The organism is Clostridium sp. D33t1_170424_F3 (genome assembly GCF_015667585.1).
Lineage (GTDB): Bacteria > Bacillota > Clostridia > Oscillospirales > Acutalibacteraceae > Anaeromassilibacillus.
Window position 1 is genome coordinate 1 of the sequence record NZ_JADPEG010000008.1, and the last position, 57,671, is coordinate 57,671.

Sequence of the window (57,671 nt, forward strand, 5' to 3'; positions counted from 1 at the left end):
AGCCAGTATTTCAGCTCGTCCTTGGTGCCTTCCTCGAAGGAGAGGTAATGCATCGCGTCGAGCAGTTCCTTCCAGGCTTCGTTCACTTCGGCCTGAGTGGCCTTATCGCTTTCAAAGACCTTCTGCGCGTTGTCGCGCGCCGCGATGAACTTCGTGCGGACGGATTCAACCAGCTTGTCAAGCTGCTCGTCGGTCACTTCGTTCGCCTTCTCCAGCAGGGTTTCCAGAACATCCTTGTTCACGCTGGTAAAGATAAACGCCAAGGTCGTATTCCTCTCCGGCATTGTGAGGGTATAGGTGCAGCCATCGGCTTCAAACGGGATGTCCTCGCCGTTCAGCTTTACGCTTGCAAACGGGCCGTCCGCCGGGGTGAAGCGCAGCGTAACCTCTTTGCCGGGCAGAACTCTCGCGGCGTAGATGCCGTTCGCGTCAAAGACCGTGGTCAGCTCGCCTTCCGCGGACAGATTTGCATTTTGCGTAAACTGCACGGTCAGCAGCTTCCCGTCTCCTGTCTCCTGCCGTTTGACAACGACGGACACGGAAGCGGTGATCTGCCCCGGGTTCTCCACGCTCTCCGGCAGCATCAGCGTACCGGTCAGGACGCTGGTCCCCTCCCGGTCTGCGTCGTAGCCTTCCGCGCTCCATTCCACCGGGATCGCCGTTTTGCCGCCGTCGCTCAGTACGGCCTGCACCGCGGACGGCAGAGCCAGATGCTCAAAAGCCGTGCCAAGCTGCGCCTGGACTGCGGCAGGTTCTTCTACGGAGAGCACCCGGCGGGTATCCGCACCCCATTTGTCCAGAATCGCATGGAGTTCCTTTTCCGTTACAGTGACCACGCCGCCATGGCGCACGTCCTGGGTCGGCATATCCGGATTGCGGCCCATGTCGGTCCATTCGCCGCTGTCGAGATTGTCCGTGACGGAATAGCCGAATTTTTGCTCGTAGAAATAATCGTAATAATGATACCATTTGTCCTCGCGAATATCCTTGAAAACAAACGGGCCTTCCACCATCCGGTCGGTGATGAAATCGTCGGTGTAGACCGCAAAGGAGCCGGGCGTCAGGGAATGGGACTTCGCGGCCTTGATCGCCTTGCCGGAATCCCGCTCATCCTTATAAACCAGATAATAGGAGCCGTTGTCCTTTGTGATGTTGGCGTCGATGATGGAATAACCGGCATCAAAGAACTTGAACGGCTCGGAGAACTCGTGCAGGTCCTTCGTGGTGTTGCAGTAAATGGGTCCGTTGCCGCCGTTCGCGCTCGGATCGGACCAATACACCAGGTATTCGTCGTTGATCGGATCGTAGGAAGCCTCCGGAGCCCAGGCGCGCGCGCCGGTCAGGCCGTCCACACCGGGTTTTGCCACGGTTGCAAGGCGCTCATCGTCAAAGGAGGTCAGGCCGTCGGAGCTCCACAGGTAAATTTGCGGCGTATCCCAGCCCTGCGTGGCAATGGCGGTGAAGGAACCGTCCTTATTGCGCAGGATAAACGGGTCGCGGATTCTGCCGTTGCCCAGCTTGTTTTGAATCACAGGCCTGCCGCCGTTCAGGGAGGTCCAATGCACGCCGTCGTAGCTGTACGCGAGACAGAGGTTTTCCACGCCCTGCGTGCCGCCGAAGTGGGACAGGATATAACCGGTAAACTTGTCAAGCAGGATGATATTCTCAAACAGCACTTCCTGCTTTGCCTCGCCCAGCGTCAGCGTCGCCTTGAGCTGGATTGGCTGGCGTTCCAGAGACGTCTTCGTCTTACAGACCTTTCCATCGAGGATTTCCGCGTCGCCGGAGACGATTTCCCAGGAAATTTTGCTGGTGAGCGCGTCCCGCGTCGCCAGCTCATAGCCGTCGTTGATCTTGTAATCGACATAGCGGCGGACATAATCCGCATCCCGCTCCACAACGCGCTCGTCCGTCAGGGCCAGCAGCGTCACGGTGAACACGCGCTCCAGAACCTGTCCCGCCGGTCCGGTGGCCGTTACCGTCAGCGCGACCCGCTGGTCGCCCTGTTCTGTGGTCGGCAGGGTAATTTTCCCCTCATCCGTTACAAACGCCGGCTTGTCGGACCGCCACGCGAAGGTGGTCCCGTTCGCATGCTGTTTCGGCAGGGAAAGATTTTCCGTCACGTTGGAGAGGTCGCCCAGGTCGATGCCGTCCAGCGCCTCTTTTACAGCCGCGTTTGCAATATCGTCCTTGTGCGCCGCGACCTCCGCCTGAATTTCCTCCGGTGTGAGCGCGCGGTCATACACGCGGAATTCCTCAAACTGCCCCTTTGCGCTCGGGTCGGGGAAGATATGGTTCGCGCCGATGCGCGTGGTGGTTCCCTGCGCAAGCTGGCTGAGTTTCTGTTCCAGCGTACCGGAGGCAACCAGCCGGTCGTTCAGGTAAAGCTTTGCGTCGCTGCCCGATTGTGTGAACGTAACCAGCGTCCATTCGCCCTCCGGGACGATAACGCCCGCGTCGGCTTTGATTCGCTCCTCGTTTTTACCGTCCGTTTTGATCGCCACGGTTACGCCGCAGGGATTTCCAAACGGATTGCCGCGCGCCGCCATAACCATATAATTGTTCTGTGAAGAGCCCGTTACCAGCAGGGAGGTCCAGATATCCGTGCGGTCCAGCTTCACCCAGGTGGAAATGGAACTGTCGTCTGTCTTGCCCAGCACCTCGCTCGGCATGGAAATGTAATCGCCGCTGCCGCCGCCTAACGCAACCGCACCGTCCAGGAATCCGCTTGTGCGGGCCGCCGCGCCGTTCAGCGTACCATTAAACCCGTTGACAGAGTCAACCGCCGTATTCCCCTCGGCTTCATCAAACTTATATTGCAGGACCAGGCCTTCCGCGGGAACCGGTTCCTGCGGCGCCAGCTTGTTGTACAGTTCTTCCATGATGACGCGGCCGTACCGGTCGTTGACGTGCCATGGGTCAGACATCTTGTTGGAATCGTATTCGCCGAACCACTGGCCCATATCCCAATACCGCACGCCCGTGGCCTCCGCCGCATCGGGGAAAGAGGTCTTCCAGTATTCCCGCAGCATGTCGCGGGAAGCGGGATTCTTTGCCGGATCGTTCGTGTCAAAGGTGGAGAGCAGCCAGATTTCGGATTCCGGCAATGCCCTGCGCACACGGCTGAGCACCGTGACGAGGTCCGCTTCCACATCCGCCGCCGGGCGGGGTCTGTCCAGCGCTCCATGGTCGTTCGTACCCAGCAGCACAACCACCTTGTCCGGGTCGAGCAGCTGCAGGGCGGAATGGAAGATGCTGTCGGTCAGGATGGCATAGTCATTGGAGGTAGCCTCCGCGTTGCCCCATGTGTGGATGACCGTGCGGTCCTCGTCGCGGCCGATATGCACGTCCGCGCCGTAGAAATTGATATCGCGGTTGTCCGTTGGACGGATCACCAGCTCGTGACGGCCATATTTGCCCGCATCATACGTCGCCTTGTGGGTGTTGTAATCGTTGGGCTGGCTCTGCACCACCACGCCCTGCTCCACACCGTCCAGCGTGGCGGTGAAATTGCCCGCGCCGCCCCAGGAGAGATAGAACAGGTCGATCTTTGAGCCGGTGAACTGAATGTTTAAGCTGCTGTCCGTCCCATGTCCATGCACGTACAGGCCGTTCGGGGAATCGACAATTCTGCCGTGCGTGCCCCAACGTGCGGTATCTTCCTCCCACCATGCGCCGCTGTAGGAAAAGCTTATCCCTGCGGGCGCTTTCTGGAAATAGGAGGAGCCGTTCAGCGTGACAAAGCCGGTGCCGCAATCGCCGTACTGCTCGTCCAGAATACGTTTCATGTTCATCGTCAGATAGCCGAACTCCGTATTCGAGTCGCCAATCTGTAAAATCCGGACCGGCTCTTTTCTGACCGCGTTCGGGTCCGCTTTGAGCGTTACATCGAAGGCGCGCTTCTCCACAGCTTCGCCGGAAACAAGCGTGGCGGTCAGCGTAACCGATACGTCGCGGTTTTTTTCACGGGTGACCAGGCCGTTCTCCGTGATGTGCGCTGGATCGTTCGTTTCCCAGTAAATGCGGCTTCCGTAGTCGCCGTCCAGCGGCAGGGAAACACGGTTTCCTGTGAAAGGATCGACCGTTCCCAGCGAGAGGGTCTTTGCGTCCAGTTCCACAATCGACTGATCGTCCAGCTTTTCAACGACCAGTTCGTCCGCGCGTAGCGCGCGGTTGTACACCTGCACATTGTCGATGCGCCCGATCGCGGTCGGGTCCGCGGAAAACGGGCTTTTCGCCACATAGCAGGTTTCGCCGGGCGTATAGGTCTGCCCAATGGTATTGGTCATATCGTCTTTCTGGGCGACCAGCGCGCCGTCCATATACAGCTTCGCCTGGCTGCCCTGCTGGGTATACGCCAATGTGACCCACCTGCCCACCGGAACCGTCTGCGCGGCGGGCGCGGCAATGCGCTGCTCGTTTCCGTTGACGCGGATTCCCAGCGTGTATCCAACGGACGCACCGCCGGGCTGGCCCTTGGCCGCCATAACCATGCAATCTCCGCTGCTGTTTCCCACGGAGAACAGGGCCGTCCAGGTCTGCACCTCATTCAGGAATACATCCATTTTGATGGTGACGTCAGAAACATCCCGCATCACATCGATGGGTACGCGGATATAATCGTTGCCGGAGGCCAAAGAAACCGCTTTCCCGCCTCTGGCGTCCACCTGGCTTGCGTTCCCCGTCAAGGTTCCGTTAAATCCGTTACCGCTCGTATCCGGAACCGCAGCGCCGTCCAGCTTTTCAAAGTCGTACTGCAGAAGCAGGCCGTCCGCCTGCACCCCTGCCGCCTGTGTTCTGACCGCCAGAGCCGTTGTGACGCTGCCAAGCAGCATTGCAACACAAAGCACCCATGCGGTAATCCTTTTTTGCCATTTCATTTTTTGCATTCTCCCCCTTGTTTCGTAAATTCCTTTTGTAACAACCCCTATGTACTTCCCCAGCCTCCTCTCGTTTTCCCATTACACAGAACCTGTAAGATTTGAACACTCTTTTTAAGAATACCATTGTAACTGTTTTACTGTATTTATAATAAACGGACAACAACGCCCGTTTTTTTAGCAGGTTTCTTCTGGCGCCTCAGGAGCAGCACCGCATCAAGGGTTGGCGAGCCAGAGATCAAAAATCCGAATAAAAAAGACCTGCTCTACCCGGTCGTAAAGCAGGTCTTCTTCGCTTGTATCTTCGGATGTATCCTGTTCCATCTTTCAGAAGAACGCGGGAATGATTGACAGGAGCACTGCACAGGATCGTTGATCTGGACCACACCCCACCGCCGTTTCAAACCACGATGCCCCTGCGGGCATTGACCAAGGATGGCCGACAAACCGCACGACTGCACTGTATTTCAACCCCCAGTGCCTCTGCGGGCACTGACTATCCCATTGTGGCGTTCTGCAAGCAGCTTGAAAACATTTCAATACCCAGTGCCCCTGAGGGCACTGACGCGTCACCCCAATTTTGATTTGTCCGGCAATTGCATTTCAATCCCCAGACTTTTATGTGTGCTTCCGGTTCGCACTTTTGCTGCTTGCATTTGCATATAGAAGATGCGGAGGAGGCCGCTCATCACAAGCGGCCTCCTCTTTCAATCATAGCAATTTTGTAAGTACAGGGAAAACCGTAATTACGGTTTTCTTCGCGAACCTCTTTGTGGGCTCTTAACCGATGGTTACCACACAATGCTGCTGCGCCGCCTCATTCGGGACCCCCAGTCGGGATGCGCTTACAGCGAAGACCCTTTTATGCAATGGTGATAACACAATGCTTTTGCGGCTCCTCATTGGACATGGTCGTATACACGCCGGTGCTCTGGCCCGGTGCGCCGACCGCCCAGACTCTGTAATAGCAGTCGTTGCCGATCTTCGCCACAAACTGGGTCTTCAATACACTGCCGTCGCCCACGGTGAAGCTCGGGGCCGCATTACTTCCGTTGACAACCGTCATCTTGAAGCAGTAGGCATTGCCTCTCTTCAAGGTGAAGTCTGCTGTGGTATCGGAGCGAACGGACTTCTGGCCCATCACGTTCTGTGCCGCGCTGATTACTGGGCTGGTCACGGCGACTGCCGTTCCCGTGCCGGCAACGTTGCCAGACGGCTTCTTGCTGCCGGAACCGCCGCTGTTGGACGGCTTGTTGCTGGGTTTGTTGTCGGGTTTCGCAGGCTCTTCCGGCTTGTCTGCCGGAACCAGACCCGCACGGGCCTTCTCCACCGTTGCGCAAACCGCTGTGATTTCCTCCTGCGTGGCGTTCTCGTCTTCATAGACGTCCAGCGCGTTGTTCAGCGCCGCGCGCAGGATTGCATAGCTCGCTTCGGTGTAATCATCCGGGTCAAGCACTTCGGACTCATCGATCAGGGCTTTCAGCACTTCCTTGTCCGGAATCATACGCAGATTCATCATCGCCTCGTACAGGGCGTCCGCCATCTCGTCCACCTGCTTCTGGGTCGCGTTCGCGTCTTCCAGAAGGGCTTCCGCCTGCGGGAGGATTTCATTGAACTTGTCTTTCTCCGGGCCGTCCAGATACTTGTCAATTTCAATCTCCTGTGCCTGCTTCACGAAGGCTTCCAGCGTTTCCGTGTTTGCCTTGAACTCCAGGCGCAGAATCGCTTCGTGCAGGTTCTTTGCCGCCTTCTCGACTTCCGCTTTCAGTGTCTCGCCCTCGTCGTCATAGACTTCCTGCGCATAGGCCAGCGCTTCCGCGTAGCCTTCCTGGCTCTTCGGGGTGAAGTTGTCCAGGTCGAGCTCCGCCGCGTAGTCGAGCCAGTATTTCAGCTCGTCCTTGGTGCCTTCCTCGAAGGAGAGGTAATGCATCGCGTCGAGCAGTTCCTTCCAGGCCTCGTTCACTTCGGCCTGAGTGGCCTTATCGCTTTCAAAGACCTTCTGGGCGTTGTCGCGTGCCGCGATGAACTTTGCACGGACGGACGCGACCAGTTTGTCAAGCTGCTCGTCGGTCACTTCGTTTGCCTTCTCCAGCAGGGTTTCCAGAACGTCCTTGTTCACGCTGGTGAAGGTGAAGCGCAGAACGGTTTTGTCGTTCGGCATGGTATAGGTGTAGGTAAAGCCGTCGGCCTCAAACGGGATGTCCTCGCCGTTCAGCTTTGCGCTTGCAAACGGGCCGTTCGCCGGGATGAAGGTCAGGGTCAGCTTCGTACCCGGAACCACCTTCGCGCCATAGATGCCGTTGCCGTCGATCAGCACGTCCGCTTCGCCGGCGATTTCCACATCCGCCTGGCTCGGGTTCCACTGCACGTTCAGCAGCTGCGGCTCAGACGGAACCGTCTTGCCGCCCAAACGCTCAACGATCATCTGATCGATCGCCACGTTGTTGCGGTTGATGTTCATGTTCTGATCGTACTTGTTGCCGTTGTTAAAGGTAAAGCCGACGGTGTGCTCGCCCGCCGTCAGATGCAGTCTCATGCGCGGCGAACGGTAGAACACATCGTTGAAGGTGACGGAGAACGACATGGTTCCCACGTCCACACCGTCCACCAGCACGGAACGGATCGCGCCGTAGTTGCCGCTGGTGGTGTCGCCGCTGTTGTTGTACAGCGTGCTGACCAGATATTCGCCGTCTTCGGGCACATTGATGGTGAAGGTCAGTTCCGCGCCGGTACCCGGGCGGTTGTCAACGACATAGCCGCTGCCGGAATATCCCTTGATGGAAGATGCCTTGCAGCCGTCGTTGCAGGATGCGTCCTCCGCCTCATAGGTCTGGATGGTGTCTTTCGGGTTCCAGACAATCGGTTTGGACAGCTCGGACGCAACGCCCATCTTGTCGACCGCGACCAGGGAATAGCTGCCGTACTGATCCTTCGGAATTTCGTAGCTGTCCACGCCGGTCACATCGACATACGCGGAGCCGGTCCACAGCTGATAGGTGTATGCGCTGTTCGGCGTCCAGGTCAACGTTCCGTCCACCAGCTTCATCTCCGGCAGATCCGGGCAGATAGCCAGGTTTTCGGGCTTGAGGTTGACCGCGCTGCGGCTGCCGCTGTCTTCCACGACCATTTCAATCGTGTATTTGCCGGAAGCGTCCGCCGGGAACACATAATCGGCGCCCACTTCTTCGCCGTTGACGGTCATGGACTTGATGGTATCTCCCTTGCCGGAGAGGGTAAAGTCGATGGTCGCATCGCGGTATTTGTAGTTGGTCAGCGTGAACGGGCCTTCCATCCAATCCGGTACATACGGGGTGAAATGGATGCCGTCCAGCTCATACATCATGCCGAACAGCACGCGGTAATAGTTCGCGAGCTGGCCCGCCACAGACCAGAGCTGGCGGTGCGCGTTGTTGCCCACGCCGGTCTCATAGTGGATCACTTCGTCATTGGAAAGGTTGCGCGCCGCGCCGTACATGATGGATTTCATGATCTCTTCCGCGAGCTGGCGGTTGCCGCCCTTCATGGCCGCTTCCATCAGCGCCGCTTCCCAGCCGGGCCATACGCCGCGGTTGTGGTAGATGGCGCCGAACTGCTTGCCGCGCTTCTGCGGATAAACGGTATTCGCGCCGTATTTGACCAGCGGATAGTTCTCCATCATCTTCTCCGCCATCTCCGGCGTTGCGATATCAAAGTAAATGGCGTAGCCGGCCGCCAGAACGTCCGTCTTGTCCGCCAGGGCGTTGCCCATGTACTCCGGATACTGCCAGGAGGCGTAATAGTTGCGGTCTTCCATCCAGAAGTTGTCGTTGATCGCCTGTTTGAGGTTCTCAAAGTGCTTGGCCCACTTGGCCGTTTCCGCCGGATCCTTGCCCAGAATTTCGGAGGCCTGCTCCAAAACCTTGAACATCACGGCGTATTCAATGTTGGTGTTGCAGGACTTGGATTCCATGATATCGGAGAAATACCCCTCGTCCATCCAGTCCGGATACGTCTTGGAGCGGTGGTCGAGGCCGGAGGTCTCGCCCTTGAAGAGGCCTGTATTCGCATCGTAGACGTTGTGCAGGTCCTTCTCCGCCGTATATGCGGTGACGTCGTAAATGGTGCGCAGGAATTCCGTATCGCCTGTGGCAAGGTAATCCTCCCAGGACGCCATCGCCATGATGATGCGGTCCGTGGAAGACGGATAGGAACCGCCGGTTCCGGTGTCCTCCACCCATTCCTTCGGGTCGCCCTGAATCTTCTGCAGCAGGCTGTTGCGGGACTGTTCCGGGAATACCCAGCCCAGCGAATACTGGACGGACATCGCGGTGTCGCGCGTCCAGACCTTGTTCCAGTTTGCACCGGTGTTAAACACTTCCACCGTTTCTCCGGTGTGGACGCTCTTCTCTGTGAAGATGTCCTCCAGAGATTCCTGCAGCGCCATGTTGTAGAGCGCCTCAGAAATCGGCATGTTTTCCGCCTTGAACTGCGGCAGCTTGGAGACGTCCTTATTCAGCTTCCAGGTGCTGTTCTCATAGGAGGAATAAATCTCCTTGCCGTTCTTCGCGGTCATCGTATAGACGCCGTCGACGATCTTGTCGGGATAGATGTCGTAGTCGAACCGGGTGCTGTTCAGCGTAAAGTGCGCGCTGTACCAGCTGTCCGGCGCGGCAGACAGCTCGGCGCGGTTTTCCTCGTCCTGGGTTTCCAGAGCCACGGAAACCGTGTCATCCAGCAGGCTGGTGATCTTCGTGTAGCCGCCCACCGTGCGGAGAATCCACTTGCCGGCGTCGCCTTCTCCCGCTTCCGCCGCACAGGCGATAAAGCTGGAACCGTCGTTGACCAGATAGTTGCCAGTCGCCTTGTTCTGAATGGTGTAATTGCCCTCGTCGTCCGGCGCAAACGTCCATGTGTAGGCGTCTCTGGCGTCGTTGTCGATGTCAGACGCATACCGGAGCAGCCCGCTGCCGTCGTCCAGCAGATACTGGTTCTTCCAGCGGTTGACCATGGAAACATCTTCATAGGTCGGCGCTTCGACCGGAACGGAAACCGTGAAGTAGTTGATGTTCCAGCCCTCATGCGTCACGTTGAAGCGGATGGTCTGGCGGCCCTCTTTGAGCGGTACCAGAACCTTCACATCCGTGTAGGTCTGCCAGCTGCCGGTAAACGGAATCGTCGCCGTCACGCCGTCCGGCGCGGCTGTTGTCACGATGCTGACGCCGTTCGGGGAACCCTGCACGCCGCCCTGCGTATTATTGCTCGCCACGCGCAGCGTGAACTGGTAGGTGCCCGCATCCTTGACCACGATGTTGTCATAGTAGAAGTAATCGCCCGCGTCCGTATTGCCGACGTTCAGCGTGCCGCCCGCGTCGCCGCAGGATTCGGTTTTGATACCGAGCTGTCCGTCAAAATCCTCGGCTTCGATCTTTGCCGTGCTGTCCGCCGTGATGACGGCCTTCGCCTCCATCTGTACGTCGAAGTAGTTGAAATTCCAGCCCTCGTGCGTCACGTTGAAGCGGATGGTCTGCATGCCCGCGTCCAGCGGCACATTCAGGTAAATATCGGTGTAGTCCTGCCATGCGCCGGTAAACGGGATGGTTCCTACCACGCCCTCGGGAGCAGCGGTGGTCACGATGGTCACGCCGTCCGGGGAACCCTGCACGCCGCCCTGCGTGTTGTTGCTCGCCACGCGCAGGCGGAACTGGTAGGTGCCCGCATCCCTGACATAGATGTTCTTATAGATCATGTAGTCGCCCGCGTCGGTGCTGCCGACATTCTGTCCGCCGCCGGCATCGCCGCAGCTCTCGACCTTGACGCCCGCTTTGCTGCCCATCGCCGGGTCGCCGCCCTGCTCGTCAAACTCTTCCGCCTCAATGCGGGTGACGGTGTCGCGGCTGACGACTGCTTTCGCGACGTCCGCGATGTCGACCAGCGTAACGGAAAGGAGTACCGCACCGGCAGGCATCACAAAGCTGTAGATCTTGTCGCGTTCAACTTCCAGTACATCCAGGGATACATTGCCCTCGTCCACTGCGGAGACCTTTTTGACCATTTTGCCCTCCGGAAGATCGGACACAAAAACCTTGACCGTATCGCCCATTGCGGCAGAGGCCTGCGCGCGCAGAGTGGCAGGTTGATTCTGCGCAATCTTCACCTCGTAGGTATCCTTCGGTTTCTCTGTATCCACCTTCCAGATTTCCACATTGTCGATCTGCATGGAGGTGCTCTTGGCGCCCTTGCAGTAGAACGCAATGTTTACTTTCCCGTCCCTGACCTCAATTTCCGAGGAAAACTTCTGATAGAGGCTGTTGAACGGGATGGTCACCAGGGACTCCGCCGCGCCGTTGTAGCCGGTGAGCTCCATCCGGCTGACCTGCGCCGCCGCATTGGACATCTTCACCATCGCATTGACGCGATAGGTTCCATCCGGCAGGTTGCCGACGGTCTGGCTGATGCGCGCCTCATAAGCCGCATTCTGATAGAAATAGAATTTGTATTTGCCGCCGAACGCGTCGGCATCGTCCACACCGTTGCGGACCTCCGTCATCGTATCGACGGTCCAGCCCTCTGTTGTGCCGCTTTCAAAGCCGCCGTTCGGGACCGGCACCTGCGTCATCACCATCGGCTTCTCGCTGACGGCAATCTTGTCCAGGTTGATGTTCGCGGTGTCGTTTTCTCCTGTAACGAACGTAACCGTGTTTTTGCCCGCATTTAGATGGACGGTAACCGGGAGTTCATCCCAAAGTTCCCAGCTCTTGAGCGGCGGGAACACCACCTGTTTCGCCTCATCTTCCGCGCCGTTCGCATACACGCTCAGCGTGCGCGCTGTGCCGTCGCCGCTGCCGTACTTGACAAATACGGTGTAGTCGCCTTCCTCGGCAGCGTTGATGTTGGTAAACTGCACGCCGTCGCCGGGATTGTGAATCCATGCGGTGTATCCGGTTCCGGAATATCCGCCGTAAACGGCCTCATTCTTCGCCTCACCCAGGAGCGTGGCGTCTTCCGCCTCAAACTCAAAGGTCGGGGCCGGGGAACCGCTGACGGTAACCGTGCTCGCCATTGCGGTATCCGGAATCTTGACATAGCAGATTTCGCCCGCCGCGTCCGCATAATAGCCGGACTCCGCCGCGTTCAACGCATCCAGAGACGGGAACTTGGTCATCGCCACGCCGTCGCGCTGGACGGAAAGGCCTTCATAAGCCGCCTTGTGGAACTGCATCAGGTAGCTGCGCGGCGCGATGTCCGCATAGCTGCCGGTGCGCGCGCCGACGTTGAGGGTAATGGTGTTGCTGTCTTCCGTCATTTTTACGTCGCAGTCGTATTTGGTCGTGGTATAGACCCCGTCTTTGTAAGCGTCGGTTTCGCCGTCGTCCTCATAGAGCACGAAGTCGAAGCTGCCGTCTTTCAGCGTCGGGAATACATCCAGGGTCAGTACGTCCACCGGCTTTTCGCCGACGTACTGCATCTCCGGCTGCATGGGGATAATGGAACCGGCTTTGACAAAGACCGGAAGCAGTGTGACCGGCGCGGAATAGCTGATCGTGCCGCCGCCCGCATACACCGTCTTGCCGTTGTCATAGTCGTACCAGTCGCCCGCCGGCAGGTAGACCTGCTTGACAGTGGAATCTTCAATTACCGGAGCCACCAGGAAGCTCGGTCCGCTCATGAACTGCGTATCCATCGCGTAGGTGTTCGGATCGTCCTGGAATTCCATCGCCATCGGGCGCACAACCGGCACGCCGGTGCCGCCTTCGCCCAGGCCCTTTTCAATGCCGATGCCCAGAATGTTGTCCGCTGTGAGGGAATAGGAGTACGGGATCAGACGGTAGCGCAAATTGATATACTCGCGCGCCACTTCTTCTCCGCCGAGCTCCCAGGGCTCTTTCGCCGCCAGACCGCTGGAATAATGGAAGCGGTGCACCGGCGTAAAGGTTGCCAGCTGAATCCAGCGCTTAAACTGGTTGCTGCTCGGCATACCGTTGAACCCGCCGATGTCAAAGCCCCAGTAGTTAAATCCGGACAGGGACAGGCTGGTACCCAGACGGATCTGCTCGTGCATGTCGTTCCAGCCGCACCCGATATCGCCCGTCCACGGGGAGACGTAGCGGCTGCTGCCGGTGAAGCCGGAGCGGGTCAGCATAAACGGACGGTCGCCGTTTTCCGTGACCTTGTCGTACATCGCTTCGTTGTGCTGGATGGCATATACGTTATGCAGCTCGTTCATATCGCCCCATGCTTTGCCGTCTTCGTTCCAGCCCACCCAGTCGGGACGGTAGCGGGCCGGCTCGTTCATATCCAGCCAGAAGCCTTCCACGCCCTGGTTGAGGATCATATTGTGCTGCTCGCCCCACCAGTCCTGCGCCTCCGGATTAAAGAAATCCGTCAGGCCGGAGGTGCTTCCCCACGGCCAGATGATATCCTTCTGGTCGCCGGTGCGCGCCTTCATGAAATATCCATGTTCTGTGCCGTACGGATAGTCGTCCGGCTGCGCCTTGGTGACGTTCGGGTCGTCGATGACGCCCATGCGCAGGTTCAGGGCCCTGAGCTTGTCAATCATACTCTCAGGATCCGGGAAATTGTTTTTATTCCACTGCGTCGGGCTGCACAGATATTGATACCACTCAATATCCGCCATCATCATGTCCAGCGGAATTTCCTTGTCGCGGTAGGTCTGCGCCACGCGCTCAATGTCGTTCTGGTTATAGCCGTAATGGCACTGGATGTTGCCGTAGGCATATTCCGGTGCAAAGAAGGTTTTGCCGATCATGTCCGTGAAGGTCTTGCTGATCTGCTTCATGGACGGGCCGTACATAAAATAGTACAGCAGTTCGCCGCCGGGCGCCGGGTTCAGCGCGCCGAAGGAATAGGAATCCTCCTTTGTCTTGCCCAGGTCGAATACAGTGCGGCTGGTATTGTCAAAGAAAATGGAATAGCCCTTGGAGCTGAGAAAATGCGGATTGGACATATACCAGCGGCCTTCGCCGTATTCCGGCACCAGGGGGTTGCCCTCGCCGCCGAGATAGTCGGTGCTCCACATGGCCAGCTTCTGGCCGGTTTTCTCAAAGCTCTCCGTCTTCTCGCCAAGGCCCCAGAAATGCTCGTCCGCCTGCTTTTTGTTCTGGACCAGCACTTCGTTGTCGGTGGTCCAGCCCATGCTCTGCTCGTCGCCCTCGCAGAGAAGCGCGCCGTTTTTATCCAGATAGGTCAGACGGAACGGGGATTTATTGACCTGCACGTCCATTGTGCCGGTGGAAACCAGATAAAAATCGCCCTTGTCTTCCGCCTTCAGTGTTTCCGGATCGACGGCCTCGTCCTGAATGGCAAAGGACTCGTACTTGCGGTCGAAGCGGCCGGTCGGCTCACACCAGACCTTGAGCGCATTCGGGGAAACGGACTTCAAACTGACCTTCGCATTGTCACAGCTGAAGATCAGCTCGTTGTCGCCCGCGTTTTCCACGGAATCCACATCGCCGATATACGTCCATTGCGTCTTTTTCAGGGTGATATAGTCGATGTTCAGGCCGCCGCTGTCATCGCTGTTCTTGACCAGATCGATGGTATTGGTTCCCGCTTTCAGTTCGACTGTTACAGAGCGGTCGTCCCACTCTTCCCAGCTGCCCAGGTCGCCAAAGCGGACTTTTTGCGTTGTCCCGTTGACAGAACAAGTCAGCTTTTGAGAATCGCCGTTATTTTTTCCATTCGCATAACGGACGACCATCGCATAGGTGCCGGCTTCCGGCGTGTCCACCGTGAAGCGGACGCCCGCGCCGTTTTTCTCAAACCCGGCGGCAAAACCTGTCCCCGAGTACCCCTCATGGTCCTTCGCGGTCTTGTTGCCATTGAGGGCTTCCGCATCCTCCGCTTCGTAGAGGTTTGCCAGGCTGATGCAGTCCAGCTTTACCTGCACACCGGTATCGCCCTCGTCCAGCTGATAGGAAATGGTGTTTTTGCCCGCCTTAAGCGGAACGCTTTCCGTTTTGGCGCCCCATGTGTCCCAGTTGACCATCTTGGGGAGGTTGACGGTGCGCACTTTTTCGCCGTTCGCATACAGGCTTGCCGTCCTGGTTTCGCCCGATCCGTTGGAATAACGCAGCCGCACCGCGTAATCCCCGTCCTCCGGCACATCGACGGCAAACTGGACGGATGCACCCGCTTCCATACCGTCCACAAAGCCCGTACCGGAGTAATCGTCCAGGTTGGAAGCGGCCAGCGCGCCGGAAAGTGCCGCGTCTTCCGCCTCGTACACCTCCTGATCGATCGGCGCTGCGCTCAACGTTTGCGAAGCTGCCTGGTTTTGTGCTGCTGTGGGCATCGCCCCCGCCACCAAATAGGTGGGCGATACTGCCATGGAAATGGCAAGCAGCCAGGAAATCACTCTCTTTCTCATCTTTCTCCTCCTTGTCGCAATCCTTATCCATCGCGGCTGTTCCTTATCGCCTCCCTTTAGGGCGCCGCTTGTCCCTTTCCGTCTAATTTGTTTATTGGTTTTATCCTTAGTTAAATTAAACCAAAGTTCTCCACACAAGTCAATGGAATAAATTGCGAACGACTAAACAATATTGCCTTTTTCCCATTGGATAAAGCAATATATACCAGCCGTAAATATCCCGTAAAACGCAGCAACGGCAGGAGCGTTTGCTCCTGCCGTTCACCGCAAAATATTTTATTAAGAAGGAATGTATGAACTTGATCTTTTTCCGGTTAGCCTACGCCCGGCTCCGGGAGGTAAAACACGGAGCCGGCTTCAGCTATTTGGGAAGGAATATGAAGAAAAGATCTTATAATCAATAATAAGTACAACAATGGATTTACCCCGGGCTTATTTTCATCTGCGCCATAAAATCCAGTTGAATCAATTTCTTAATCCGTTGTAGCTTGTAATTATTAAAACAAATCTCTTTTATCTTGTCAATATTTTTAAGCAGATTGACGCAATTGTGCAAACTTTTTCCATATTTATACACCTAATCAATGTTTTGCCAAACGCATGCTTCTACGATCCATTATGACGCCGTCTGATCCATCCCTTTTGGCAGAGGGCCGCCTCGTTCGTCTTTTCCCCGGCCATCGAATCCCATCTGTACGGCGTCCGGTTTTACATGGTTCGCCGTTTTTTGTTTTCTCTTTCTTTTGTTCACGATTGCTTTCCTGTGCTCTTAGTGTTACAATTAATTGGTAAAATTTTTGTATGGCTCTCCATTTCATTGGGCGGATTTTATACCTGCAAACTGGATGAGCTTTACATCATGAGGTAAAACGATGTTGGACATGAAAAACGAGCGCTGGCTCATGGAAAAATACAACGCGCTCAGCGACGCGGAACGCGGTGAATACGCGCTGATCAGCCTGAAGATCAAGCGTTTCCGCGTCTTCAACCGCCTGTACAACCGGGAGCTGGGCAACGCCTTGATCGAGAAGACCTACGAAGCCCTTCAGGAATGGCTGCAGCCGGGAGAATACGCCGCACAGATTCACCTGAACTATTTCAACCTGCTTGTGCGAATTTCCAAAAATTATGAGGAAATTTTCCAGTACGTGATTCGGCTGAACCAGCAGATTCGCGACATGCCGGACGAACGGTTTCACGGAAAGGTGTTTTGCGGCTTCGGCATTTACCACCTGACGGACGAGCCGGTTAATTTTTACATTGCGCAATACAACGCGGACGTCTGCCGCTCCGAATGCGCGGAGCGGGATTTCAAAAATTCCCATTTTGACGTCTACGGGCAGAGCTACCACGACCCAGTCCTGCGCGACTACGACCTGGAGCAGATCATCCAGCCGGCTTTGCAGCGCGGCGACCTCCAGCTTTACCTGCAGCCCAAGGTGGACCTGCGCACCGGCGAGGTAACCCGCGCGGAGGCGCTGATCCGCTGGATTGATCCGGAGCGCGGCATGATTCCGGTTCCGGACTTTCTCCCCATGCTGGAAAGCACCGGTCTGATCGACAGTGTGGACCTGCACACGTTTGAGGTGGTCTGCCGCACCATCAACCGGTGGCTGCGCATGTACAACAAAAAGATTCAGATCAGCATCAACTTATCCCACTGCATGTTCAACTACCGCTATTACTTTGACGACTACCGCAAAATTCACGAGAAATACCGGACGCCCAAGGAATGCATTGAATTTGAGTTGCTGGAAAGCATTGTTTTGAATCAGGTGGAACGCCTGCGGCAGGTGGTGGATGAACTGCACAACTACGGCTTTACCTGTTCTCTGGACGATTTCGGCAGCGGGTTTTCTTCCTACAGCGTGCTATCCAACGCCGACCTGTCCATGCTGAAAATCGACAGTTCCCTGTTCCAGAACGAATCGAATCCGCGTGAAAAAATATTGATCCGGCACATTGTTCAATCGGCGCATGAACTGGGCATTCTGGTCGTCGCGGAAGGCGTGGAAACGCAAAAATACGTCGACTACCTGCGGCAGCTCGGCTGCGATTACCTGCAGGGCTTCGTATTTTACCGACCCATGCCGGTGGAAGAATTCGAAGAACGCTTTGTGCGCGGCAACGAAAAAGTGCAGTTTTCTTAAAGACGCCGAACCCATTACAAAACAGAACCCCGGACGGAAATTCCGTCCGGGGTTCCTTTATGTCTGCTGTAAATTTACTGAGCCGCTTTTTTGATCAAAAGCAGGTCGCGCACATCTATGGCAGAATCGCCGTTCATATCCGCGGAAAGCTTCTCGATCGGCTCAAATGTGCGGTTGCCCGCAATCGCCTGACGCATCAACTCTACATCGGAACCGTTCACCACGCCGTCCGGGTTGATGTCGCCCAGAATCGACATACTCATGCGGTCCTTCTCCGTGCCGTTCACGCGCAGGATCACAATATAGCCGGATACAATGGTGTTGCCTTCATCGATGGAGCCGCCGGTGGCCTCCATGAACTCCAGCGTGCCGCCCTGTACGGGCTTGAGCATCGCGGCAATATCGCTGGTCGTCGCGCCGGCCGGGATATTGTAGAGGATCTTGAGGTCTGTATCGTCGCTGATAACCGCATTGGAATCCTCCGTGACCTCAAACTTCGGCTCCGCCGGCGCTGTACCGCCCGAAACCTTCAGCTTTGCGTCCGCCCAGACGGAATTGCAGTGGCCGTTGCTGCTGCCGGTCAATTCCGCAATCAGCTTCAGTTCGGTCACGCCCGTCACGTCGACGTCAATATATTCCGCATTGGTGTTTTTACCGGACATTGTCTTTGTAAACAATTCCCTGCCGTCCGCCAGTACACGGAATTTGACGCCGGCCACCGCTGTACCGCGATCCTTATCCTCAATACCAGCCCACGCCTGGAAACGTTTTGCGTTCAGGTCCGTCAGGTCGTAGACCACTTCGGAAGCTGCATGTGCGGCAAGGCCCTTATCAAAGGCCGTCTTGGTGCCGTTGGGATAGACGGTGATTTTGCCACCCTGTGCATTGGCATCTTTAATAAAGGTATAATATCCAACCGTTGCCGACTTTTCTTTGACATCGGACAAATAGAGGTCTTCGTCTTCCGCCTGGAGCTTGATTTTCGCATCCGCCCAGACCGTCTGACAGTTGCCGTTATTGCCGGTGGTCAGATCCGCAATCAGCGTCAGCTTTGTAACGCCGGTTACATCGAGATCCACATACTCAGCATTGGACCCACTGCCGGACATTGTTTTGGAGACGAATACTTCTTCGCCGTCCGCCAGCACGCGGAACTTGACGCCGCGCACATTGTTGTTGCGGTTGACGCCGTCGATGCCGACCCACGCCTGGAAGCGCTCTGCATTGAGATCCGTCAGGTCGTAGACCACTTTGGAAGCTGCATGCGCGGTAATTCCCTTGTCATAAACCACCTTGCTGCCGTCCTGATACACGCTGATCTTATCACCGCTCAGGTTGGCATCCTTGGTAAACTCCTTATAACCGACTTCTGCGGATTCTTCCTTCAGGTCGGAGAGATAGATATACGCGTCGCCCTTGGTGAATTCGACGGTATACACTCTCTGGAAGCCGTTCGCGCTCGTCGCGGTGACCACCGCCGTACCCGGCAGCGCCGTCACCTGCTGGATGCTGATCGTCACACTGTCGTTCGCCGCGGTCGCGGTGACTTCCGGCAGCGTGGCGGACCGCTTTTCAGAGGTATAGGAAAGGATGTCGCTGTTGAAGCCGTCGATGGACTTGCCGTCGATCTGGATATCCGTCACCAGCGTCGTTTCATCCGGCAGCGCGGTCTTGCTTTCCTGCATGAGCTGCGCCGTGGAAGCATTGCTGATCGGCTTCATGCGGAACAGGTAGGTATACGCCCGGTCTGTCGGCAGGGTGTACTGCTTCAGGGTTTCCGGTCCGCAGCTTCCGGTTCCCAGGCCCATCTGGTACTGGTCGATGGTGACCACGGTGTTCTTGGTGCCCTTGAGCTGGTACGGATGCTTCGCCTGCTGCAGGTCCTCCTGCGTGTTGTGCAGGGCGCTGACTTCCACTGCCTCCTGCGCGTCAAAGAGCAGGCCGTTTCCAGCCTCGTTGGTAACTGCCAGCCAGCGGGTATCGGTCTTGTTGCCGGTCTCCTGCGGGGTGACAAAGTTGGTGAACTGCTCGCTCACGGTGCTGTTGTACACGCCGACGTCATAGCCCCATTTGCGGTCCCAATAGCTGTCGGACTCGCCGCGGCCGTACCACTGCATGTTTTCAAAGCCGGCGGGCATCTGCAAACGCATACCGACGCGCAGCAGGTTGTTCATGGAGCTGTCCGGGGCCAGGGTGCTGCGCACCACGACATTGCCGTCGGAATAGACGGTGAATGTGGAGGCATACCTGGAGTCCGCCGCGGACGGCAGATTCATGTTGACCGTGACAACAACTTTTTTCTCCTCCGCAAAGGTGCTGAAGCCGGTGACTTCCGCTTTCTTCACGGCGTCTTCCCACTTCGCGTCGTGGGAGGTCTTGGCATCGTTGTCGGTGATCGCGCGCCAGAAGTTCGGCTCCAGCGGCTCCGCCAGCAGCTCTTCGCCGTTTGCGGTATAGGAGGTCAGCTTGCCGCTCGCTTTGTCAAAGGTGACGCTGAACGCGTCGGTTGCAATTTTCAGGGCCGCGTCGGTCTCCTGAATCTGTCCGTCTGTGAACGCCGGCATGCCGGTTTCATCCAGCTCGGGCAGATTGTCTTCCACCACGTCGAACGCAAACTGTTCGGCTGCGACCTCATGGCCTGCTTCCGCCCACCAGCAATCCGTCTTCGTGACAAAGTTCACATTAAGGAAGCATTCCTCGCCGGGCTGCAGGTCCGCGGGAGCGGTGTAGCCCTCCAGCGTCACGTCCGCAACCGCCTGCGGCGCAACGTTCGCAGTCTGGGTTCCGTTCGCCACGACAACGCCGTCGCGGACCAGTTCCCAATTCATGGTGTATTCGTTTGCATTGGTATCGATATACTCGTTGGAAATGGTGATCACACCGGCGTTTAAATCCTTCGCCGTCATCTGGAAGGACTGGTATACCTTCTTGACCTCGTACATCTCCGGCTGGATGGTGCGGTCCGGAGAGACTACGCCGTTGACACAGAAATTGTATTTGTCGGTCCTGACGTTCCAGTCGCCGTCATAGCCCCAGAAGGTCTCGCCCGGTTCCGCGCCGGGGATCTGGGTATCGATGGCCTGGTCCGCCCAGTCCCAAATCCAGCCGCCCTGAAGGTTCGGGTAGCGGCGGATAATATCCCAGTAGTCCTTGAGTGCGCCGGTGCTGTTGCCCATGGAATGGACGTATTCGCACATGACATACGGCTTTGTGCTTCTCTGTCCGTTCTGCTCCACACTCTGGCTGCCGGTATACGCCGGGTACATATTGGAGGTCATATCCACCAGCTTGTTGTCATTCCAGCCCTGATAATGGATCAGGCGCGTGGAATCCGTATCGAAGTATTCCAGCATCCCCTGAATGGAAGCACCCGTGCCGACCTCGTTGCCGGGGGACCACATCACAACGCTGGGATAGTTCTTATCGCGTTCTACCATATTGACCGCGCGGTCCTTACAGACGATCACATAGCCGGGAATGTCGCCCGGTACGCCGGGGCTCAGCTTGCGGCCGTTGTGGGATTCGTTGTTCGCCTCGTCCATCACATAGATGCCGTACTTGTCGCAAAGCTCATAGAAATACGGGTCGTCCGGATAGTGGGAGGTACGCACGGAATTCAGGTTGTACTGTTTCATCAGCTTGACGTCCGTTTCCATCTCCTCACGGGAGAGGTGGCGGCCGGTCTTGGGCGATATTTCGCCGCGGTTTGCGCCCTTGAAATAAACAGGTTCGCCGTTCAGAACCATCTGGGCGCTGGTGGTGCCCTGGTTGATGATGGAAATTTCACGGAAGCCGACGTTGACCGCTGTGCTCTCCACGGTCTGGCCGCCCTGCTTGAGGGAAATGACCATGCGGTACAGGTTCGGATGCTCCGCGTTCCATTTGAGCGGGTTCTCAAAATGGCCGGTCAGACTGACGACCGCTTTGCCGTCCGCAAACGCGGGCGCCGCGCCGGTCATCGGCGCGCCGACGGCGTTGCCGTCCGCATCGTAGAGCTGGGCTTCCACGGTGAGGTTTTCGGTGCTTGCGTTCGCAAAGCTGCGCAGCTCAACCTCCGTGTTCAGGTCCGCGTCCACATAGTCGTCGTCCAGATCGGTCACGACGGTAAAGTCGCGGATCTCCACGTTATCCTTGGAGACCAGGAACGCGTCGCGGTAGATGCCCGCCAGACGGAGGCCGTCCTGGTTCTCCGTCCACGCGCCGTCCGCCCAGCGGAAGACCTCCACGGTGACGACGTTTGTCGCGCCGGGGGTAAAGTCCAGCGCGCTGGTGATGTTGAACTCCTGACGGGCCGTCATGTCCTCGCCGTAGCCGATTTTCTGGCCGTTGACATACAGGTACATGGCGTCTTCCACGCCGTCAAACGCGATGAACACCTGGCGGCCGTCCCATTCGGAGACGTCCGGCAGGACCTTGCGGTAGGTGCCGACGGGGTTGTACGCCGTCGGGGCCTTGCCGATCGCGATGTTCTTATCGGTGGAATTGTATTTCCAGGGGTAATCCTGGTTGGCATACATGGGCTGGTCGTATTTGAACGAGCCGTCCGCATTTTTGATGACCTGCCAACTCATCGGGACCGTGATGTCGTCCCAGGAGCTGTCGTCGTAGTCCGCGTCCGCAAATTTTGCATCCTTCTGGCTGATGCGGTCCGCCGGTTTGGACACGCAGTTGAATTTCCAGTCGTCCCCATTGAGCAGCTTATAGTAAGCGGACTGGCTGGGGTCGTTCTCCTTCGCCTTCTCCACGGTGTCGTAGGGATACGCCGTGGCGCGCGCCGGCTCGCGGTTGACCTGGACAATCTCCGGGTGGCCGTTCCACTCGCTGTTGTCGTTGGTCCACTCAGCAAACGCTGAGATGCCCGCCGCGGAGAGGAAGAGCGCGCCGGCTACTACGCTGGCAAGCAGTTTCTTCATCTTCATATATTGTTTTCTCCTTCTATGGCCTGTGTCCGGGCCGCCCCTCCCATCCGGGACAGACGGGAGGGTACGCCGGACTGGATCTTATTGCAATTCCATTCCTGAAACAGGGATTGCCGTTCTGTGTGGAAATTCAGGTATTTTAATTACCCAATCGTCACCGTACAATGCTTGACCGGCTTCTGCCCGTTCAGCGTGGTATATACGCCCGTGCTCTCGCCCGCCTTGCCGGTTGCCCAGACTCTGTAGTAATAATCGTTGCCGATCTTTGCCACAAACTGGGTCTTCAGCACGCTGCCGTTGCCGACCGTGAAGCTCGGGGCAAGGTTGTCGCCATTCACAACAGTCATCTTGAAGCAGTACGCGCTGCCTCTTCTCAGGGTAAAGCCGACCGTCGTATCGGAACGGACGGAGGCATTCTGCACAACGCTCTGCGCCGCGTTGACAACCGGGCTGGTTGTTGCGGACACCGTGCCGGCGCTGCCGTACGCATTGGAGGAACCGGAGCCGGAAGAGCTGCCGGAGCCCTTATGGCTGGTGGTTGTTTTGATCTTGAGGCCTTCGTCCGCCGCGTTGACAAGATCCATTGCCTGCGCGATCTTTTCACCGGTGGCATCCGGATCTTCCAGAACACCCTTCGCCAGGTTCATCGCCGCCTTGAAGGCCGCGACGCTGGAATCGGTGTACTTGCTCAGATCCTTATTGGCGAGTGCGTTAAGCAGGTCTTCCAGCGCCTTCTTGTCCGGCGTCCTGCGCAGGCCCGCAATGGCTGCCGCCAGATCCTCGGCCGCCTTGTCGACGACCTTCTGACTCGCGTCTTCCGCAACGTTCTTCGCCGCCTCAAACGCCTTGCTGAAGGCGTCCTTGCCGTCCTCGAGGTACTCGTCCAGATTGATCTGTTCGGCTTCTGCGATCAGCATATCAAGCGCGGTGCGGTCCACTGTGTAAGTAAGCGCCATCAGGGCCTTATACAGACTCTCGCACGCCGTATCGATGTCGTTCTGCAGCGCCTCGTCGTCCGCTTCTACCTCTCTGGCCGCTTCCAGCGCCTCGGTCATCGCGCTCCAGCTTTCCGCTGTGTAGTTTTCTTCGATGAGGGTTTCCGCCGTTGCAATCTTTGCGCGCAGGTCGGTCTTGTCGCCCGGCTTGAATGCAAGATAGTGGAGCATCTTCATCAGGTCTTTCCAGGCCGTATCGATCTGCTCCTGCGTCGCTGTCGGGTCGTCCTGCACATCGGTTGCCGCTTCGAACGCCTGCATGAACCTCGTCTTGACAGGCGAGACCAGCGCGTCCACATCGCCCTCGTCGATGCGCTCCTGCGCATAGGCGATCACGGTGTTGAGCGTGTTCCGGCTGACCAGCTCAAAGGCAAAGCGGAGGTTCGGGTTCAGGGTATCCATGTTGAAGGAATACTCATACTGAACGCCGCTGATCATCAACGGCGTTTCGTCGTTGATTGTGACGGAACGGAAGGTCTGGCCTTCCACTCTCGGAACAAAGGTCAAATTGAACGGCGCGCCGTTCGCCACATCGGTCTCTTTATACTGGCCGATCAGGTCCGCGAGTCTCTGCGGCTCGCCGTTGACGGTCAGTTCCACATTCTTGCTGTAGGTTACGACCAGGTCGGCGGTCTCCGGTGCGATCTGGCCAGCCACATGGACCGTGCCGTCCGTCAGGTCCGCGCCGATTTCGTCGCCGCTGGCCGGCAGAATGATCACGCCGCTGAGCTCGATGGCGTAGTCGCCCTCTTCCAATCCTTCCGCCGCGGTGAAGTTCGCGGTAAACAGGCTGTCCACATCCGCCGGCAGGCCGTCCAGCGTATCGGCGTCATAGACGACGGTCGCGCTGCGGGTCTCAGGATGGATGCCGAAGGTCAGGGGGCCATTCAGTCCGTCCGCCGGAACGATTCCGGTGCAGTTCAGGCCCTCCGGCCAGGTGAAGGTCATCTGCATGACATAGACCGGCTCGCTGAGCTGTGCCAGGCCGCCCATGGTCTGCTGCACGGCAAAGCTGCTGCCGGGCACAACGGTCTCCGGCGCCTTCATGCCGATGGTTACGGTTTCCTTCGGCTTCTCCGTCACTTTGACGGTCACGGAAGCCTTGAGGTTCGTCGGGTTTTTGACGCCCGGCATCATGTTCAGCGTGCCGCTGAGGGTATAGGAGCCGATCTCCAGCTGATAGCCGGTGCTGTCCCAGGTGACGGACAGCGTCGTTTTGGTTTCATCCGCCAGGACGACGGCTGCTTCCTTCGGCAGTTTCAGATCCGCGAACGCGGTGCCGGCCGATGCGCCGACCGCCTCCATTTCCGCCACAGACGCAACCGCCTGCGCGGTGTTTTCGCGGGCGTTGGAATTGATCCAGAAGCCCTCGGTGCTGCCCGCCGGCAGGGAAATGCGCACATAGCGCGCCACGCCGGAAACCTCGTCGTTGGTCACCGTGCCGGCCTCGCTGCCGCTGAGCCGGTCGACCGCCGTGGTCCAGGTCTCTCCGTCGGTGGAGAGCTCGATGGCATACTGATGGGAACCGTCGTTGTTCCAGGAAAGCTGTACATTGCTCATCTTGTACAGGCCGCCCGCGTCAAAGAACCACCACGGGGAAGCGTCGTCCGCCGCGGGAGTCCAGTACTTCGCCGGGTCGCCGTCGTTGCCGTAGGACGGGTCGCTGCCCTCTGCGGAGGAACTCGCATAGGCGGGCACACCATAGTCAATGCGCTCGTCGTCCGCCGCCGGTACGCCATAAGCGCAGAACTCGGCGATTTCCACCCAGTCTCTGCCTGTGGTTCCCGCGGTCAGGTTGTTAACGCGCAGATGGCGGACCGTCTCATCGATATTGAGCGTTGCGATCTTATCGGTACCGCTGTATTCCGTGATGTTCTTCCAGGTGGTTCCATCCGTGGAGCCCTGGAGGGTAAAGGCATGCAGCAGGTCGTCCGCCCACAGGAATTCAACCGTTACCTTATCAATCTGATAGGTTCCGCCCAGGTCTACCTGCCAGGAAGCGGATCCTGTCGCACCGTTAGTCCAGTGGGTGGAAGAATCGCCGTCCACCGCATCGGAGGCATGCGTGCCGGAGCCTTCCTTGCTGGCGGTCGCTTCTTTCCCCAACGCCACGTTGGTGGAGCCGCCGAAGCCACGGACCTCCAGCAGGCACGGCCAGATATTGGAGGCCGGGCAGTTGACATAGACGCGGACATAGCGGCAGTTCGCCTGGATGTCCTCCGTCACCTCTTTAATGTCTTCCGTATTGGTGCTGCGGTCCACAACCACGTCCGCCTGGGTGATGTCCGGGCTGTCGGAAATCGCAATCTGGTATTTATAGTTGGTATTCATCTCGAACAGGATCTGCACCTGATCCAGATAGGTGGTTTCGCCCATATCGACCTGCCACCAGTGCGGGCCGACGGAGGAATCGCTGCTGTTGGTGACCTTTGCGCACCATTTGGTGGCTTCGTCGCCGTCGTTCGCACGGGACGCCGCTTCCACGCCCAGCGCGCTGCTGGTGTTTTCGCTGCTGGCCGTGACGTCCTTCTTCAGGAACAGGTTTTCCTTGACCGGACCGACCGGCTGCTCATATTCGCTCTCATCCGCGTCGCCGCCGTTCGGAACGGCCGGCAGGCCCTCCACGGTCTCGGTCGGAATGGTAATGGATGCGCTCTCCAGGCCGTCCGCCGTCGCGGTCAGCGTGATTGCGCCTTCGCCGCGCTTGCTTCTGACCCAGACGCCCATCTGGCCGCCCAGCACGGAGGTTTCCTTGCCGCCGATGACCAGGCCGGGACCGTCGATGCTGAAGGTAACGTCGTTGTCCGCGGTGTTGACCACGGTGCCGTTTTCATCTTCTACATTGATCCAGACCAGCTTGGCGGTGCTGCCGTCCAGCTTGAGTGCCGCGTCGTTTTCCGCCTGCAGGGCGAGCTTCTTTGCCGCGCCCGGCGCTTTGCGGATATACTCCGCGGATTCTTCGCCGTTGATATATCCAACCGCCGTAAGGGTGCCCTGTCCCGGCGTATAAGCGCTCAGGTCAAAGGTAAACGGCGGGTGCTTGAGGTTTTCGGTGCTGATGTACTTGCCGGAAGAGGAACTCGGATAGCCAACGTGGCTGCTATCGCCATGCGGTCCCCACATCTGCGTATCCGGGGTCTGTTTTCCGACGGACACGCCGTCCACAAACAGCTCCACTTCGTCGCAGTTGCTGAAAACGCGGACCTGGTTCGGGGAATCGGAAGCCCAGGTGTTGGCGATGAAGGCCATTGGGCCGCTCTCGACGCCGTACGCGCTCAGGTCGACGTCCGCGTCGCGCTGGCTCTGGAAGAAGTATGCGCTGAACTTCGGAATGCGGTAGATGTCCACCACGCCGCAGTAGGTAAGCGTCTGGGTGTCAAAGCCCGCATAGTCCGCATACTGCCAGTAGGCGTACGCGCCGCCCCATTCGAAGCTGCGGTTGAACGCCAGGGATTCCTGGGCGTTGTCGCACTGGATCAGCATGCCCTCGTCTCCGCCCTTCCACTTCGTATGCGCCGGCTCGCGGGTCACACGGGTGGAGGAGGTATAGCCGCCGTAGTTCCAGTCGCCGTATTCACTGACGATGGCCGGCAGGGTCGGATTCTTGGCGGCGTCGTTCATCACGTTCGCCTGCGGGGTGCCCACGCCCATATCAAAGGTTGTCCAGAATTTCCAGCCGCTGGTGTAGATGCGGGAATCGCCGTCCGCCGGATATTCTTCCTTTGCGATGCGGTTGATTTCCGTCGCCCACGCCTGGTTGTAGCCGCTTTCGTTGAGGCTCGGCTCCCACGCGACGATGGAGCAATAATTGCGGTTGGCGTGCATCATGTCGCGCAGCTCCTGGTAGGTGCTGTTTTTAAAGCTGTCCGTGTTTGCAAAATTCTGCCAGCCGGAGAGGCAGTCGATTACCGCAACGCCGTACTTATCGCACGCGGCGTAGAACGCCGGGGCATGCGGATAGTGGGACATGCGGATAAAGTCGAAGCCGTACTCCTTCAGGCGGCGGACCTCTTCAAAGATCGCGTCGTCCGGCTGGGCGTTGCCCAGCATGCCGGTCTCGGAGTGCAGGTTGGCGCCGGAAAGCTCCACGAATTCATCGTTGATGTAGCAGCCGTCGCGCTTCCACTCCACCTTGCGGATGCCGTAGGTGGTTTCCACCGCGTCGCGGACGGTATCGCCCGTCTTGACGGTGGTGCGCACGGTGTACAGCTCCGGGGTGTTAATGGACCAGAGGCGCGGGTTCGCAACGGTCAGCTCCTGCACAAAGGCATGGCTTTCCCCGGCGGAAACCGTCTGGGTGTCTTCCTTCTGCGCAACGACGGAACCGTCCTCGTCAATGAGTTCTGTCAATACCGTGGCGGTTTCCTCCGCCGCGCCCTCGTTTTTGACGTCGGTCTGCGCCTTGACGGTCGCGTTTTCTTTGGAGACGGACGGCGCGGTCAGGAAGACGCCGCCGCCCGCGGCTTTGTTTTCATAGACGGCGTCGCTGATATGGAGCGTATCCGTCGCGGTGATATATACATTGCGATAGAGGCCGCCGAAATACTGGAAGTCCGGGTTGGTTTTGCCCGGCGCAAACGCGGAATTCGGCCGTGTGTCGATGCGGACCGCAATGACGTTCTCTTCGCCGTAGCGGACCTTGTCGGTAATATCGATCACAAATGAGGTGTAGCCGCCCTGGTGGGTCTTGACGCTTTCGCCGTTGATCCAGACCTCGGACGCCTGCATGGCTGCTTCAAAGGTCAGCAGGAGCTTCTGGCCCTGCATTTCCTGGGAAACGGTAAAATGCTTGCGATACCAGAAAACCCCCAGATCCCTCTGATGATAATTTTCCGGGGTATAGTGGATGGTGCTGTGCGGCAGATTGACATACAGCCAATCTTCGTCGCTGAAGTCCTCCGCCTCCGCCCCCTTGACGTCCCCTTTGCGGTACCGCCAGTCGTTATTAAAGTTGATTTTCTCTCTGCCCGGCTCGGCCTGCGCCGCCAGCAGCTGTACGCCGCTGCCCTCGCTCGCCGCCGCCGCCAATACGCCGGGACCCACAACCAGGGAACCCAGGACCATCATTGCGGCTAACAGACAGGCTGTCCACTTTTTCCAAATAGATTTCATACTCTTTCTCCTTCCGTTTCGGATCTGCCAATCTTTCCTTCTTCTACTTGAGTGAAATCTTCCCCCTTTCCTCCTAATGCAGCATCACAGCAATCAAAACAGACGCTGCGCCCAAACGACGCGGCGTCTCTCCTCCCACATGCACGCCACCGGCCTCTACCGCGGACGGCGCCTCCTCCTCAAGCGACGCTCGTTGATTCTTTTCTCGCAACTTATAATCTATCTAAAATTGCTCAAAATCTTTGCACATACGGGTATATCTATATCTTAAATTTGCATCGTCTGATAATCCATACAAAATTCTTCGATAAACCATCAAATTTTTTTAAAGATTTCATTCATGAAACAAATGTCCATATTTTTGGGAGGATCATCCATATTTTCATTTTAAATATTCAATTTCTCTTTCGATGCCGGCCCGCATGCCTTTAAAAATCTTAGCCGGGCCTAACAGCCGTCAAACCGCTTGACAAACCCATTGCGGCATGGTAGGATAAGGCCATGGTTAGCAAACGCTAATCAAATGGTTGCGCGGCAGGTCTGCGCTTTCTTTTTCAGCTTTTGTTAGCATATGCTAATCTTCATTTGGGAGGAGATGCAAATGGCGTGTTCCATTGAGGCACTTCTGGCGCGCAACTGTGCGCCCGCGCTGGCTGGGATCAAACCGGCAAACCTGTTCGCCTGCCCAAGGGAAGAAGTTCGGGCGCTGCTCGACTACCGCCCGCTGCTGGCACAGAAAGACATATCCGCGCGCTGTTTATGCGCGTGTAAAAAACGCTTTCTGTTTTTGGTTTTCCGGCCTCGCATGCTGGAACACCGCCTGTCCCAAACCGGTGCAAGGGATTGCCTGCGCGCCTTCTCCTATCCGGAAAACGCCTCTCTGGACGCCCTGTTGGACCGTCTGGCCCGCCGGGTCCGCACAGAGCCGGATTTTCCCCATGAAATCGGCCTGTTCCTGGGTTACCCTCCGGAGGATGTGGCCGGCTTTATCCGGGAAAAGGGCCGCAACTGCAAATACAGCGGCCATTGGAAGGTCTACGGAGACCCGGCCCTGGCAAAACGCCTGTTTCGGGCATACGACCGATGTACGCAATTTTTCTGCGGCGCTCTGGAACGGGGCGTTCCGTTTTCCCGCCTTTTGCAGGCGGCGCCCGCCGTATAATTTTCTTACCTATATAAGGAGGCTGTTCATATGAGCAAAGCAGCAATTATCTATTGGACCGGCACCGGAAACACCGAAGGAATGGCGAATGCCATTGCAGAAGGACTGCGCGCCGGAGGCGCGGAGGCCGACGTTTTTGCCGTATCCGACGCGCCCGCGCTGGACGCATACGAAAAGGTGGCCTTCGGCTGTCCCGCCATGGGCGACGAGGTCCTGGAGGAAGCCGAATTCGATCCGTATTTCTCCGCGGAGGAAGCGAAGCTCGGCGGCAAAAAGGTCGCCCTGTTCGGCTCCTACGGTTGGGGCGACGGACAGTGGATGCGCGACTGGCAGGACCGGGTGTCCGTCGACGGCGCGCTGCTGTTTGAAGAAGGCCTGATGGCCAACGGCGCGCCCGACGAGGCCGTATGCGCCGCGTTTGGCGAACGTTTCGCCGCATTTTAACTTACTTACAAGGTACTCCATACAGATATATTTTCTTCCTTTATCACAAAAAAGGCGCGCTGCCATGCCACGGCGCGCCTTTTTTGCGTCTGTTTGCCAGCGCCATGTGAACATCGCCACTAAACAAAGCAATACAGCTCCTGTTTTTCAGCAATTTTTACAAACCTCCCGTCATTTGCCCCTTTTTGAAAAATATGGATTGACAAACACGAGTTAGCAGTTGTAAACTAAATATTGCCAAAGGGGATTAGCAAAAGCTAACCCCTAATACACAGCCCATAAGTTAGCTAAAGCTAACATTTTTAAAGGAGGCGCCGGTATGAACGCGAAACAAGCTGCTGTACCCTGTCCGATCCCATCTGTGCATGCGCCCACAGGCGCAAGCGTGATGCTGATGCCGCTCGCCATGGCGGAAACGGGAAAAACCGTTCTGGTAAAAACCATCCGCGGGAAAGACGAGGTCCGTCATTTCCTGAACAATCTCGGCTTTGTGGAAGATGCGGAAGTGTCCGTCGTCTCCGAATGGAACGGCAATCTGATCGTCCATATCAAGGGAACGCGCATCGCCATCAGCAAAGCCATGGCCAGCCGGATTTTAACGGCTTAACGCGATCAACAGGAGGGGAACCATTATGAAAACACTGAAAGACGTCAAATGCGGACAGACGGTCTCCGTCACCCGGCTCAACGGCGCGGGACCGCTCAAGCGCCGCATCATGGACATGGGGATCACCAAAGGCACACAGATTCTGGTGCGCAAGGTCGCGCCTCTGGGCGACCCGGTGGAAGTCAACGTGCGCGGATACGAGCTTTCCATCCGCAAGAGCGAGGCGGAAAACATCGAAATCGCCGAATAATCCAGCATCATTTGTTCCCGGGGCTGCGCGCCCTACAGTTAGCGATGGCTAATATATAGAGTTACGAGGAGGAATCCCAATGCGTATGAAAATCGCGCTTGCCGGCAACCCGAACTGCGGCAAGACCACCATGTTCAACGACCTGACCGGCAGCAGCCAGTACGTGGGCAACTGGCCGGGCGTCACGGTAGAAAAGAAGGAAGGAAGGCTGCGCGGGCATAAGGACGTCATCATCACCGACCTGCCCGGCGTCTACTCCCTCTCCCCCTACACGCTGGAAGAAGTCGTCACCCGCGACTATTTAATCAACGAAAGGCCGGACGCCGTCATCGACCTGGTGGACGGCACCAACCTGGAGCGCAACCTTTATTTGACCACACAGCTTCTGGAACTGGGACTGCCGGTGGTCATCGCGTTGAACATGATCGATCTGGTGCGCAAAAACGGCGACCAGATCGACACGCAGAAGCTCGGCGCGGCGCTGGGCTGTGCAATCATTGAAACAAGCGCTTTGAAGGGAACCGGTTCCATGGAGGCCGCCCAGAAGGCGATTGCGCTGGCCAACAAAAAGCAGGCCGCCAGGCCGAAGCACCAGTTCTCCCCGCCGGTGGAAGAGGCGCTTTCCCACATTGCTTCCCTGATCGACGGTTCCATTCCGCCCGAACAGGCCCGCTGGTTTGCCGTCAAGCTGTTTGAGCGCGATGAAAAAGTACAGGCCGCCTGCAACTTCCCTGCGGACGTCATGGAAAAGATCGACAACGCCGTTTCCTCCGTGGAGAAAGAACTGGACGACGACGGCGAAAGCATCATTACCAACGAGCGCTATACATACATTGCACAGCTCATGAAAACCTGCGTCCATAAGAAGGCCAGGGGGCTGACCACCAGCGATCGGATCGACCGCATTGTCACAAACCGCTGGCTGGCGCTCCCGATCTTCGCCGTCATCATGTTCCTTGTTTACTATGTATCCGTCTCCACCGTCGGCACCATCGTGACCGACTTCACCAACGACACGCTGTTCGGCGAATGGATTCAGCCCGCCGTGGGCGGCTGGATGGAAACCGCCGGCGCGGCGGACTGGCTGACCGGCCTCGTGGTCGACGGTCTGATCGGCGGCGTGGGCGCGGTGCTCGGCTTTGTGCCGCAGATGTTCATCCTGTTTTTCTTCCTCTCCATTTTGGAGGACTGCGGCTACATGGCGCGCGTCGCGTTCATCATGGACCGCATCTTCCGCAAGTTCGGCCTCTCCGGCAAGAGCTTTATCCCCATGCTGATTTCCTCCGGCTGCGGCGTGCCGGGCATCATGGCCACCAAGACCATTGAAAATGAAAAAGACCGCCGTATGACCATTATGACCACCACTTTCATTCCCTGCGGCGCCAAGCTGCCGATCATCGCTCTGATCTTTGGCGCGATGTTCGGGACGGAGCAGGGCGGCTGGGTCGCCCCGCTGTTCTACTTCCTCGGCATTGCCGCCGTCATCCTCTCCGACATCATGCTGAAAAAGACCCGGATGTTTGCGGGCGATCCCGCGCCGTTCGTTATGGAGCTGCCGCAATACCATCTGCCCGCGCCCAAAAGCGTGCTGATTCACATGTGGGAACGCTGCCGGGCCTTCATCATCAAGGCCGGTACCGTGATCTTTGTCGCCTGCGGCGTGATCTGGTTCCTGAGCAACTTCGGCTGGGCGGACGGCGGCGCGTCCTTCGGCCTGCTGGACATGGAGGACCCGCTGGTCAACCAGATGGATTTCAGTATCCTCGCGTATATCGGCAACGCGGTCGCCTGGATCTTCGCACCGCTCGGCTTCGGCACCTGGCAGGCGACCGTCGCCACCGTTTCCGGCCTGGTGGCAAAGGAGAATGTGGTCGGTACCTTCGGCGTACTCTTTGGCCTTGCGGATGCGGGCGAAACGGACCCGGGCCTGTGGACGGCTGTTTCCGGTATGCTGCCGCTGCTGTGCACCAAGCTGTCGTTCCTCGCTTTTAATCTGCTGTGCGCCCCGTGCTTCGCGGCGATCGGCGCGATCAAGCGGGAAATGGCCAGCGCCAAATGGACGGCATTCGCCATCGGCTACCAGTGCGTCTTTGCCTATGCGGTCGCGCTGATGATCCAGCAGTTCGGCCTGCTGATCGCCGGCGCGGGCTTCACCGTCGGCAGCGCCGCGGCCATCGTCGTACTTCTGCTACTGCTGTACTTCCTGTTCCGTCCAGCGCCGGACCGCAGAACGGCCCTGCGCCGCGCAGCGGCACAGGCTTAAAAGGAGGACATTATGCTTGCAACCATTCTGATCAGCCTGGTCTTAATCGCCTTGTTCGTCCTGGCAATCCGCTACGTGATGAAAAAGGGAACCTGCGGCTGCGACCATGAAAAATCCGGCGGGTGCGGCGGCAGCTGCGCACACTGTTCCCATTGCGCGCCCGCGGCAAAGCCGAAAAGCCCAACCGACGCCTTCTGGGCGGAAAAGGATCTGAAATAATCCATCCGGCAGCAGCTGACTGCACGAAAGGGGAAACGTCCGTGCTCTCATCCGGAAAAAAGCGGTACTTATTCGCCATTTACGAACTCGGCCAGGAGGGCGCGGCCGTGCGTTCCAAGGATATCGCCGTTTCCCTGTCCGTCAAACGCCCCAGCGTTTCCAAAATGCTGGGGAACCTGGCGGAGGACGGCCTGATCGAGAAGGAATACTACGGAACCGTCACCTTCACCGCGGAGGGCGCGCGCCTCTCCAACCGGCTTTACACCAGCTATCTGCTTCTGTATGGGTTCTTCCATAAGCGGCTGGGTTTGCCGGAGCCGGACGCCCATCACGACGCGGTCGTCTGCCTGTGCAATTTATCCGACGGCGGCGTTGACCGCCTGTCCGGTCTGATGCTGGAAAATTCATAACGCCATCCACTTCCATTATTTTTACAATCTGATCTATCTCAAATCAAACGAAGCCGCCGGGCCGTTTCTCATGGAAGCGGTCCGGCGGCTTCGTTCGCGTGTTTCCCGATTTCCTTTCTTCCTGTCTGAAAAATCGACTTTTTATTGCCTGTCCGCCCCGATTATGCTACTATGTTAAAAAAGGAGGCGACAAAATGGGTGAATTGACAAAACTGCCAAACATCGGCAAAATCATGGAGGAACAGCTGCTGCGGGCGGGAATTCCCACCCCCGCCGCACTACAGGAAACCGGAAGCCGCGAAGCCTGGCTGCGCATCCAATCCTTTGACCCGTCCGCCTGCTACAACCGGCTGTGCGGATTGGAGGGGGCCATTCGGGGCATCCGCTGGCACGATCTGGACGCGGATACCAAAGCGGACCTGAAAGCCTTTTACCAGGCACACAAGCTGCCGTAAACGGGAGGTATTTATGAACTTTACCAATAAAACCTGTGTGGTCACCGGCGGGGCGAACGGCATCGGGCGGCGTCTCACGGAACGCTTTTTGGAAGAAGGCGCGCGCGTTGCGGTGATCGATCTCGACAAGACCGCGGGAAACCGACTCGCCGCCCGGTTTTCCCCGGACCGGTTCCTTTATTTCCCGGGTGATCTTGCGGAACAGGCCGTTCTGGAGCGGTTCTCCGCCGCGGTGCTGGAACGGTTCCAGCGGGTGGACTGCCTGATTCACAACGCCTGCCTCAGCCGCCGGGGGCTTCTGTCCGGCTGCTCATACGCAGATTTCGCGTATGTCCAGCGGGTGGGCGTGATCGCCCCGTACTATCTGACCAGCCTGTTCCGGGAACATTTTGCCCCGGGCGCGTCGGTCGTCAACATCGCCTCTACGCGCGCGGTGATGTCGCAGGCCGACACGGAGAGCTATACCGCCGCGAAGGGCGGCATCCGCGCGCTGACGCACGCGCTCAGCGTCAGCCTGTCCGGGACGGCGCGCGTCAACTCCGTCAGCCCCGGCTGGATCGAGACGGCGGGCTATCACGCGGCGGGGGAACCCGCGGCGGAGCATTCCCGGGCAGACCGCATGCAGCATCCCGTAGGCCGGGTGGGCAAACCGGATGACATCGCGGACGCGGTGCTGTTTCTCTGCAGCGATCGCGCGTCGTTCATCACCGGGCAGGACTTAACGATCGACGGCGGTATGACAACGCAGATGATTTACCACGCGGACTGCGGCTGGTCCTACGATCCGGAGGAACGCACATGACGCGGCGGGAATGGGTTGATTTCTGCCTGACCTTTCCGGACGCCTACGAGGACTATCCGTTTGACGACGACAACTGGACGGTGCTGCGCCACCGGTCCAACCGGAAAATCTTTGCCATGCTCTATGAGCGCGGCGGGCAGCTTTTTCTAAATTTAAAATGCGAACCGATGCGCGCGGAACTGCTGCGGGGCGCTTACCGGGACGTGACGCCCGGCTACCACATGAACAAGGAGCACTGGAATACCGTGCTGTTGGACGGCGACGTCCCGCGGGACGAAATCTGCGATATGGTCGCGCACAGCTACGGGATCACCCGGCCCAAACAGCGAAAAAAGAGAGGGAACGCACCATGACGGAACTGGAAAAAATGGAACGCGCTAAAATGTACATCAATAAGCTGGCAAACGGCATCGACCCCATCTCCGACGAGGAGATACCCGACGACGCCGTGCTCAATCAGGTGCGCCTTTCGCGGTGCTTCTTCTATGTGGAGACACTGCTGGACGGCGTGATCTCACGGGAACGCCGGGCGATTGAACCCAAAAAGCCGCGCAGAAAAGACCTGCCGCTGTTCTCGCTGACGCCGGAACAAAAGCAGCAGGTCGCTCTGACGCAGGAACCGCTCTCCATCAGCCGCTTTGCGGCAGCCGTCAACGCCGTGGCGGATCTGGAAACCATGCAGAAGCTCAAGGCCACGGACCTGACCGCTTGGCTGGTCCGCAAAGGGCTGTTACAGGAGAGCATCCGGAACGATAAACGCTATAAGGACCCCAGCCCCGCCGGCAAGGCGATGGGCATCACCTCTGAATGGAAGGACAGTTTCAGCGGCGGCCACTACCTGCACATCCTCTACAGCCGCGAGGTGCAGGACTTTCTGCTGGACAATCTGGAGACCATCGTGACGGAAATGCAGGGCGAGGACGCTCAGACCTCTTCCAGTGCGGACTGATACGCTTCATAGGTGCGGTCGTCAAAGCAGACCATCTGCACCGTTTCGATCTCGGTGGGATTTTTGCCCCACTGCTGTATGGTGCGCACGGCGATCCGCGCCGCGCGGTCCAGCGGGAAGCGGTATACGCCCGTGCTGATGGACGGGAACGCCACGGTTTTGCAGCCCGCCTGCTCCGCCAGCTCCAGGCAGGAGCGGTAACAGCTTTCCAGCAGCGCGTCCTCCCCGTCCTGTCCGCCGCGCCAGATGGGGCCGGGCGTGTGAATCACACAGCGGGCGGGCAGGTTGTAGCCTCTTGTAATTTTTGCCGACCCGGTTTTGCAGCCGTTCAGCAGGCGGCATTCCGCCAGCAGCTCCGGGCCCGCCGCGCGGTGGATGGCGCCGTCCACGCCTCCGCCGCCGAGCAGGGAGGTGTTCGCCGCATTGACAATGGCGTCCACCGCGCAGGTGGTGATGTCTCCGCGCACAATTTCCAATTTCATTTTCAATTTCCCTTTCTGAGAACGGCCCATGGGCCGTTTTTTCTTTAATCATACCGATTCCAACCGAAAATTGCAATCGCCGCACGCTGTATTCGGGTATTGAAAACATTTTTTAATCGCGTTATCATAATACCATCAGACCAAGTATGAAAATCGGGAGGAAACGACATGCCCCCAAAAATTATACTCAGCGCGGACAGCACCTGCGACCTGAGCGCGGAGCTGAAGGAACAATATCAGGTACACTACTTCCCCTATCACATCGTTTTGGACGGCAAATCCTACACGGACGGCGTAGATATCACGCCCGACGACCTGTACCGGGCCTACTGGGACAAAAAACTGCTGCCGAAAACGGCGGCGATCAGCACGGGGGAATTCTACGAATATTTTAAAAAATGGGTGGACGACGGCTATGAGGTCGTCCACATCAATCTGGGCTCGGCGCTCTCCGCCGCACACCAGAACGCGCGCATCGCCGCAAAGGACCTGGGGCATGTGCATGTGATTGACTCCTGCAATCTCTCCACCGGCATGGGCCTGCTGGTGATCGAAGCGGGCGAGCGCATCCGGCAGGGCATGCCCGCGGAGCAGATTCAGCGGGAGGTCTCCGCGCTGGCGGCGCATTCCCACGCCAGCTTTATTCTGGATACCCTGCAATTCATGCATGCGGGCGGGCGGTGTTCCGCTGTGACGGCGCTGGGCGCAAACCTGCTCCACCTTAAGCCCTGCATCGAGGTGGACAACCGCAACGGCGGCGCGATGGGCGTGGGCAAAAAGTACCGCGGCGGTCTGGAGAAGGTACTGCCGCAATATACGCGGGATAAGCTGGCCAACCGGGACGACCTCCGCCTGGAGCGGTTGTTCATCACGCACTCCGGCATTTCGCAGGAGCTGATCGAGCTGGTACGCCGCACGGTGCGGGAAGTCGCGCCGTTCCGGGAAATCCATGTGACCCGCGCCAGCTGTACCATCTCCTGCCACTGCGGCCCGAACACCCTCGGCGTGCTCTTTTTGACGGCCGGCCACGGCAGCACCGGTGGAACCGGATGCGAATGAAACGCCACATCGGGCCAAAGGTGAAAGAATCCCCTTTTCTGCCCACAGCCAATACATTCCCCACAGCTCATGATGAAAAAAGCGCCGCGCATCCAGAGTCAGAAGCCGTTCCGTATGCCCATCCAAACGGCGATTCAGCGGAAAACGGGGCGGAACCGGCGCCCGCTCCACCCAAATTTCCCTGCCCATGCTGCGGCTGCCGCACCCTGCCTGTCCCGGCGGCGGACGCCATCGCATACATCTGCCCGGTGTGCTTCTGGGAAAACGACGTCTTTCTTTCCCGGGAAGACGAGCCGAGCGACGAGAACCACGGCATGACGCTTCGGGAAGCGCGGGCCAATTTCAGGCAATTTCATGCCTGTGATCCCCGGTTCCTGCGGTATGTACGCGCCCCAACTGAAGAAGAACAGAACGCATAAGGCCCGTTCGTCTCCGGATGGAAACCGGCAGGCGGAACCCTGTTATGTAATTTATGATATATGAAAACGGCGGAGAGCTTGAAAAAAGCTTCCGCCGTTTTTTATTACAGGAAGAAAATCGTTTGGATTTTCCACCTATGAACGTAACGAAAAATTCTTTTCCCGCTTGGTGAACTGAAAAGCACGCAAAAACCGGAAAAACACAGTTATTTTTTATTGCCTGGAACTGAAAAAGCGGCTTGAATCTTCTCTCAGCTTCTTATGAGAACGTTCACAAAGCCGCATGAAATCAGGCTTTCTTCAAAAGTGATTGTCAGACCCTTCAATCTCTTTACCAGACGTTTGAGCAAGTTAAGCGCCACAATCCCTCCTTTCATCAGATGCACCTGGTTCACCAAACCGAAAGTTAATAATTATATAAACTCAACTATTACAACCTCATTTCCATCAATGTCGCTTAAACGGACCTCGTAAGTTCCCCAATCATATCTGACAGCCTCAGAAAGCAGAAGCCCTTTTTTCTTTAAGTATTCTATTGTTGAATCAAGATTTTCTGTTTGAAAAACAAAGGATTGATGTCCAGTCGGCTGTGCATTGAATGCTTTGCAATCCCATATACAGAGAGTGGGGGCATTTTCTATAAAGCCCAAATAAACCCCATTTGAATCGTCCCCATCCGTTTTAATAACGGGTATTTCTAATACCTGTTTATAAAACTCAATCAGTTCTTTTGCCTGCTCAGAAAAAATATTTGTACAATAGTATCCTGTTATCATATTCTCTACCTCCAGAAATAGAAGTCATTTTCGATTCGCCTTTTCCGCCAAATGCGTATACACAACAGATTTCCAGCCTCCGGACGCAACAAAAATCCTTATCTGCCGGAGCAACCGAAAAGCGCTCAGAAGCCGGGAAATGCGGCTGTTTTTTATCGGTCGGAGCGCCCCTGATATTCGCTGCGGATAATTTCGTCCATCTCTTCCGGCATCTCTTTACAACCGCCCATCAACCACATTTTTACAATCGCGTTGAACCCGCATCTGAAAAACTCAATATGGTACGCGATATGCCGGTTTGAAAAATACCGCTGCGCTTGATGGACGTCATACAGTTTTATTTGGTATTGATTGTCATAACCGAGTTTAAAATAGGTGCGGTAGAATAATGGATTCTCTTTTATGTGGCGAAACAGTTTTAAATAGTCGTCGCTGTTAAACCCCTGTGTGGTCTCCGGCTCATAAAGACGGTTTACCTCTTCTTCCAGGTGCTCTCTGACTTTGTCCGCCAGATCGTAAAGATCGACAAAATTGGCATAAAAAGTGCTCCTGTTTAACCCGCTGGCCTTGCAAATGTCCGACACCGTTATTTCGTGCAGCTCTTTTGTTTGCAGGAATTCAATAAAGACCTTTTCGATGCGCTCCACGGATTCACGCCGCCGCCGGTTGTTTTTTGTATTCACGTCCTTCCCCCTTTTATTATTCCAACACTTGTATGAAAACTGATGATTGTTTTCCCATTTAACGAACAGTATACTACCATTAGATGCAACCAACAACTGTTGATTTAATCACTAAGGAGGTATTTCCAATGAAAAAAAGCAGTTTTATCGCAATGGTGCTGGGGACCGCAAGCGGGATGCTGTTTGCACTTGGCATGTGTATGGCGCTTATTCCAGAATGGGACATGTTTCAACCGGGGATTCTGTTCGGCTGCGCAGGCCTGCTTCTCGGCCTGATTACCCTCCTCATATGGAGAAAAATGGAGCACAAAGCGCCGATCCGGATTTCCGGAAAAACGGTATGTGCCGGTCTTCTCGCCGTTGCCGGCGCGCTTATGTTTGGCGTCGGGCTGTGCCTGAGTATGGTATGGGGCCAGATGTTCCTGGGCATCGTCCTCGGATTTCTCGGCATTGGCGCTCTGCTCTGTTTGGTTCCCCTCATAAAGGGCCTGAAAGAATGAGTTTAAAGCAAACCATTATGGAACGAATCGAAACGCACGCCATTGGTACGCGCATCGTCAGGGAACGGCGGTATCGAATCGTTTTAACCGCCGCGTTCAGCCTTTCTCTGAATCTTCTGTACGCTTTCTACCACGGCGCTCTCGGGATCGTCCGCCAGTCCCTGTGGTTCACTACCATGTGCGCGTACTATACTATATTGGGTACCATGCGTTTTTCAGCTGTCCTGTGCGCGCATCGAACGCGTTCCACATCTTCTGTTGATACAGAATACTTTGTCAGGAAGCTGTCCGGCATCCTGCTGATTTTATTAAGCGTTGTTTTAACGGGCGTGACCTATCTCAGTCTGTCGCAAAACATCGTGCGTAAATATGATAAAATCACCATGATTACCATTGCGACCTATATCTTTTATAAGGCGACGATGGCTGTGATCCACGCCGTTCAGTCCAGAAAACATCCCGCTCCGCTTCTGGCGGTCATCCGCACCATCGGGTGCGCAGAGGCGGCGGCGTCTGTTTTAACTTTGCAGCGTTCCATGCTTGTATCCTTTGGAACAATGGGCAGTACGGACGCGCATCGGATGAATCTGCTGACCGGCGTCGCCGTCTGCCTGTTTGTTTTTGTGCTCGGAATCGCAACTGCGGCCAGAGGCCGTAAGAGAAAGGAGCAACCTGTATGCCAAAATCAAAACTTGTAACGGCAAACGAAAAAATCGCGGAAAAAGTCGTCGGCGCTTTTGAAAAAATAGAGGAGTCCGTCGTAAGCGGATATGTCAAAATTGAGGACGCCTTTGTCGACCGCTGCCTCACAAAAGACGGCGAAACCGTGGAAGAAGCCAAAAAACGCCTGAAGGGCCTGTAACCCCCTTTCCGCCGCTCATCGCCCGATGAAAACGGTGCTACAAAAAATTGACTTTTATACGATTTAGCTTTAGACTATGGTCAAACACCTTGGGCGAAAATGGGCAATAAAAAATAATTATAATCTGTGAGGTCATTGAATGGAACATCTTGAGGTGATTCCAAATAAAGGGATCGGGCCACTGCGGTTAGGAATGTCAGAAAAAGAAATATTTTTTGCTCTCGAACAACTGCGTACCAAATGGACAAGTACGTATAAAAGTAATATATCAAAAGCTTCTGATACGGATCCCTATACAAGATATCAAGACGGCTCGTCATTTTTTATGGTGCGATATAAAAACAATAAAGCCATCGAAATTGCTGTTGACTATGAGCTACGAGAAAAAATGATTATAGACATTTACGGAATGGATGTCTTTAATACATTAGCTGAAGAGTTAGTGTCAAATCTGAAAAAATACAGCACCTGCACTTATGACATGGAGGACGAGCAGCTTAGCACAAATTATGAATTTGAAGAGATCGGCGTCCGCCTTTGGCGTGAAGATGCTTTTCACCCCAAGCTTTTCTTAGATGAGTCATATATGAATGAAATGAAATTGGTAATTGAGGAACAGCAAAAATATTTGTATTTTCAACTGATTGCTGTTAAAAGCTTATAAATTTCCGAGGTTTGGGATCCGACCCCAACAAGCGTTTTGCAGGAGTGTATATACTCCTGCACGGCCTGCCACGATTGTTTTGTATGGGATCAGTTTGTATATTGGCCGATTTACCGCCCGTATTTACTAAAGTATTATAAAGGTTTGCAGAAACAAGAAACCGTTTTTAACTATGCTGCTCTTAATTTGACTTTTACGAGACGCCGCTATAAAACATAAGCATATATACCTTGATAATCATATGGCAACGCCGGACAAGGCTAAAATGCCTTGTCCGGCGTTGCTATTATTTATTATTTGATTACAGTTCAATTACCTTCGGCTCAGAGGTAAATGAATAGATGGTAGCAGTACCGCGTTCATAATAAAATACGGTCATCAGATTATCGTCAACCGTGTACATACTGCTCAAAGCAGCCTTGTTATCATCCATCATGGACACTCTTGCTTCCCGGCGCGTGTCCTCTTTCACTTCACCTTCAACACGAATCCATGTACCCTTATGCATCCCACAGATTTCAACTTTTCCATTTTGCTTCATCTGCTGGTACACCTTTTTCTGATTGTTTGTAACGAAATAGAGTTTGCCCTCAAATTCACAAACCGCACCGAAGGGACGTACATGGGCCTGTCCATCCTCACTTGTAGCAAGATAAAAAGTGCCGCATGACTTCAAATACTCCAAAACTTCATTCATGATAAAAACTCCTTTCAAATTGTGGGTTGCGTTTTTTCTGTTTGCAAGTATAATTATATATCGCACGAGCGATAACACAAGTACGATATTTAATGATACTGGTATCAGAAAGGAACGTGCATATGGCAAAAAAAGAATTGTTTGGGCTATGTCCTTATGTAACGGCGCAAAAGGTGCTTACTGGAAAATGGTCTATGTATATCCTATATCTATTAACTGACGGGCCAATACGTTTTAACGAGTTGCAAAGACGTATGCCGGAAGAAATGACACATACCACTTTATCAAGGCAGTTAAAAACGCTTGAAGACGAAGGGTTGATTGTTCGCATTGAATATCAACAGATCCCTCCTAAAGTTGAGTATCAGCTAAGTGAAATCGGTGAAAAATTCAGAAAAGTTCTATCCGTTCTTGAAGGGTGGGGAAATGAGTACATAGCATACTTAAATGACGTTAAGAAAAGCCAGCACATAATGTCAGTGAAATAGACGCACAATTTCTTCAAGCCTCTTGCAGCCTTCTGAAATGTCCCTCAAGTTAAGGGCTATTTCAGTAGAGCGCCCGTAACATATCATCAACAGCTCTGTCCTTCCGGTTTTAAATGCACTCCGGTTCACCTGGCAGAAAAATATTTTTTGTTACATTCACATGTGGAAAATCCAACGATTTTCTTGCTGCAATAAAAAAGTCCACGACGGTTGCATGAACCTGTCGTGGACTTTTATTTATATTTGTTTTAAATATACCTTGACAGATGAGGTATATATGAGTATAGTATATCTTAGAAAGTGTGGTGAGTGCAATGTCCATTACCGCAGATATGATCCGGGGGCATACGGACACGATCATCTTACGTGAGCTTCTGGATAAGGACAGCTACGGCTATGAGATCAACAAAGCCATCCAGGAAAAAACCGACAACCAGTACGAGCTGAAGGAAGCCACCCTCTACACCGCGTTCCGCCGGCTGGAGCAGGCGGGATACATCCAATCCTATTGGGGAAACGAAACCACCGGCGCGCGCAGGCGCTATTACACCATCACGGAGGAAGGGCGCGCACTGTACCAGAACGCAATCGCGGACTGGGCGCATGCCAAACTCCTGATCGACAAACTGATTTTATAACAGAAAGGCTGATATTGATGATTGACAGAATTCGTGCTTATCTGGACAACGCCTTTGAAAACGCGCCCAAGACCCGCCGGATGGAGGATCTGAAGGAAGAGCTGTTCTCCAACCTGGTGGAGAAATACAACGACCGCCTCAAGCACGGCCTCTCCGAAGAGGACGCGTACAACACGGTCATCCGGGGCATCGGCAACATTGACGAGCTGATCGACAGCGTGCGGGAGCCCTCTCCCCTGTCTCCCGCGCCGGCACAGGAAACCAGCGCGCGCGCCATCCGCACGGCGGTCGCCGTGGCGCTCTACATTATGAGCCCGTTCCTGGTCATCCTGATCGACAGCAACGCCGGGATCGGCGCCATGTTCGCCGCCATCGCCGCGGCGACCGGCCTGCTGATTTACAACGGCATGACACGTAAAAGCTATGTGCGCACGGAGGATACGATTGTGGAAGAATTTAAAGAATGGCATGTGAAAAACAACCGGCAGCGCGACGCGCTCAACGCGTTTAAAGGCGCGTTTTGGAGCATCACTGTCGCCATCTATCTGCTGGTCAGCTTTATTTTCGGTATCTGGAGCTTTTCCTGGATCATCTTTATCATTGCCGTTGCAATTGAGAACATTGTAAAAGGCATACTGGCATTAAAGGAGTGAAAATCATGAGCAAGACTGCTGCAAAAGTGATTATCGGCATCTGGAGCGTCATTCTGGTTTTCTGTATTGCGGTGTTTGCCTTCTTATGCGTAAACGACGGCTGGGGCAACCGCTGGTTCTGGCACTCCTCCCGCTACAACGGCGACTGGTCGTACGTCCAGCTCAGGGAACAGCGCATTTCCGAAAACGTCGATTCCCTGGATATCGACTGGAAAGGCGGCGACGTCATTTTTTATGAAAGCGACGATTCCACCGTTAAAATCGTGCAGCGCGGCGTCAAAAACACGCCGGAGGAAGAATTCTTCAACTTCTCCGTCAGCAACGGCAAGCTGAAGATTCAGGACGGTAAACGTACGGCGGGCCTGCGTATCTTCCCCTTCTCCTTTTCCATCGGCTCCGACCTGGACGTCTACCTGCCGCAAAAGACGTACCAGACACTGGCCGTCAGAACCATAGGCGGGGACGTCAGCCTGCAGGAATTCAACGCTTCCGTTTTGGAATTGAGTTCCACCTCCGGCGACCTCTCCGTGAGCGGCGAGTACACAGAGATGACGCTGGAAAGCACCAGCGGCGATCTGGAGTGCTCCGCCGTGCAGACCGACCGGCTGGAGTTCCAAACCGTCAGCGGAGAAGCATTATTCAAAGGCCGCGCCGGGCAGATCAACGCGAACAGCACCTCCGGCGACCTGAGCTTTAAGGTGGAGGAAATGCCGGAAAGCGTGTCGGCGCACACGGTGTCCGGAGAAATCATCTTTGCCCTTCCGGAAAACGACGGATTCTCCGTGGAGTTCCACAGCGTTTCCGGCGACCTGTACAGCGATTTCTGGGACCGCACCGACCGGTACAACACACAGTACAAGGACGGCGGCACCCAATTTGACCTGAGCACGACCAGCGGCGATGTCCGTATCCACAAGAGATAAATGCGGCCTCCTGCCCATTGATTTGCCTTTATTTTCTTTTCCACAAGCATACATGGATCAAATCGTGGCATTCTTATGGGGAAATCAAGAATCACAGGAGGAACCCGCTATGAAATCCACCTTTTTACATGCCAACCTGAACGTCTTTGACCTGGAAAAAAGCCTCGCGTTTTATCAAAAGGCGCTGGGCCTGACGGAATGCCGCCGCAAGGAAGCGCCGGACGGTTCGTTCATTCTGGTCTATCTCTCCGACGGTACAACGCCGTTCGAGCTGGAGCTGACCTGGCTGCGGGACCGCACCGCGCCATACAATCTGGGCGACAACGAAATCCACCTGGCGGTCCGTGTGGAGGACAAAGCGGCGGCATACGCGCTCCATCAGGAGATGGGCTACGTCTGCTTTGAGAACCACGATATGGACCTCTATTTCATCAACGATCCGGACGGCTACTGGATTGAAATTCTGGACCGCTGACGGCAGCAAACCCTTGACGGCGTTCTCCCCGGCATGGTAAAATAAAAGCCAAGGGAATGAAGTTCTCCCCTGGCGATATGCCTGAACCGCTGATAAAGCTGATGACTTCTGTGATTTTAGATCGCAGGAATCATCGGCTTTTTTGTTTCCTGCGAAAAAGAGGAGTGTTTTTATGTTACTCAGTCTCGCGTTGGTTTTCCTCTGCGGCATGGCGCTGGCCGCGGTCTTTGAAGCGCTGCGGCTTCCCAGGCTGCTGGGGATGCTGCTCACCGGCATCCTGCTGGGCCCGTTCGCGCTCAACTGGATTGCGCCGGCGCTCTTGTCCATCTCCGCGGACCTGCGCCGGATCGCCCTGATCATCATTCTCCTGCGCGCGGGCCTTTCTCTGGACGTCGGCGACCTGAAAAAGGTCGGCCGCCCCGCCGTCCTGATGTGTTTTGTCCCCGCCTGCTTTGAGATCGCGGGCATGGTCCTGCTCGCACCCAAGCTGCTCGGCGTTTCCGTACTGGACGCTGCCATCATGGGCGCCGTCGTGGCGGCGGTCTCCCCGGCGGTCGTGGTGCCAAAAATGCTGGACCTGATGCAGAAGGGCTACGGCGTGGAGAAGAGCATCCCGCAGATGATTCTGGCGGGCGCATCCGTCGACGACGTATTCGTCATCGTCCTGTTTACGGCCTTCACCGGACTGGCGCAGGGGACGCAGCTTTCTCCCGCCGGCTTTGTGCAGATTCCGGTTTCCATCCTGCTGGGCCTGTTGGCGGGCGTCGCCGCCGGACTGCTTCTCGCGCTGTTTTTCCGGCGCGTCCATCTGCGCGACACCGTCAAGGTTATCCTGCTGCTATGCATCGCGTTCCTGCTGGTCACGGCGGAGGACAAGCTCAAAGGGACCGTCCCATTTTCCGGCCTGCTGGCGGTGATGAGCCTGGGCATCGCCCTGCAAAAACGGCGCGCGTTCGTCGCGGACCGGCTGTCCGCAAAATTTTCCAAGCTGTGGGTCGCGGCGGAGGTCCTGCTCTTTGTTCTGGTCGGCGCGACCGTAGATATTCAATACGCGGTCTCCGCCGGAGCCGCGGCCATCCTGCTGATTTTCTGCGTGCTGGCGTTCCGCATGCTTGGCGTCCTCTGCTGCATGCTGCGCACGCGCCTCAATTGGAAAGAGCGCGTTTTCTGCATGATCGCCTATCTGCCGAAAGCGACCGTCCAGGCGGCCATCGGCTCCGTCCCGCTCGCAATGGGGCTCCCCTGCGGAAAAATCGTGCTGACGGTCGCCGTCCTCGCGATTCTCATCACCGCCCCGCTCGGCGCGTTCGGCGTGGACAGGACGCACAAGCATCTGCTGCAACAGAATCCGGAGGAATCGGAAGCCGGTTAGGCGCAGCGCCCCTTCGCCGTCCTGTTTTGCCGCGTCCGCTTCCAGAGCAGCCGGAACAGGTACAGCGCCAGCAAAACGCCCCAGGAAAACGCCTCGGCATACGCGATCGTCCTATTGCCGCAGAGCGGAACCATCGCATAGGAGAGCAGGATCCGGCATACCAGCGACGCAATTCCCGCGATGCTGGAATAAAGCACGTCGCCCAGCCCTTCCAGATACCCCCGCACCGCCGTCGCAATGCCGTACACCGCGTAAAAACTGGCGATCCGCTGGAAAAAGTCCCGTCCGATTTCCGTCGCCTCCCGTCCCACGCCAAACATGGCGATTAAATACCCGCCTGTCGGGATGACCAGCGCCGTCAGCAGCAGGGAACCCGCCGCCATCAGGGCCGTGCCGACCGCAAAGATCTTCCGGGCGCGTTTCCTCTGCCCCGCGCCGTCGCTTTGCGCAACCAGGGTGGAAATGCCTGAACCGAGATTGATAATCGGCAGCAGAATAATGGAGTCGACGCGGTACGCCGTGGTGATCGCCGCCACGGTCTGCGTGCCGAACCCGTTCATGAAGTTTTGCAGCAGCAGGCCGCCGAACGCGCTGACGCTGGACTGGATCATCGGCGGTATGCCCAGCCGAATCCCCTGGTACAGCGCCGTCCGGTGCAGCGCCCCCTTCCCGAGGCGAAAGCGCAGCAGGGGATGCTTTTTTACGGCATAGACAATCAAAAAACATGTCATCGCCGCCTGTGCAAGCACCGTCGCCGCGGCCGCGCCCGCGACGCCCCAGCGCAGCCATGCGACAAACAGGAGATCCAGCCCAACGTTCACAACCGAAGACACCAGAATGGCCAAAAACGGCGCGCGGCTGTCTCCGGTTCCCCGCAGCGCGGCGGAATAGACATTATATACGGCAAGGAACGGCACGCCTGCAAAAATGATTTGCAGATAGTCTTCCGCCAGACCAATCGTATCCGGCGTTGTATGCAGGAGATGCAGCAGCGGGGAGGACAGCCAGACGCCCGCCGCCGCAAGCAAAAGAAAAACGGCCCCCAGCAGCACGGAAAAGGTCGACAGGATTTTTGGAATCGCGTCCGTCTCCCCGCCGCCGTGCTTCTGCGCAAACAGGATGGCAAGGCCGAGCGTAAAGCCGGTGATCGCCATCAGGTAGAAGTTGACGACCGTGCCGGTCGCGCCGATCGCCGCCAGCGCCCGTTCGCCCTCCACATTGCCGACGATGAACGCGTCCGCCCAGTTGTAGAGCTGCTGCAGCACGCCGCTCAGGATCAGCGGCAGGCTGAATCTGAGCAGGACGCAGGCGATGCTTCCCCTGCCGTTTTGTTCAATTTGTTTTGTGCGATGCATTCTTCCACCCCTCAAGCCCTGTTCCACCGGCGGCGTTTCGTTTTGCCCCGCCGCATGTAAGCAAACCGCGCGAAAACAAACATTCCTTCTTCTCCGGAACATCCGATCCGCAAAAAAATACCGCATGCAACATCAGCCTTGCATACGGTAGGTGCTCACCCGATTTCCCCATTTTTTGCTACTATAACACAGCTTTCCAACAAATGCAAATACCGGCGGGGAAAAGCCGCAGACCTTCGTTTTCTAAATATTCAAGCCCATGCTAACTGCCAAACATTCGCTTCACTTTCCCTCGCACCCTGTCGTTCAATATACGCAGGCTTTGAATACGCAATCCTGATTTCCGCGGGGAAAATCGGTATGCAATCTTTCTTTCCCCATCCAGCGTTCTCTTTTTAACACAGACAGCGCCCCGACTTCCTATAAGCCGGGGCGCTGTCTGTGTTTTATTTCCTGCTCACACGTAACGCGTTCGCCGCGGATGCACTGCGGCCCGCCGGTTCAGTGTGTATGGATTTTTCACGCAATCGTGATCGTACAATGCTTCACAGGCTTCTGTCCCGTCAGAGTCGTGTACACGCCGGTGCTTTCGCCCAGCTTGCCGATCGCCCAGACCCGGAAGTACCAGTCGTTGCCGATACGGGCTGCAAACTGCGTCTTGAGCACGCCGCCGTTGCCGACGGTAAAGCTGGGAACCAGCCCGTTTCCATTGACAACCGTCATCTTGAAGCAGTACGCGCTGCCGCGTTTCACGGCAAAATCCACCGTTGTGTCAGAAATGACCCTTGCCTGCGCCGCACCGGCAACCGCTGTTCCCACCGCGCCGTAAATATTGCCCATCGCGTTGGGGCTGGAGGTTCCGCCGGAACCAGTGTGAACCGTTACCTTTCTTTCCAATGCGTCGATCGTCCCGCGCACGAGGCCGCTCGCCGCGTCCACGTCCTCCTGGCTGGCCGACGGATTGTACAGCGTCTTGCGCGCCTGCTCCAGCGCATCCGTGAGGGCGTCGGCACTGTTCGTTGTATAAAGGCTCAGGTCAAAGCTTTCCGCTTCCTTAATCAGGTCTTCCAGCGCCTTCTTGTCCGGAATCTTCCGCAGAACCGCCATTGTTTCCGTCAGGGCCGACGCCGCACTGTTTACCTCGGACTGGGTTGGCTCCTGATCGAGCAGCGCTTCCGCCGCGCGGAGCGCCGTCAGGAAGTCTTCCTTGCCGGGTTCCAGATAGGACTCCAGCTCCGCTTCAATCTCTTGGCCCTTCTGGATCAGCGCCAGCAGGGATTCCCAATCCGCCTTGCGGACCAGATTTTCCATTGCGACGCGCAGCGCCTCGGCGGCTTCTTTAATTTCCTTGTCCATTGCGTCCGGGTCGCCGTAAACGGCCTGGGCTTCCGCCAGAACTTTTTCATAAGACGCCCAACTGGACGCGATGAATTCGTCTTTCACAAGCTGGTCCGCCGATTGCAGCGTTTCCGCCAGCGCGGTTTTGTCGCCCTTCGCAAAGCTCAGGTACTGGATGGCTTTCAGCATGGCAGACCAGGCGCGGTCGATGGTATTCTGATCCGCATCCTTCTTCGCCAGCACCGCTTCCGCGTTGGCAAGCGCCTTGTCAAACGCCTCCTGAACCGTTGGAATCGCATTCTTGTATTCTTCGCCGCTGGCCAGCGCCTTCGCGCTTTCGACCACGGTTTCCAGAATCTGTTTGTTCACAACCGTGAACGTCAGGTCAAAGGTGACGTCCGCATTGGGCATCGCGGCATTCCAGACGTATTGATTCACATCAAAGCCGCCGGTTTCCGCCGGCACGCCGTTGACCGCCACGCCAGCAAGCACCCTGCCGTCGATCGCCGGGACAAAGGTGAACGCCAGCGGCGTGTCCGCCGCCACGACGGCCTGATAGGAGCCGGTCAGGTTCGGAAGCTTTTGTTCCTCCCCATCAATAAAGAGTTTGACATTCCGTGAGAAGTTGACCGTCAGCATATGGTCGCCGGGCTCTTCCTCCGCCGGTTCCGTGACGCGGATTTCCGCGGCGGAGGAGAACTGCAGCGGAGCCTGTGTGGTGACGGATTCGACGGAGAACAGCCGCACATTCGTGGCCTTTTCCGCCGGGAAGGAAACCTTTTTCCACGAAGAACTCGCCGCCCAGCTGCCGCTGGCGACCTCATGGTATGTGGCGCCGTTGTCGCTGCTCAGCTCGATGCGGTACTTCGTGATTGTGCCGTTGCCCGCGTTGGAACGCGGCAGGCAGCGCAGGCCGTCCACGGTCTTTTCGCCGCCGAGGGCGATGTCGATCCAGTGGTCCTCGCGCGCCGCGCCCGCCCACAGGGTATGCCAGATGGTGTTTGTGTTGCCGTCCAGCACCAATCGCGCCGGGCCTTCGCTCGCGCCGCCGTTCGGCTCCTCGCTGCCCGCCGTGGCAGTCATCCCCGCCACCGGAAGGTCGTTGGTATCGTCCTCCGCCGGGTTCCTGTCCACCGTATCCACAGAGAAGTCCTTCAGGACCTCCGCGCCCAGCGTCTGCAAACTCAGGCCGTTCGGCTCTTCGGTGTACGTGTTGTTGGAGCGCGCCCACGCCCACTCAAACGCGAACCAGTCGAAATTCAGGTCGTAAGATTCGCCGTTCAGCATCTTCTGGTACTCGTCGATCCACTTCTCCCAGCGGACCTTATAGTAATCGTTCGTCAGGCCGGCCCACTGGCGGTTGGAATAGTCCTTCAGGCCGCCCGCGTTCGCCTGCGAAATGCCGCCCCAGGTGGTAATCAGTCCGCGGGCGTTCAGCTCGTACAGCTCCTTCGTGAAATCGTCCGCGTTGGCGGCGAGGTCCTTCGCCTGCCCTACCCAGGTGCCCAGTAAGAACGCCTTCTGCGTGCCGAGGACCTTTTCAATTTCATCGATGACGCGCAGGAATTTCTCCGACCTGCGGGCAAACGCTTCCGCGTCGCCGCCGCTGGCGGCCTCCGCCATGCTCCTGTGGTACTCCTGCGCCGTGTTCGACAGCACCTGCTTGAGCACGTCCGCCAGGTCGTACTGGTAGCCGGGGCTGTCCTTGAGCTTGTCGTAATCCTGCAGGAGCAGTTCCGCCGCGCGCTCCAGATCCTTCTTATTGTAATCGATCACCGCGTTGCCCCAGGTGGAGGCCGCGCTGATGTTCAGCGCCGGGCGGGCGTTGACCACGGACTCCGGCGCGCCCTGCCCCTTCATGTTCAGGGACGGGTTGTACACGGTGTCGTTCAGAATCTGCATGGCTTCAAAGGCCGCGTCGCTGGCCGCGCCGTAGCGGCGCGTCGTGTAATCGCGGAACCATTGCTCCAGGTCGATGGCCTGCAGATTGTCCGGCGTCTCGCTCCAGATCGTCTCAAAGAACAGGTCGTACAGGACCGGGTTGTTCTGGGAAGCCTCCGGCGTGATGCCGATGCCCTTCATCTGCTGCGCCGTCTGAGAGGCGCGGGGAATTTCATTGACAAAGTTTTCAATATGGCCATGCAGGCCCATGCGGCCGCCAAAGTTGTTCAGCATGCAGTACAGCCACGGCGTATCCATGAATTCGCCGCCGTTCGCGGTTTCCCATGTGGGGGTCTTTTCCGCGTAGAGGTCCAGCACCAGCGCATGCTCGCGGTAGCCCTCCAAACCCTGCATCAGGGAGGTGGTCGGGTTGCCCTGCCACGCCTGAATGATCCACACGGCGTCCGGGTCCGCCGCCAGCATGGAGGAAATCACATGGGCGCTGACCGTCGCGCCGGACATACCGCCGGTGTTGCCGCCCTCGTGGAATGGGTCGGTCGCGTAGTAGTGCGAGACGTCGCCGTACACTTCACGCTGGCAGGCATAGAATTTTTCCGCAAACGTGCTGTAGGTTTCGGTATCCGTCTTGAGCATCGCCGGACGCTGGAAGGAACACCAGGTGCCCTGCGGAATGATCTGCGCGTTTGGCTGCTTGTCCTGAATGTCCACCGGCACCATGCCGCTGTACCCCTGCAGGACCGGCTGCATGCCGAGCTTGCGCATGGTGAGCTGATTCTGTCGCGCCAGCTCCGTGCGCTCCGTAAACCAGGTGTCGTGCACCGGGCCGCCGAAGCCGGAGAGGTTCGCCATGTAGGCCCATGCGTAATACGCGGGGCCGGCAATAAAGTCCTTGGCCTCCTGATGGCTGTAGCCCAGCTCGCCCAGGAACCGCCGCCAGACCTCTTCCTGCGCGGTTGCGTCCAGCACCACGTTCACGCCGTTGAGGGCCAGCCAGTCCAGCTCGTTGCGCCATTCCTCCTCGCCCCAGAAGGCCATGGAGTAGGACAGCGTACAGTAGTTGTACGAGTACCGCACCGGGAACTGCGTCTCCCGGCGGACCGGCTCGTCGACGGGAACAATTGCATCCGGCATCCGCACCTGATCGCCCAGCTGGGAGATCATCACGTTGCAGTAGTATTTGAGATAGTAATTCAGGCCGGTCGCCAGGGACACGCCGTCGTTGCCGGCGATCCGGACGGTTCCGTCCGCCGCGTTGGAGAGCGTGAAGAAGTCATAGCCGTCTGCGCCCGGTTCTTCCAGCGCAAACGTGAACCAATCCACGTACGCCGGACCGAGGCGGCGCTCCACAATTCCCTGAACCTCCTGAACGGTCATTTCCGGGGTAATTTCCACATTGTACGGGGAATCCGCAAAATCGGGCACGTTGACCGCCGGGGTCTCCCGCACCGGTGTGCCGCTGGGTTCGCCCAGCACACGCACTTCGTTGAGGACCGCCTGCGCGGACGCGGAATTGTACTCCATGTACACGCGCACGATGCGCGCTTCCTTACCGCCCAGATCGTATGCTTCGCCCTCCGCCGGACAAACGTCCGCAGAGGTCTTTTCGGCCATCTTGTCAAAGTCGCGGCCGTCCATACTGGTGTAAATGGAATACTGGGAATAGCCGCTCGCGGGCGTATAGATTTCCACCTGGTCGATGTTGTAGTTTTCCTCCAGGTCGATGTCCACATAGGCCGGGTACATCGAACCGTTCCACGAATTGGTGGTCTGTCCGTCGTTCACCCTGTAGGCGTTCGCCTGGTTGGAGCTGGTATGTACGGGCTTGTTCCACGCGACGCTCTCCGTATCCTCCTGCGCGTCGCCGGGGGCTGCAAAGATCTTGAATTCCGCGATGGCCGGCCACGGGTCGCCGCCGGCGGATGCGATGCTGGTGATCTCCACGCGCACGTCGGCCAGCTCCACCGGGACGTCCAGCGCATGCGTCCGCAGGCAGTCCTCACGCGTCGCCGTCGCGCCTTCCACCAGCGTATTCCAATCCGCGTCGTCCTTGCCCCTGCCGAGGATATTATAGGTGAACACAAACTGGTTGCTGTCCGGGTTCATTTCCTCAAACGCAATCTCAAAGGACTGCACGCGGCGCTGCTGCGGCAGAGCGAGCTGCACCCACGCGGGCTTCCCGCCCAGGGAGCTCATGCCGCCGTTGAGGAACACATACAGGGAACTGTAATTGCCGTCCACCAGGTTGGCGGAGTTTCCCGCGCTGCCGCCGACGGAGGTAATCTCCGCGTCAGGCGCGATGTTCACCAGTTCTTCCTCCTGTGCGTCGTCCTCCACCCAGATTTCTATCTCCGCCATGGCGGGCCAGAAGGCCCCCGCGGCGCCGTCGTTCTTCGGGTTGGACAGCTCCACCTTGAGGTGGGAAAGATAGGTCGCGGTGTCAAAGGTATAGGTATAATCGTCGTCAAAGCCGTGGTCCGCCTGCTCGTCCGCGCCGATATAATCGGATGTGACGTTGTTGATCGCATAGGACAGGTTCATGTCCACCGACCAGGCGGAATGGCCGCTCTCAAACTTGACCGCCACCTTCTTCACCGGTTTGCCGAGCGCGGGCGGCAGCTGGAAGACCACCTCCGTGGGCCAGGTCCCGCTGTTGCGCACCCAGAGCGTGGTGGGATCGCCGTCCACCAGGTTTTCCGGGCCGCGTCCCGCTTCGTTTTCCGGCGCGTCGATCGCACACTGGGCGGCAATGTTGACGAGCTTCCCCTCCGCCGCCGTCTGCGTCCGCGCAAGCGCCGTCAACGGCAGTGAAGAAACCACCAGCAGTACGCACAGCAGCGCGCTGAGCAGAGATTTCATTTTTTTCACAAAAAGCACCTCCTGTTCACATTCTTTTCATTTATTCTATCATCTCGCAGGCAGGGCTTCAATCATTTTCGCAGAAAAGCATTTTCCACGCGAATATTTACATTGGGGGTATTTTGTCGAAATGAATGGTCAGGAATTCCGCTTTCCCCGTAAGGGATTTGTTTCTCATCGTGTAAAAAATCGCCTGTTTTCTTTGTATGAAAGTTAAAATTTTTAAAATCAGGAAATTTTTTAAAGAATTTTGTCCCCTTTTCCGCTTTTTTGACGTTCTAGTTATATAGGATAAGAATTTTTATAAAGAAAGAAATGGATTCCCATGCAGAACGCAACTTGACAATCGAACATTAAAAAACAGGAGGTTACTTATGAAAAAGAAAATTTTTGCGCTTATTCTCTGTTTGGCAGTCTGTATTTCACCCACAGGATTCGCATCGGCTGAAGAACTGGCTTCTCCGCAGATAAGCCCGCCCTCTGAAGCCATAGAAACAGAAGTTGGTATCGAGGTTGGAGAACTGGTCCTCGAAGAAGAACTGGAACTCAGCGACTTGCCCGACATGCCCGCGCTCTATACAAATTTGGAAGAAGACAGCGAAACCACTTCTGAAATTATCGAAGTGTCTAATTTGTATGATATCAAACCTATGCCTGAATTTAAAAGCACCCGGTCAGCAACAGCAGCTCTGCCGGATATCTCCTTGGGTGCAATTGTCATCCGGGGCGATCAGCCTTATCCCAGCAACGCGAATACAAAAGTGGAAGTTGGCCTGAACAATGTAGGAAGCGCCTCCGCAACAAATGTAGTTGTTTCCCTCTATCTGGATGGAACATTAAAGGGCAAATTTATGATTGAGGGAACTTTAAATCCCGGAGACAGCGGAACCTTTTATTGCACCGCAAATATTCTGGGCGGAACACACACGCTCAAGATGATTGCAAACGAGGATCGGACGATCACCGAATCAAATTATACCAATAACACAAAGGAAACAACACGCACCTGGGCAGATTGCATTGCGTTATCCGTCGATGCATTCCGGCCAGAAGATGGTTCCGGAGACGGTGTTGTCCGAGACCCAAAGGTTTTTGAATTCGCCTTTGCCAATCGGGGAAATATTACGGCACACGATGTCAAACTCATTTATAAAGTAAACGGCAGCACGGTAAAAACATCGACCATGAGCGTATCCCCAAGAAAAATTCTATCAGGAACCATTCCTTTTACCTTTCTAAAATATGGAAAATATAAGGTGGAATTTTTTATCGAACCGGATTCTTCGCAAACCGATATCACCCCTAACAACGATGCCAAGGGATACACCGTAAACATGGATTACGATGTGGAGGTTCTAACCGGTAGATGGGCGAATCCTAAAGACCTTGGAGTAAAAATTGACGCTTCAGCTAAACTCTTCATTAATCGAGATGATACGCTTACCCTACCTATGTGTAAAACGAGTTTTTTCGCCTGGAATGGCATTAACTCAAAAGCTTCCTTCGGCCAAATAGTTGAAACTACATTGGACACTGATAAAATAACTACGATTGCTCCTAAAAAATAGATTATCCTGTCTATATTCGCGCTGCATATGATGACGAATTTGCTTATCCAAATCCAACAGACATTATTCTTGCAGGCACTACCTTTTATGTTTGGACGGATGACAAAACTTTAACCTTGGTTTCTTCTGATCAAAACAAAACCTGGGATTTCTCCCTTATTGAGTTAAATTGGGACATGTTACCTGATGTAAATATAATGTCTCAAAGCAGAACGCTCACTCATGAAGCTGGGCATGTTTTAGGTTTAGACCATCCCCTTTGTAATGACTCAGCTATGATGCGTCAAACAGGAGACCCACTTGTATCTTTCAGTATTACCGATCATGACAAGCACAGTTTACGTGAAAAATATTGAAGGGAGGATTAGAAGTGAAAAAGACGATTTGTATTTGTTTGATATGTATTCTAGCTTTTATAAGCCTTTGTAGCTGTAAACAAAATAGACCAATAAATATCATTCAGTCTAACGGTCATAATGTCATCAACCTGTACGAACCTGAAGACATTGATGAGTGGGAGACACACGTTAGTTGTGTCGTACAGGGTAAATTAAGAAATGATTCGCAAGAAGTCCTGCGAGAATCTGAGGTGTCACTCTGGAATGGTGATACCTCCAAACTTACCGTTGGAGGCTGGACTGTATCCACCTTGGAAATTACAAAGGTTATTAAAGGAGATTTAACCATCGGAGATACCATAAAATTGGGTGAACCATATTTCACTATGACAGCAGAAGGTGAAACAGATATCTTCATCGACAGCTTTTTCCCTGCTCTTTACGTTCCAGCAGAAAAAGGGAAAGAATATATCTTTTTCCTTGATTACATGGATGAAACCCATGGGCGGCTTGCAAACACATATGCTGTAGCAACGAAATCTTACAATCGTTTTCCGGTTATTTCTCCGCAAACAAGGAGCGTCCAATCAATTTCTCTTTCGCAAAGCCTATCAGAAACAGAAAAGGACATCCTTGGGAACGATGAGACTTATCTGGACTTTTACCAACAAGCGATTGAAAAGTACATGAAATAACTACTTACCCGTTTTTTAATCTATACTTTTTGCAAAATGTTTACGAGAGGGTCTCCAATTGGAAACCCTCTCGTTTTTTAATTTTTGCTAGGTGAATTGTTTTGAATTTCTCCCCCGCAATTTTATTCTATTTGCTATAATGTTTATGTAGAAAGTTGTACCTACCAGCTGCTTCAAAAAGGGAAAACAAAAAATGAAAAAGTTTATTTGTATCTGTTTGGTTACTCTTCTTTCTTGCATTGTTCTAAACGGCTGCGCCCAGAAAACTCCCGTAAAAATTGTCCAACCCAACAACGATGTGATTGATCTTCACACTCCAAGTAACCTTGATGAATTTGAAGCAGAAGTGGATTGTATTGTCAAAGGGATACTAAGCGATGATTCAGAAGAAGTTTTGCGGGAATCTAGTATTGATCTGGGAAATGGAAAAACCGCAAAGGTTGTAACCGGAGGGTGGACCATAACTTCTCTTCAAATTACGGAAGTTTTTAAAGGAGATTTAAAGGCCGGCAATACCATTCGTTTAGACGAGCCCTATTGGATTGAAAATCGCGATGAAGGCCCAGTTGTTTTTATTGATGAATTCTATCCAAACCCTTATGTGCCTGCGGAAAAGGGAAAAGAGTATTTGTTTTTTCTAATGCATCAGGATGAATCGCGTGGAGAATTTGCTGATACTTATGCAGTAAACTCCAGAATATACAATCACCTTCCCGTCATATCCTCAAATACAAGGAGTACAGGAGAAAACTTGCTCACGCAAAACCTGTCAGAAACAGAAAAAGACGTTTTGGGCAGCGACGAAACCTATCTGGATTTCTACCGACAGGCAATTGACAAATACATGAAATGACCACGCCCTTCCAATGGCATGGTACAGCTCGATTGATTCTGTATATCCAACCGCAAAAAAGGGAGGCTTCCGCATGGAAGCCTCCCTTTCCA

General features: G+C 55.9%; 38 protein-coding genes and 1 riboswitch. Of the genes, 28 read left to right on the forward strand and 10 right to left on the reverse strand.

Going from position 1 to position 57,671, the window contains the following annotated elements:
• Together I4V53_RS06685 and I4V53_RS06690 are read right to left on the reverse strand one after the other, a co-directional pair.
• Positions 1-4,880 (reverse strand): LamG-like jellyroll fold domain-containing protein (locus I4V53_RS06685; RefSeq protein ID WP_195984780.1); only part of this gene is annotated, 4,880 nt, incomplete at its 3' end.
• Positions 4,881-5,742: 862 nt separating this feature from the next.
• Positions 5,743-15,246, reverse strand: coding sequence for a TIM-barrel domain-containing protein (locus I4V53_RS06690; RefSeq protein ID WP_195984782.1), 9,504 nt, complete (start codon positions 15,244-15,246; stop codon positions 5,743-5,745).
• 872 nt (positions 15,247-16,118) lie between these two features.
• Between I4V53_RS06690 and I4V53_RS06695 the strand changes: the two genes are divergently transcribed.
• Positions 16,119-17,396, forward strand: coding sequence for an EAL domain-containing protein (locus tag I4V53_RS06695; protein ID WP_195984784.1), 1,278 nt, complete (start codon positions 16,119-16,121; stop codon positions 17,394-17,396).
• Between the two features lie 74 nt (positions 17,397-17,470).
• Here the strand turns inward: I4V53_RS06695 and I4V53_RS06700 are convergent, their stop codons facing one another.
• Both I4V53_RS06700 and I4V53_RS06705 read right to left on the reverse strand, forming a co-directional pair.
• Positions 17,471-22,315 (reverse strand): glycoside hydrolase family 2 TIM barrel-domain containing protein, encoded by a 4,845-nt coding sequence (locus I4V53_RS06700; protein ID WP_195984787.1) that lies wholly within the window; start codon positions 22,313-22,315, stop codon positions 17,471-17,473.
• Positions 22,316-22,458: 143 nt separating this feature from the next.
• Positions 22,459-28,422, reverse strand: coding sequence for a discoidin domain-containing protein (locus I4V53_RS06705; protein WP_195984789.1), 5,964 nt, complete (start codon positions 28,420-28,422; stop codon positions 22,459-22,461).
• 601 nt (positions 28,423-29,023) lie between these two features.
• On the opposite strand from I4V53_RS06705, the gene I4V53_RS06710 reads away from it, so the two are divergent.
• The 11 genes from I4V53_RS06710 to I4V53_RS06760 all read left to right on the forward strand — a co-directional run bounded on the left by I4V53_RS06710 (position 29,024) and on the right by I4V53_RS06760 (position 35,983).
• Positions 29,024-29,584 carry a DUF3793 family protein gene (locus I4V53_RS06710; protein WP_195984790.1) on the forward strand — a complete coding sequence of 187 codons (561 nt, stop codon included), beginning with the start codon at positions 29,024-29,026 and terminating at the stop codon, positions 29,582-29,584.
• Between the two features lie 30 nt (positions 29,585-29,614).
• A complete protein-coding gene (locus tag I4V53_RS06715) occupies positions 29,615-30,028 on the forward strand; it encodes a flavodoxin (protein ID WP_195984792.1) in 414 nt (137 codons plus the stop codon).
• Between the two features lie 319 nt (positions 30,029-30,347).
• Entirely contained in the window at positions 30,348-30,635 is a 288-nt protein-coding gene (locus I4V53_RS06720; RefSeq protein WP_286167059.1) for a FeoA family protein, read from the forward strand.
• A 25-nt stretch (positions 30,636-30,660) separates the two neighbouring features.
• Positions 30,661-30,885, forward strand: coding sequence for a FeoA family protein (locus I4V53_RS06725; RefSeq protein ID WP_195984794.1), 225 nt, complete (start codon positions 30,661-30,663; stop codon positions 30,883-30,885).
• Between the two features lie 79 nt (positions 30,886-30,964).
• Positions 30,965-33,148: a ferrous iron transport protein B gene (gene feoB, locus I4V53_RS06730; RefSeq protein ID WP_195984796.1), complete on the forward strand. Its 2,184-nt coding sequence runs from the start codon at positions 30,965-30,967 to the stop codon at positions 33,146-33,148.
• Positions 33,149-33,160: 12 nt separating this feature from the next.
• Entirely contained in the window at positions 33,161-33,367 is a 207-nt protein-coding gene (locus tag I4V53_RS06735; protein WP_195984799.1) for a FeoB-associated Cys-rich membrane protein, read from the forward strand.
• A gap of 41 nt (positions 33,368-33,408) precedes the next feature.
• The gene (locus I4V53_RS06740; protein WP_195984801.1) at positions 33,409-33,777 is read left to right on the forward strand and encodes a metal-dependent transcriptional regulator; all 369 of its coding nucleotides are present in this window, start codon (positions 33,409-33,411) and stop codon (positions 33,775-33,777) included.
• A 194-nt stretch (positions 33,778-33,971) separates the two neighbouring features.
• Positions 33,972-34,232 carry a TfoX/Sxy family protein gene (locus I4V53_RS06745; protein WP_195984803.1) on the forward strand — a complete coding sequence of 87 codons (261 nt, stop codon included), beginning with the start codon at positions 33,972-33,974 and terminating at the stop codon, positions 34,230-34,232.
• Between the two features lie 13 nt (positions 34,233-34,245).
• Positions 34,246-35,034, forward strand: a complete 789-nt coding sequence (locus tag I4V53_RS06750; protein ID WP_195984805.1) for an SDR family oxidoreductase — start codon at positions 34,246-34,248, stop codon at positions 35,032-35,034.
• Entirely contained in the window at positions 35,031-35,387 is a 357-nt protein-coding gene (locus tag I4V53_RS06755) for an MmcQ/YjbR family DNA-binding protein (RefSeq protein ID WP_195984807.1), read from the forward strand. Before I4V53_RS06750 ends, I4V53_RS06755 begins: the two co-directional genes overlap by 4 nt.
• Positions 35,384-35,983, forward strand: a complete 600-nt coding sequence (locus I4V53_RS06760; protein WP_195984809.1) for a hypothetical protein — start codon at positions 35,384-35,386, stop codon at positions 35,981-35,983. The genes I4V53_RS06755 and I4V53_RS06760 overlap by 4 nt, the downstream gene beginning before the upstream one ends.
• On the opposite strand, the gene I4V53_RS06765 is transcribed toward I4V53_RS06760, so the two are convergent.
• On the reverse strand, positions 35,959-36,465 hold the full coding sequence (locus I4V53_RS06765) for an O-acetyl-ADP-ribose deacetylase (protein WP_195984811.1): 507 nt from the start codon (positions 36,463-36,465) through the stop codon (positions 35,959-35,961). The two genes, I4V53_RS06760 and I4V53_RS06765, sit on opposite strands and share 25 nt — an antisense overlap.
• A gap of 168 nt (positions 36,466-36,633) precedes the next feature.
• Between I4V53_RS06765 and I4V53_RS06770 the strand changes: the two genes are divergently transcribed.
• Both I4V53_RS06770 and I4V53_RS06775 read left to right on the forward strand, forming a co-directional pair.
• Positions 36,634-37,524, forward strand: a complete 891-nt coding sequence (locus I4V53_RS06770) for a DegV family protein (protein WP_195984813.1) — start codon at positions 36,634-36,636, stop codon at positions 37,522-37,524.
• The gene (locus I4V53_RS06775) at positions 37,515-37,943 is read left to right on the forward strand and encodes a CPCC family cysteine-rich protein (protein WP_286167060.1); all 429 of its coding nucleotides are present in this window, start codon (positions 37,515-37,517) and stop codon (positions 37,941-37,943) included. The genes I4V53_RS06770 and I4V53_RS06775 overlap by 10 nt, the downstream gene beginning before the upstream one ends.
• A gap of 413 nt (positions 37,944-38,356) precedes the next feature.
• On the opposite strand, the gene I4V53_RS06780 is transcribed toward I4V53_RS06775, so the two are convergent.
• Both I4V53_RS06780 and I4V53_RS06785 read right to left on the reverse strand, forming a co-directional pair.
• Complete coding sequence (locus tag I4V53_RS06780) at positions 38,357-38,719, reverse strand: VOC family protein (protein WP_195984815.1); 363 nt, start codon at positions 38,717-38,719, stop codon at positions 38,357-38,359.
• Between the two features lie 152 nt (positions 38,720-38,871).
• Positions 38,872-39,402 carry a TetR/AcrR family transcriptional regulator gene (locus I4V53_RS06785; RefSeq protein WP_195984817.1) on the reverse strand — a complete coding sequence of 177 codons (531 nt, stop codon included), beginning with the start codon at positions 39,400-39,402 and terminating at the stop codon, positions 38,872-38,874.
• 128 nt (positions 39,403-39,530) lie between these two features.
• On the opposite strand from I4V53_RS06785, the gene I4V53_RS06790 reads away from it, so the two are divergent.
• The 4 genes from I4V53_RS06790 to I4V53_RS06805 all read left to right on the forward strand — a co-directional run bounded on the left by I4V53_RS06790 (position 39,531) and on the right by I4V53_RS06805 (position 41,428).
• A complete protein-coding gene (locus I4V53_RS06790; RefSeq protein WP_195984819.1) occupies positions 39,531-39,902 on the forward strand; it encodes a hypothetical protein in 372 nt (123 codons plus the stop codon).
• Positions 39,899-40,600, forward strand: a complete 702-nt coding sequence (locus I4V53_RS06795; RefSeq protein ID WP_195984821.1) for a hypothetical protein — start codon at positions 39,899-39,901, stop codon at positions 40,598-40,600. Before I4V53_RS06790 ends, I4V53_RS06795 begins: the two co-directional genes overlap by 4 nt.
• On the forward strand, positions 40,579-40,764 hold the full coding sequence (locus tag I4V53_RS06800) for a hypothetical protein (protein WP_195984823.1): 186 nt from the start codon (positions 40,579-40,581) through the stop codon (positions 40,762-40,764). Before I4V53_RS06795 ends, I4V53_RS06800 begins: the two co-directional genes overlap by 22 nt.
• Positions 40,765-40,903: 139 nt before the next feature.
• The gene (locus I4V53_RS06805; protein WP_195984825.1) at positions 40,904-41,428 is read left to right on the forward strand and encodes a hypothetical protein; all 525 of its coding nucleotides are present in this window, start codon (positions 40,904-40,906) and stop codon (positions 41,426-41,428) included.
• A gap of 301 nt (positions 41,429-41,729) precedes the next feature.
• Here I4V53_RS06805 and I4V53_RS06810 read toward each other — a convergent pair whose 3' ends face one another.
• On the reverse strand, positions 41,730-42,125 hold the full coding sequence (locus tag I4V53_RS06810; RefSeq protein ID WP_195984827.1) for a pyridoxamine 5'-phosphate oxidase family protein: 396 nt from the start codon (positions 42,123-42,125) through the stop codon (positions 41,730-41,732).
• Positions 42,126-42,247: 122 nt separating this feature from the next.
• Between I4V53_RS06810 and I4V53_RS06815 the strand changes: the two genes are divergently transcribed.
• From I4V53_RS06815 to I4V53_RS06840, 6 genes are all read left to right on the forward strand, one after another.
• Complete coding sequence (locus I4V53_RS06815; RefSeq protein WP_195984830.1) at positions 42,248-42,613, forward strand: winged helix-turn-helix transcriptional regulator; 366 nt, start codon at positions 42,248-42,250, stop codon at positions 42,611-42,613.
• A gap of 314 nt (positions 42,614-42,927) precedes the next feature.
• Positions 42,928-43,251: a PadR family transcriptional regulator gene (locus tag I4V53_RS06820; RefSeq protein WP_195984832.1), complete on the forward strand. Its 324-nt coding sequence runs from the start codon at positions 42,928-42,930 to the stop codon at positions 43,249-43,251.
• Positions 43,252-43,268: 17 nt separating this feature from the next.
• Positions 43,269-43,904 (forward strand): permease prefix domain 1-containing protein, encoded by a 636-nt coding sequence (locus I4V53_RS06825; protein ID WP_195984834.1) that lies wholly within the window; start codon positions 43,269-43,271, stop codon positions 43,902-43,904.
• A gap of 5 nt (positions 43,905-43,909) precedes the next feature.
• Positions 43,910-44,827, forward strand: coding sequence for a DUF4097 family beta strand repeat-containing protein (locus tag I4V53_RS06830; RefSeq protein ID WP_195984836.1), 918 nt, complete (start codon positions 43,910-43,912; stop codon positions 44,825-44,827).
• A 109-nt stretch (positions 44,828-44,936) separates the two neighbouring features.
• Complete coding sequence (locus tag I4V53_RS06835; RefSeq protein WP_195984838.1) at positions 44,937-45,302, forward strand: VOC family protein; 366 nt, start codon at positions 44,937-44,939, stop codon at positions 45,300-45,302.
• A 43-nt stretch (positions 45,303-45,345) separates the two neighbouring features.
• A riboswitch (Fluoride riboswitch) is annotated at positions 45,346-45,420 on the forward strand.
• 54 nt (positions 45,421-45,474) lie between these two features.
• Complete coding sequence (locus I4V53_RS06840) at positions 45,475-46,674, forward strand: cation:proton antiporter (RefSeq protein WP_195984840.1); 1,200 nt, start codon at positions 45,475-45,477, stop codon at positions 46,672-46,674.
• Here I4V53_RS06840 and I4V53_RS06845 read toward each other — a convergent pair.
• Both I4V53_RS06845 and I4V53_RS06850 read right to left on the reverse strand, forming a co-directional pair.
• Positions 46,671-48,029, reverse strand: coding sequence for an MATE family efflux transporter (locus tag I4V53_RS06845; protein WP_195984842.1), 1,359 nt, complete (start codon positions 48,027-48,029; stop codon positions 46,671-46,673). The two genes, I4V53_RS06840 and I4V53_RS06845, sit on opposite strands and share 4 nt — an antisense overlap.
• Positions 48,030-48,548: 519 nt before the next feature.
• A complete protein-coding gene (locus I4V53_RS06850; protein WP_286167066.1) occupies positions 48,549-54,125 on the reverse strand; it encodes an alpha-N-acetylglucosaminidase TIM-barrel domain-containing protein in 5,577 nt (1,858 codons plus the stop codon).
• A gap of 374 nt (positions 54,126-54,499) precedes the next feature.
• Between I4V53_RS06850 and I4V53_RS06855 the strand changes: the two genes are divergently transcribed.
• From I4V53_RS06855 to I4V53_RS06865, 4 genes are all read left to right on the forward strand, one after another.
• On the forward strand, positions 54,500-55,693 hold the full coding sequence (locus I4V53_RS06855; protein WP_195984846.1) for a CARDB domain-containing protein: 1,194 nt from the start codon (positions 54,500-54,502) through the stop codon (positions 55,691-55,693).
• A 116-nt stretch (positions 55,694-55,809) separates the two neighbouring features.
• Positions 55,810-56,049 carry a matrixin family metalloprotease gene (locus I4V53_RS14195; RefSeq protein ID WP_353616491.1) on the forward strand — a complete coding sequence of 80 codons (240 nt, stop codon included), beginning with the start codon at positions 55,810-55,812 and terminating at the stop codon, positions 56,047-56,049.
• 14 nt (positions 56,050-56,063) lie between these two features.
• A complete protein-coding gene (locus tag I4V53_RS06860; RefSeq protein WP_195984848.1) occupies positions 56,064-56,726 on the forward strand; it encodes a hypothetical protein in 663 nt (220 codons plus the stop codon).
• A 193-nt stretch (positions 56,727-56,919) separates the two neighbouring features.
• Positions 56,920-57,579: a hypothetical protein gene (locus I4V53_RS06865; RefSeq protein WP_195984850.1), complete on the forward strand. Its 660-nt coding sequence runs from the start codon at positions 56,920-56,922 to the stop codon at positions 57,577-57,579.
• Positions 57,580-57,671: the final 92 nt, after the last annotated feature.

Bases quoted from the DNA above. Each gene is read 5' to 3' on its own strand.
- I4V53_RS06850 (WP_286167066.1), bottom strand. From the start codon at position 54,125: ATGAAATCTCTGCTCAGCGCGCTGCTGTGCGTACTGCTGGTGGTTTCT.
- I4V53_RS06710 (WP_195984790.1), top strand. From the start codon at position 29,024: ATGGCGTGTTCCATTGAGGCACTTCTGGCGCGCAACTGTGCGCCCGCG.
- I4V53_RS06845 (WP_195984842.1), bottom strand. From the start codon at position 48,029: ATGCATCGCACAAAACAAATTGAACAAAACGGCAGGGGAAGCATCGCC.
- I4V53_RS06770 (WP_195984813.1), top strand. From the start codon at position 36,634: ATGCCCCCAAAAATTATACTCAGCGCGGACAGCACCTGCGACCTGAGC.
- I4V53_RS06745 (WP_195984803.1), top strand. From the start codon at position 33,972: ATGGGTGAATTGACAAAACTGCCAAACATCGGCAAAATCATGGAGGAA.
- I4V53_RS06840 (WP_195984840.1), top strand. From the start codon at position 45,475: ATGTTACTCAGTCTCGCGTTGGTTTTCCTCTGCGGCATGGCGCTGGCC.
- I4V53_RS06695 (WP_195984784.1), top strand. From the start codon at position 16,119: ATGTTGGACATGAAAAACGAGCGCTGGCTCATGGAAAAATACAACGCG.
- I4V53_RS06765 (WP_195984811.1), bottom strand. From the start codon at position 36,465: ATGAAATTGGAAATTGTGCGCGGAGACATCACCACCTGCGCGGTGGAC.
- I4V53_RS06825 (WP_195984834.1), top strand. From the start codon at position 43,269: ATGATTGACAGAATTCGTGCTTATCTGGACAACGCCTTTGAAAACGCG.
- I4V53_RS06820 (WP_195984832.1), top strand. From the start codon at position 42,928: ATGTCCATTACCGCAGATATGATCCGGGGGCATACGGACACGATCATC.
- I4V53_RS06750 (WP_195984805.1), top strand. From the start codon at position 34,246: ATGAACTTTACCAATAAAACCTGTGTGGTCACCGGCGGGGCGAACGGC.
- I4V53_RS06720 (WP_286167059.1), top strand. From the start codon at position 30,348: ATGAACGCGAAACAAGCTGCTGTACCCTGTCCGATCCCATCTGTGCAT.
- I4V53_RS06795 (WP_195984821.1), top strand. From the start codon at position 39,899: ATGAGTTTAAAGCAAACCATTATGGAACGAATCGAAACGCACGCCATT.
- I4V53_RS06835 (WP_195984838.1), top strand. From the start codon at position 44,937: ATGAAATCCACCTTTTTACATGCCAACCTGAACGTCTTTGACCTGGAA.
- I4V53_RS06700 (WP_195984787.1), bottom strand. From the start codon at position 22,315: ATGAAGATGAAGAAACTGCTTGCCAGCGTAGTAGCCGGCGCGCTCTTC.
- I4V53_RS06705 (WP_195984789.1), bottom strand. From the start codon at position 28,422: ATGAAATCTATTTGGAAAAAGTGGACAGCCTGTCTGTTAGCCGCAATG.
- I4V53_RS06865 (WP_195984850.1), top strand. From the start codon at position 56,920: ATGAAAAAGTTTATTTGTATCTGTTTGGTTACTCTTCTTTCTTGCATT.
- I4V53_RS06755 (WP_195984807.1), top strand. From the start codon at position 35,031: ATGACGCGGCGGGAATGGGTTGATTTCTGCCTGACCTTTCCGGACGCC.
- I4V53_RS06790 (WP_195984819.1), top strand. From the start codon at position 39,531: ATGAAAAAAAGCAGTTTTATCGCAATGGTGCTGGGGACCGCAAGCGGG.
- I4V53_RS06735 (WP_195984799.1), top strand. From the start codon at position 33,161: ATGCTTGCAACCATTCTGATCAGCCTGGTCTTAATCGCCTTGTTCGTC.
- I4V53_RS06810 (WP_195984827.1), bottom strand. From the start codon at position 42,125: ATGAATGAAGTTTTGGAGTATTTGAAGTCATGCGGCACTTTTTATCTT.
- I4V53_RS06760 (WP_195984809.1), top strand. From the start codon at position 35,384: ATGACGGAACTGGAAAAAATGGAACGCGCTAAAATGTACATCAATAAG.
- I4V53_RS06690 (WP_195984782.1), bottom strand. From the start codon at position 15,246: ATGAGAAAGAGAGTGATTTCCTGGCTGCTTGCCATTTCCATGGCAGTA.
- I4V53_RS06815 (WP_195984830.1), top strand. From the start codon at position 42,248: ATGGCAAAAAAAGAATTGTTTGGGCTATGTCCTTATGTAACGGCGCAA.
- I4V53_RS06780 (WP_195984815.1), bottom strand. From the start codon at position 38,719: ATGATAACAGGATACTATTGTACAAATATTTTTTCTGAGCAGGCAAAA.
- I4V53_RS06855 (WP_195984846.1), top strand. From the start codon at position 54,500: ATGAAAAAGAAAATTTTTGCGCTTATTCTCTGTTTGGCAGTCTGTATT.
- I4V53_RS06725 (WP_195984794.1), top strand. From the start codon at position 30,661: ATGAAAACACTGAAAGACGTCAAATGCGGACAGACGGTCTCCGTCACC.
- I4V53_RS06805 (WP_195984825.1), top strand. From the start codon at position 40,904: ATGGAACATCTTGAGGTGATTCCAAATAAAGGGATCGGGCCACTGCGG.
- I4V53_RS06800 (WP_195984823.1), top strand. From the start codon at position 40,579: ATGCCAAAATCAAAACTTGTAACGGCAAACGAAAAAATCGCGGAAAAA.
- feoB (WP_195984796.1), top strand. From the start codon at position 30,965: ATGCGTATGAAAATCGCGCTTGCCGGCAACCCGAACTGCGGCAAGACC.
- I4V53_RS06775 (WP_286167060.1), top strand. From the start codon at position 37,515: ATGCGAATGAAACGCCACATCGGGCCAAAGGTGAAAGAATCCCCTTTT.
- I4V53_RS06715 (WP_195984792.1), top strand. From the start codon at position 29,615: ATGAGCAAAGCAGCAATTATCTATTGGACCGGCACCGGAAACACCGAA.
- I4V53_RS06830 (WP_195984836.1), top strand. From the start codon at position 43,910: ATGAGCAAGACTGCTGCAAAAGTGATTATCGGCATCTGGAGCGTCATT.